General features: G+C 47.0%; 56 protein-coding genes, 2 tRNA genes and 1 riboswitch (1 of these 59 running past the window's edge). Of the genes, 37 read left to right on the forward strand and 21 right to left on the reverse strand.

Annotated features, from left to right (window positions below; all coding sequences use genetic code 11):
- The coding region (locus LUCIF_RS02635; protein WP_165865860.1) for an IS3 family transposase at positions 1-295 on the forward strand (295 nt) is incomplete at its 5' end.
- A gap of 114 nt (positions 296-409) precedes the next feature.
- On the opposite strand, the gene LUCIF_RS02640 is transcribed toward LUCIF_RS02635, so the two are convergent.
- On the reverse strand, positions 410-967 hold the full coding sequence (locus LUCIF_RS02640; RefSeq protein WP_122626327.1) for a flavodoxin family protein: 558 nt from the start codon (positions 965-967) through the stop codon (positions 410-412).
- Between the two features lie 211 nt (positions 968-1178).
- Complete coding sequence (locus LUCIF_RS02645; RefSeq protein ID WP_165865861.1) at positions 1179-2069, reverse strand: glycosyltransferase family 2 protein; 891 nt, start codon at positions 2067-2069, stop codon at positions 1179-1181.
- 292 nt (positions 2070-2361) lie between these two features.
- On the opposite strand from LUCIF_RS02645, the gene rocF reads away from it, so the two are divergent.
- The 3 genes from rocF (at position 2362) to LUCIF_RS02660 (ending at position 5344) form a co-directional block, all read left to right on the forward strand.
- The gene (rocF, locus tag LUCIF_RS02650) at positions 2362-3258 is read left to right on the forward strand and encodes an arginase (RefSeq protein ID WP_122626329.1); all 897 of its coding nucleotides are present in this window, start codon (positions 2362-2364) and stop codon (positions 3256-3258) included.
- A 95-nt stretch (positions 3259-3353) separates the two neighbouring features.
- Positions 3354-4127 carry an MORN repeat-containing protein gene (locus tag LUCIF_RS02655; RefSeq protein ID WP_122626330.1) on the forward strand — a complete coding sequence of 258 codons (774 nt, stop codon included), beginning with the start codon at positions 3354-3356 and terminating at the stop codon, positions 4125-4127.
- A 239-nt stretch (positions 4128-4366) separates the two neighbouring features.
- Positions 4367-5344, forward strand: coding sequence for a ketoacyl-ACP synthase III (locus LUCIF_RS02660; protein WP_122626331.1), 978 nt, complete (start codon positions 4367-4369; stop codon positions 5342-5344).
- 49 nt (positions 5345-5393) lie between these two features.
- Here the strand turns inward: LUCIF_RS02660 and LUCIF_RS02665 are convergent, their stop codons facing one another.
- Complete coding sequence (locus tag LUCIF_RS02665) at positions 5394-5963, reverse strand: lipid-binding SYLF domain-containing protein (protein WP_122626332.1); 570 nt, start codon at positions 5961-5963, stop codon at positions 5394-5396.
- Positions 5964-6209: 246 nt separating this feature from the next.
- Here LUCIF_RS02665 and LUCIF_RS02670 point away from each other — a divergent pair, with 246 nt between their 5' ends.
- The 4 genes from LUCIF_RS02670 (at position 6210) to LUCIF_RS02685 (ending at position 9417) form a co-directional block, all read left to right on the forward strand.
- Positions 6210-6368, forward strand: coding sequence for a DUF1540 domain-containing protein (locus tag LUCIF_RS02670; protein WP_122626333.1), 159 nt, complete (start codon positions 6210-6212; stop codon positions 6366-6368).
- 190 nt (positions 6369-6558) lie between these two features.
- A complete protein-coding gene (locus tag LUCIF_RS02675; RefSeq protein WP_207856893.1) occupies positions 6559-7044 on the forward strand; it encodes a GNAT family N-acetyltransferase in 486 nt (161 codons plus the stop codon).
- A gap of 211 nt (positions 7045-7255) precedes the next feature.
- Entirely contained in the window at positions 7256-8593 is a 1338-nt protein-coding gene (locus LUCIF_RS02680; protein WP_122626334.1) for an aspartate aminotransferase family protein, read from the forward strand.
- An 11-nt stretch (positions 8594-8604) separates the two neighbouring features.
- Positions 8605-9417 carry a beta-keto acid cleavage family enzyme gene (locus LUCIF_RS02685; RefSeq protein WP_122626335.1) on the forward strand — a complete coding sequence of 271 codons (813 nt, stop codon included), beginning with the start codon at positions 8605-8607 and terminating at the stop codon, positions 9415-9417.
- A gap of 42 nt (positions 9418-9459) precedes the next feature.
- Here LUCIF_RS02685 and LUCIF_RS02690 read toward each other — a convergent pair whose 3' ends face one another.
- Complete coding sequence (locus LUCIF_RS02690; RefSeq protein WP_122626336.1) at positions 9460-10308, reverse strand: MurR/RpiR family transcriptional regulator; 849 nt, start codon at positions 10306-10308, stop codon at positions 9460-9462.
- 138 nt (positions 10309-10446) lie between these two features.
- The gene (locus tag LUCIF_RS02695) at positions 10447-11712 is read right to left on the reverse strand and encodes a hypothetical protein (RefSeq protein WP_122626337.1); all 1266 of its coding nucleotides are present in this window, start codon (positions 11710-11712) and stop codon (positions 10447-10449) included.
- Between the two features lie 285 nt (positions 11713-11997).
- Between LUCIF_RS02695 and LUCIF_RS02700 the strand changes: the two genes are divergently transcribed.
- Positions 11998-12177, forward strand: coding sequence for a hypothetical protein (locus LUCIF_RS02700; RefSeq protein ID WP_122626338.1), 180 nt, complete (start codon positions 11998-12000; stop codon positions 12175-12177).
- A 142-nt stretch (positions 12178-12319) separates the two neighbouring features.
- On the opposite strand, the gene LUCIF_RS02705 is transcribed toward LUCIF_RS02700, so the two are convergent.
- Positions 12320-12395, reverse strand: a tRNA-Lys gene (locus LUCIF_RS02705).
- 5 nt (positions 12396-12400) lie between these two features.
- Positions 12401-12475: transfer RNA gene (locus LUCIF_RS02710), tRNA-Gln, on the reverse strand.
- 282 nt (positions 12476-12757) lie between these two features.
- Positions 12758-12929, forward strand: a riboswitch (M-box (ykoK) riboswitch).
- 248 nt (positions 12930-13177) lie between these two features.
- Between LUCIF_RS02710 and LUCIF_RS02715 the strand changes: the two genes are divergently transcribed.
- Both LUCIF_RS02715 and LUCIF_RS02720 read left to right on the forward strand, forming a co-directional pair.
- Positions 13178-14467 (forward strand): magnesium transporter MgtE N-terminal domain-containing protein, encoded by a 1290-nt coding sequence (locus tag LUCIF_RS02715; RefSeq protein ID WP_122626339.1) that lies wholly within the window; start codon positions 13178-13180, stop codon positions 14465-14467.
- Position 14468: 1 nt separating this feature from the next.
- A complete protein-coding gene (locus LUCIF_RS02720) occupies positions 14469-15743 on the forward strand; it encodes an Nramp family divalent metal transporter (RefSeq protein WP_122626340.1) in 1275 nt (424 codons plus the stop codon).
- Between the two features lie 6 nt (positions 15744-15749).
- On the opposite strand, the gene LUCIF_RS02725 is transcribed toward LUCIF_RS02720, so the two are convergent.
- Together LUCIF_RS02725 and LUCIF_RS02730 are read right to left on the reverse strand one after the other, a co-directional pair.
- On the reverse strand, positions 15750-16358 hold the full coding sequence (locus tag LUCIF_RS02725) for a LysE family translocator (protein ID WP_165865862.1): 609 nt from the start codon (positions 16356-16358) through the stop codon (positions 15750-15752).
- A gap of 16 nt (positions 16359-16374) precedes the next feature.
- Positions 16375-16830 carry an Lrp/AsnC family transcriptional regulator gene (locus LUCIF_RS02730; protein ID WP_122626342.1) on the reverse strand — a complete coding sequence of 152 codons (456 nt, stop codon included), beginning with the start codon at positions 16828-16830 and terminating at the stop codon, positions 16375-16377.
- A 304-nt stretch (positions 16831-17134) separates the two neighbouring features.
- Here LUCIF_RS02730 and LUCIF_RS02735 point away from each other — a divergent pair, with 304 nt between their 5' ends.
- The 14 genes from LUCIF_RS02735 to LUCIF_RS02800 all read left to right on the forward strand — a co-directional run bounded on the left by LUCIF_RS02735 (position 17135) and on the right by LUCIF_RS02800 (position 32231).
- Positions 17135-18523 carry a sugar transferase gene (locus tag LUCIF_RS02735; RefSeq protein WP_122626343.1) on the forward strand — a complete coding sequence of 463 codons (1389 nt, stop codon included), beginning with the start codon at positions 17135-17137 and terminating at the stop codon, positions 18521-18523.
- A 61-nt stretch (positions 18524-18584) separates the two neighbouring features.
- Positions 18585-20147, forward strand: a complete 1563-nt coding sequence (murJ, locus tag LUCIF_RS02740) for a murein biosynthesis integral membrane protein MurJ (RefSeq protein WP_122626344.1) — start codon at positions 18585-18587, stop codon at positions 20145-20147.
- A gap of 18 nt (positions 20148-20165) precedes the next feature.
- On the forward strand, positions 20166-21242 hold the full coding sequence (locus tag LUCIF_RS02745; protein ID WP_122626345.1) for a glycosyltransferase: 1077 nt from the start codon (positions 20166-20168) through the stop codon (positions 21240-21242).
- Complete coding sequence (locus LUCIF_RS02750) at positions 21224-22429, forward strand: O-antigen ligase family protein (RefSeq protein WP_122626346.1); 1206 nt, start codon at positions 21224-21226, stop codon at positions 22427-22429. The genes LUCIF_RS02745 and LUCIF_RS02750 overlap by 19 nt, the downstream gene beginning before the upstream one ends.
- The gene (locus LUCIF_RS02755) at positions 22401-23585 is read left to right on the forward strand and encodes a glycosyltransferase (RefSeq protein WP_122626347.1); all 1185 of its coding nucleotides are present in this window, start codon (positions 22401-22403) and stop codon (positions 23583-23585) included. The genes LUCIF_RS02750 and LUCIF_RS02755 overlap by 29 nt, the downstream gene beginning before the upstream one ends.
- The gene (locus LUCIF_RS02760; protein WP_122626348.1) at positions 23570-24793 is read left to right on the forward strand and encodes a capsular polysaccharide export protein, LipB/KpsS family; all 1224 of its coding nucleotides are present in this window, start codon (positions 23570-23572) and stop codon (positions 24791-24793) included. Before LUCIF_RS02755 ends, LUCIF_RS02760 begins: the two co-directional genes overlap by 16 nt.
- Entirely contained in the window at positions 24787-25428 is a 642-nt protein-coding gene (locus tag LUCIF_RS02765) for a YdcF family protein (RefSeq protein WP_122626349.1), read from the forward strand. The genes LUCIF_RS02760 and LUCIF_RS02765 overlap by 7 nt, the downstream gene beginning before the upstream one ends.
- Positions 25429-25492: 64 nt before the next feature.
- The gene (locus tag LUCIF_RS02770) at positions 25493-28012 is read left to right on the forward strand and encodes an AMP-binding protein (RefSeq protein WP_165865864.1); all 2520 of its coding nucleotides are present in this window, start codon (positions 25493-25495) and stop codon (positions 28010-28012) included.
- Between the two features lie 25 nt (positions 28013-28037).
- Entirely contained in the window at positions 28038-28271 is a 234-nt protein-coding gene (locus LUCIF_RS02775) for a sulfurtransferase TusA family protein (RefSeq protein WP_122626351.1), read from the forward strand.
- 202 nt (positions 28272-28473) lie between these two features.
- Positions 28474-29142, forward strand: a complete 669-nt coding sequence (locus tag LUCIF_RS02780; protein WP_122626352.1) for a YeeE/YedE thiosulfate transporter family protein — start codon at positions 28474-28476, stop codon at positions 29140-29142.
- Positions 29143-29168: 26 nt separating this feature from the next.
- Complete coding sequence (locus LUCIF_RS02785; protein WP_122626353.1) at positions 29169-29396, forward strand: sulfurtransferase TusA family protein; 228 nt, start codon at positions 29169-29171, stop codon at positions 29394-29396.
- 13 nt (positions 29397-29409) lie between these two features.
- A complete protein-coding gene (locus tag LUCIF_RS02790) occupies positions 29410-29958 on the forward strand; it encodes a YeeE/YedE thiosulfate transporter family protein (protein ID WP_122626354.1) in 549 nt (182 codons plus the stop codon).
- 8 nt (positions 29959-29966) lie between these two features.
- Positions 29967-31199 (forward strand): FAD-dependent oxidoreductase, encoded by a 1233-nt coding sequence (locus LUCIF_RS02795; protein ID WP_122626355.1) that lies wholly within the window; start codon positions 29967-29969, stop codon positions 31197-31199.
- Between the two features lie 105 nt (positions 31200-31304).
- Positions 31305-32231, forward strand: a complete 927-nt coding sequence (locus tag LUCIF_RS02800; protein WP_122626356.1) for a sulfurtransferase — start codon at positions 31305-31307, stop codon at positions 32229-32231.
- A gap of 37 nt (positions 32232-32268) precedes the next feature.
- On the opposite strand, the gene LUCIF_RS25925 is transcribed toward LUCIF_RS02800, so the two are convergent.
- A complete protein-coding gene (locus LUCIF_RS25925; protein WP_165865865.1) occupies positions 32269-32484 on the reverse strand; it encodes a hypothetical protein in 216 nt (71 codons plus the stop codon).
- Between the two features lie 134 nt (positions 32485-32618).
- Between LUCIF_RS25925 and LUCIF_RS02805 the strand changes: the two genes are divergently transcribed.
- Both LUCIF_RS02805 and LUCIF_RS02810 read left to right on the forward strand, forming a co-directional pair.
- A complete protein-coding gene (locus LUCIF_RS02805; protein WP_122626357.1) occupies positions 32619-33524 on the forward strand; it encodes a LysR substrate-binding domain-containing protein in 906 nt (301 codons plus the stop codon).
- Positions 33525-33690: 166 nt separating this feature from the next.
- Positions 33691-34224: a DUF1003 domain-containing protein gene (locus tag LUCIF_RS02810; RefSeq protein ID WP_122626358.1), complete on the forward strand. Its 534-nt coding sequence runs from the start codon at positions 33691-33693 to the stop codon at positions 34222-34224.
- Here LUCIF_RS02810 and LUCIF_RS02815 read toward each other — a convergent pair.
- From LUCIF_RS02815 to LUCIF_RS02865, 11 genes are all read right to left on the reverse strand, one after another.
- Positions 34213-35070 (reverse strand): CoB--CoM heterodisulfide reductase iron-sulfur subunit B family protein, encoded by an 858-nt coding sequence (locus tag LUCIF_RS02815; RefSeq protein WP_122626359.1) that lies wholly within the window; start codon positions 35068-35070, stop codon positions 34213-34215. The genes LUCIF_RS02810 and LUCIF_RS02815 overlap by 12 nt on opposite strands.
- Entirely contained in the window at positions 35067-36023 is a 957-nt protein-coding gene (locus LUCIF_RS02820) for a succinate dehydrogenase/fumarate reductase iron-sulfur subunit (protein WP_122626360.1), read from the reverse strand. Before LUCIF_RS02820 ends, LUCIF_RS02815 begins: the two co-directional genes overlap by 4 nt.
- Positions 36023-37732 carry an FAD-binding protein gene (locus LUCIF_RS02825; RefSeq protein WP_122626361.1) on the reverse strand — a complete coding sequence of 570 codons (1710 nt, stop codon included), beginning with the start codon at positions 37730-37732 and terminating at the stop codon, positions 36023-36025. Before LUCIF_RS02825 ends, LUCIF_RS02820 begins: the two co-directional genes overlap by 1 nt.
- 124 nt (positions 37733-37856) lie before the next feature.
- On the reverse strand, positions 37857-39083 hold the full coding sequence (locus tag LUCIF_RS02830) for a methyl-accepting chemotaxis protein (RefSeq protein ID WP_122626362.1): 1227 nt from the start codon (positions 39081-39083) through the stop codon (positions 37857-37859).
- A gap of 23 nt (positions 39084-39106) precedes the next feature.
- Positions 39107-39586 (reverse strand): PTS sugar transporter subunit IIA, encoded by a 480-nt coding sequence (locus LUCIF_RS02835; protein WP_122626363.1) that lies wholly within the window; start codon positions 39584-39586, stop codon positions 39107-39109.
- A gap of 69 nt (positions 39587-39655) precedes the next feature.
- A complete protein-coding gene (locus tag LUCIF_RS02840; RefSeq protein ID WP_122626364.1) occupies positions 39656-40570 on the reverse strand; it encodes a DUF7916 family protein in 915 nt (304 codons plus the stop codon).
- On the reverse strand, positions 40539-41306 hold the full coding sequence (gene nagB / locus LUCIF_RS02845) for a glucosamine-6-phosphate deaminase (protein ID WP_122626365.1): 768 nt from the start codon (positions 41304-41306) through the stop codon (positions 40539-40541). The genes LUCIF_RS02840 and nagB overlap by 32 nt, the downstream gene beginning before the upstream one ends.
- Positions 41303-42457 (reverse strand): N-acetylglucosamine-6-phosphate deacetylase, encoded by a 1155-nt coding sequence (gene nagA, locus LUCIF_RS02850; protein ID WP_122626366.1) that lies wholly within the window; start codon positions 42455-42457, stop codon positions 41303-41305. Before nagA ends, nagB begins: the two co-directional genes overlap by 4 nt.
- A complete protein-coding gene (gene murQ / locus LUCIF_RS02855; RefSeq protein WP_122626367.1) occupies positions 42441-43334 on the reverse strand; it encodes an N-acetylmuramic acid 6-phosphate etherase in 894 nt (297 codons plus the stop codon). Before murQ ends, nagA begins: the two co-directional genes overlap by 17 nt.
- A 233-nt stretch (positions 43335-43567) precedes the next feature.
- Positions 43568-44944: an N-acetylglucosamine-specific PTS transporter subunit IIBC gene (nagE, locus tag LUCIF_RS02860; protein ID WP_122626368.1), complete on the reverse strand. Its 1377-nt coding sequence runs from the start codon at positions 44942-44944 to the stop codon at positions 43568-43570.
- A gap of 50 nt (positions 44945-44994) precedes the next feature.
- Complete coding sequence (locus LUCIF_RS02865; RefSeq protein WP_122626369.1) at positions 44995-45726, reverse strand: GntR family transcriptional regulator; 732 nt, start codon at positions 45724-45726, stop codon at positions 44995-44997.
- Between the two features lie 327 nt (positions 45727-46053).
- Between LUCIF_RS02865 and LUCIF_RS02870 the strand changes: the two genes are divergently transcribed.
- From LUCIF_RS02870 to LUCIF_RS02915, 10 genes are all read left to right on the forward strand, one after another.
- Positions 46054-46863 (forward strand): IclR family transcriptional regulator, encoded by an 810-nt coding sequence (locus LUCIF_RS02870; RefSeq protein ID WP_207856895.1) that lies wholly within the window; start codon positions 46054-46056, stop codon positions 46861-46863.
- 340 nt (positions 46864-47203) lie between these two features.
- The gene (dapA, locus tag LUCIF_RS02875; protein WP_122626371.1) at positions 47204-48094 is read left to right on the forward strand and encodes a 4-hydroxy-tetrahydrodipicolinate synthase; all 891 of its coding nucleotides are present in this window, start codon (positions 47204-47206) and stop codon (positions 48092-48094) included.
- A 99-nt stretch (positions 48095-48193) separates the two neighbouring features.
- Positions 48194-49564: an MFS transporter gene (locus LUCIF_RS02880; protein WP_165865866.1), complete on the forward strand. Its 1371-nt coding sequence runs from the start codon at positions 48194-48196 to the stop codon at positions 49562-49564.
- Between the two features lie 65 nt (positions 49565-49629).
- Positions 49630-51036: an enolase C-terminal domain-like protein gene (locus LUCIF_RS02885; RefSeq protein WP_122626372.1), complete on the forward strand. Its 1407-nt coding sequence runs from the start codon at positions 49630-49632 to the stop codon at positions 51034-51036.
- 1 nt (position 51037) lies between these two features.
- Positions 51038-52408, forward strand: coding sequence for a glucarate dehydratase (gudD, locus tag LUCIF_RS02890; protein ID WP_243638669.1), 1371 nt, complete (start codon positions 51038-51040; stop codon positions 52406-52408).
- Positions 52409-52459: 51 nt separating this feature from the next.
- Complete coding sequence (garR, locus tag LUCIF_RS02895) at positions 52460-53344, forward strand: 2-hydroxy-3-oxopropionate reductase (protein ID WP_122626373.1); 885 nt, start codon at positions 52460-52462, stop codon at positions 53342-53344.
- Positions 53345-53651: 307 nt separating this feature from the next.
- Positions 53652-54803 carry a glycerate kinase gene (locus tag LUCIF_RS02900; protein ID WP_207856897.1) on the forward strand — a complete coding sequence of 384 codons (1152 nt, stop codon included), beginning with the start codon at positions 53652-53654 and terminating at the stop codon, positions 54801-54803.
- Between the two features lie 13 nt (positions 54804-54816).
- Positions 54817-55791: a 2-hydroxyacid dehydrogenase gene (locus LUCIF_RS02905; RefSeq protein ID WP_122626374.1), complete on the forward strand. Its 975-nt coding sequence runs from the start codon at positions 54817-54819 to the stop codon at positions 55789-55791.
- Between the two features lie 596 nt (positions 55792-56387).
- Positions 56388-57035 carry a bifunctional 4-hydroxy-2-oxoglutarate aldolase/2-dehydro-3-deoxy-phosphogluconate aldolase gene (locus tag LUCIF_RS02910; RefSeq protein WP_122626375.1) on the forward strand — a complete coding sequence of 216 codons (648 nt, stop codon included), beginning with the start codon at positions 56388-56390 and terminating at the stop codon, positions 57033-57035.
- 28 nt (positions 57036-57063) lie between these two features.
- Positions 57064-57671, forward strand: the 5' portion of a protein-coding gene (locus LUCIF_RS02915; RefSeq protein ID WP_122626376.1) for a sugar kinase. The gene runs 415 nt beyond the window's last position; the window shows 608 of its 1023 coding nt (coding positions 1-608); its start codon is at positions 57064-57066; its stop codon lies off the right edge, out of view.

The raw sequence follows: 57671 nt of genomic DNA on the forward strand, positions 1-57671 counted from the left end.
TAGTGACAGGGGATTTCAGTATACAAGTAAGACTTTTCATAAAAAGCTTGTTGATGCAGAGATGACACAAAGCATGTCCAGGGTTTCAAGATGCATAGACAACGGTCCCATGGAAGCATTCTGGGGAATGATGAAATCAGAGATGTATTATCTAAAAAAGTTCCGTTCATACGATGAGTTGGAAGATGCAATCAGTGAATACATATCGTACTACAATAACCATCGTTATCAAAAGCGACTGAACTGTATGGCTCCGCTAGAGTACAGACAGTATCTTTTGAGTACAGCTGCATAAACAATGATGCCAACCATAATTCAGTTGGCATCATAAAAATTTTTGTTTTTTTACTGTCTACTTGACAGGGGGCACTTTAGGATACCGTTAGTTGAGCTTTCTTATTATTTTCCGTTAGGATTTTGCCAGTTGGCAGCCGAGATCGAAGGCCGACTTCAGCATAGACTGATCCCGTTTGGCACAGTCGATTTCCCGCCAGCCATAACCATGCAACGTCCTGGTTTCCCCAAAACCCAAAAACTGTAGTAATTTAGCTACCTGCTCCATATAAGGCTGGAATGAAGACTGGTCGGGGTTACCCTGGGTAAAAATAAGCCCGACTTTTTTATTTTTGGGTAGACGGCTGCTATGGTCAAGATTAAAATAGGCATACAGCCGGTCAATAATCAATTTTAACTGAGCAGTCATTCCCCACATGTAGATTGGTGATGCAAATAGGATGGCGTCGGCTTTGGTTATGGCATCATACAGCCCGGTCATGTCGTCTTGTATGGCGCATTTTCCTGATTTTTTGCAGGCATAACAAGCCTGACAGCCTTTAATATTTAATTCGTTTGCAAAAAAAATGCCTGTTTCCGCTCCGGCTGATGCGGCCCCTTTTAAGGCTTCCTGGGCTAGAACCGCTGAATTTCCTTCTTTACGCGGGCTGCCGAGAATGGCGATCACTTTCATTTAAATCCACCTCACGTTTCTAGTTTTTACGTACCAGTATAATCGTAAATTAATAGGGTTATTTGGTCAAGTATGCACCTTTTTGTGCCATAGTATCTAATTTGATACTGCGGTCGCTGCCATAAGTCGCTTTTTTCCAGGCTGTAGTCAAGGTCTTAGGGTCCTTAGCCGGATAAGAAAAGGGGTGTCTTCTTTAAGACACCCCAATATATTAAACAGAAATATATTTATTGGTTATTCGAAAGATTGGCCCGTACATGATTCCCAGGCAATGACACAATTTCATATAGCTGTTAACCGTATGTTTTTGATTTAAGGAGCAAAGGGAAAACAACATTAGAAGGGATAAGAACGCTGCTTTGTGTATTTTCCGGAAAATGATCAGCGGGGGTGCGGCAAGATATTCCGACATTCCTTCTGAAAAATAAAGCTTGGAGGCAAATTCAAAAGTGGATCTTGTTTCACAGATTTCATGCAAAATTTTTGCATCATGGATATAAACCAGCCAATAACCCTTTTGGCGGATGCGGTCATTTAATTGAAGTTCTTCCTTACCCAGCAGGTTTTTTCCTTTCCGGCCCAATGCCGGGGCAAAACGGATTCGCCCGACTGCTCGCCGGGAATACATAATACATGCACCCATTAAATTTTCGGTATGGTCCGTAATGATTTTGTTCCGGCCAAAATCCTGACCGTTATAAGGTAAGCATAAATCCGCATATATATTGGGATTTGTACCGGCAAAACGGGATATAATTTGAGCGCCTACGGCCCCGACATGGTCTGTTAGTTTAAAACCCTGCAGCATTTTTTCGATTAGGGAAGAATGAATTATAACCGTATCGTCGTCTAAAAAAAGCAGGTATTTTCCGGAGCTTTTCTCGACGCCTCGATTTCGCGCATAGGAAGAGCCCTGCCTGGGTTCTTTTAGATAGATTAGATCATATTTTTGGCAAATTTCATAAGTACAATCCGTTGAATTGTTGTCAACGACGATGATTTCATAATTGGGATAACTAAGCTGCGCAAGTCCGGATAGAAGCTGATCCAGGCAATTACTACGGTTATAAGTACAGATGATGATCGATACCAATGGATGCATGGGTAAGGGCCCCCTTGTGTTAAACAATTTATTTGCTAAGCGGTCTGTGAGTGCTCTGTAACGACACCTTTCCTTTTTAAAGGGTACCATGCAATTATTACAAAGTTATGATAAAACTGTTACAAATTCCTAACATTATATAATTTTCCAATACAATTCTTATAATAGCTTGCAGCCAAATCACAATAGGTATTGGAGTAACGGTAAATTCCCCGGAGTTTGATTACAAAAGGAAGTGGCCGTATACAATAAGTAACGAAGGGAGTAAATCAAACAGGTGGAGGAACAATTCATGGTAATCGAGATAATCGGGGTGCCAATGGACTTGGGGGCAAACCGGCGGGGAACAGATATGGGGCCAAGTGCCATCCGGTATGCCGGCCTTAGTAAGGCCTTGCGTAAAATGGAACTGGAAGTCATAGACAGAGGCAACATTGAAATTCCCGTTCCGGAAAGTATAAAAACCGAAAATGGTAACCTTCATTTTCTGGCGGAAATTAGCAAAGCTTGTGAAAAGCTAGGCAATGTGGTAGGCGGTATTTTAGATAGAGAGAATTTCCCCCTGATTTTAGGAGGGGACCATAGCATTGCAATTGGGTCCATTATGGGGGTGGCGCAAAAAATTCCTGATATCGGGCTGATATGGTTCGATGCGCACGGAGATTTTAATACATTGGCGACAAGTGAAACCGGAAATATCCATGGAATGTCACTAGCTGCCGCCTGTGGCAGGGGATGCTCGGAGCTTGTCGGTATTGGCGGTTTTGCTCCCAAGATAAAAGAGAAAAAGATGGTCATCATTGGTGTCCGGGATTTGGACCCGGAAGAGAAGGAAAAATTGAAGCGTTCCCAAGTAACTGTTTATAGCATGAAAAAAATTGATGAGCTGGGCATAGCCAAGGTGGTAGAGGAAGCAATACGCATAGCGGGGCGTGACGGGAGCGGAGTTCATGTCAGTTTTGATATGGACGTGGTCGACCCATCAATTGCTTCGGGGGTGGGTACACCGGTAACAGGCGGTCTTAACTACCGGGAAGCGCATCTTGCCTTGGAGCTTATTGCCGAAGCCAATATACTTAAGTCGCTGGAGATGGTTGAAGTAAATCCTATTGAGGATAAAGGCGGAAATAGTACGGCTAAATTAGCGGTAGAGCTTATTACATCGGCTTTGGGAAAGAGAGTTTTTTAGGTTGCAGCTCTAATAGAATGCTGTTTTCCGGCCAAAGAAGGATTTTCAAAAATTGCGTATAACTAATTCTTTATCATCTTGGGAGGAACAAAACCATGAAAAAGTCAATGCCCTTTGCGTCCTGGTTCTATTTCATCCTTTTATTCACTTTTGTTTTTGCCGGCATTTCCCATGTCCCCGTGGTATATGCTGAATCCAAAACAATCTTAGTGGAAGGGGTAGCCCGGGTCGGTGAAAATGAAACGGAAGTTAACGCTAAAGAGCGGGCCTGGCAGGATGCGCAGCGCAAAGCGCTGGAAGAAGCCGGGGTTATCATTGCCAGTGCTACAACCGTCCGGAACTATAAGCTGGTTGAAGACTGGATTCAAACCGTCGCTCTGGCGAAAATGCAAAGTAAGCTCATAGCGGAGCACCGCAGCTTCGAAGATAATGAAATCGTATTCCGCATCGACCTGGAATGCAAAGTAAACACGGAAGATATTGACCTGCTCAATGAACAACTCCGGAAATTAACTGCACCGGGAGAACCAAAGGATAACCCTGCCGGCCCCGGAGCCGGGCAGTTACCCGGTCATGCCGTCCAGTACGTAAAAGATTTCCTGTTGCCGGACGGCTCGAAGTATACCGGTTCACTAGTTAACGGACAACCCGATGGAAAAGGAGCAGAATGCTATCCGGACGGTGGCCGGTATGACGGGGAATTTCGCCGGGGACTCCGGCAGGGAAGTGGTACAATGGTTTGGCCGAACGGTGACCGTTACACCGGACATTGGCTGAATGATTTCCGTTCCGGTTTGGGGGAATTTGTAAATTCCCAAGGAAAAGAACAGAAGGGCCGGTGGCTAAACGATGTCTTTTTCGGTGACTAAAGGTTGATAGGATATATACCAAACGCAGACGTAAAGATAGGTAAGAGTATCAGCGGAAAGCTGATACTTTTTTTTAACGATATAGCAGGTAACGTATTAATTGGATAAAGCCGGGGAAGGGTAAGAGGAGACTTTATAAAGTGTTGTTGAAAAATTCTTTAGATTATGGTATAGTGACGCTAACGTATATTTAGCACCAAGTGATAATATCAGCTGGCAAAAAGGGTTGGGAGGTAACCATGAATAAATCAAAATCCAAAATAACCGGACTGGGAACCTATGTACCGCCTGGAAAGTTGACGAACCAGGACCTGGAAAAGATGGTTGATACCAGTAATGAATGGATTGTCCGGCGTACCGGCGTAAAGGAAAGACGACTGGCGGGAAAGGAAGAATTTGCAACAGACCTGGCAATCAAGGCGGTTGAGAACTTAATTGAAAAGAAAAATGTCAGGGTGGACGACGTAGATATGGTTATCGTAACCACGTTTACGCCGGATCATTTTTTGCCTACGGTTGCGGCGGTAGTACAGGGTCACTTTAATATGAAAGCAGCGGGAACAATGGACATAAACTCCGGCTGTACGGGATTCGCGTATGGTTTATGTGTAGCTGATTCGTTAATAACCTCCGGACATAATAATAAAGTATTAGTGATTGCCTCTGAAGTGATATCCAAGATTTTAGACTATTCAGACAGAAATACTTGTGTCCTTTTTGGTGATGCTGCGGTAGCCACACTCGTAGAACGGACCGATGAAAAAGGAAGCGTTATTGCCTCCTACTTCACTTCCGATGGAAAACTGGCGCATAATATCTCCTGCAGTAATTTAGCGGAAAGAATCAATGGCTGGGAGGTAGGCAAGAAACGGTTGTTTCAGCAGGAAGGTAAATTTCTCTATGAATATGTGGTTAAAAATATTCCCGAAGGGGTTCGCAGTCTTTTAAAAAGAGGAGACTTGACCCTCGAAGATATCCAGTGGTTTGTTCCCCACAGCGCCAATTTGCGGATGATAAAAGCCATTTGTGAAAGACTCGAGTTCCCGATAGAGAAAACGTTAGTAAGCAATGAATTCTATGGAAATACTTCATCGGTTTCAATTCCGCTGGCAATTTGGCTGGCTTTAGAAGAAGACAAGATTAAAGCAGGAGATAAAATGGTCCTATATGGTTTTGGTGCCGGGTTGACTCATGGTGGAGTCATAATAGAATGGTAACTGTAACAAGAAAGACCGCGTTAAGCGGTTTTTCTTATATTCGCTTCGTTTAGTTTAGCTCGCTGTCTTTGTAGTAACGGTTGCCCTGGCCGGTTACTTCCAGGGCCAGTCCTTTATCAGTCAACTGGTACAGCCATGCCCCGGGCCAAATCGAGACGGCACCTTGAAATGCGCCGCCATTTACACCATCTGTTGCCGCCAGCGTAGTTTGGGCTCCAAAGTCCCAGCCTTGGTCAATAAACCGGTTGAACGCTTTTGAGGTTTCAAAAACAAAAATCTCGCTATAACTTTTTATACCCAGGCCCAAACCAATACCAATATCTGCTTTCTTCATAAAGACTTCTCTTCCGGTATTGTTATTTACGGCAATACCTTGGCCGTGGCCGCCCCCAAATAGAAAAATTTTTATCTCGCTGTTACTGAATACGGCATAGCCCGCGGCAGTTTCGATTGCATTCCGGGCGCCTGGATGGACTTTATACAACCGTTCCAGTGTTTTTGCGGCGGTTTCCCGGATAGCCTGGCGCTTTTCGGCAATGCTGGCCGCATTGACTATAGGAATAAGGGTAATCATGAAAATAACAAGCGAGATACAAACCCTGATAAGCCATTTTGACATAATTAAATTCTCCTTATCATGATATTGTCACACAACACACTTAAAAACCCGGTTAGTTTTAATATATCACAATAGGATTACTAAAGTTTAACAGTTCTTTCTCGGAAGTGAAACTCCTGCGGTTCTTATAAGTATAATACTTACGGGATAATAAAAAAATTACTACGGTTTCACTTTAGTATTTTTTTCTTTTGAGGGACAAATAATATAATGTATTTTAAAAATTACAAGGGGGTTTTGATTTACATGGCATTACCGGGAGTCAAATGTACGGTATCCAGTTGCAGATACTGGAAAAGCGGCGAGCGCTGCGAGGCTTCGGCAATTGAGGTCAACGTAGACGGCGGCGGCACGAGTGCCCGCGCCAGTGAACAAACGAACTGCCATACTTTTCAGTCTAAATAATGAAGGCTTTCGTTTAGACAGGTGGAATAGACTGACACAACATTGTGTCAGTCTATTTGCGTTCTGAAGTTTGCACCGAAATAGCCGGAAAATGGTAAAATGAGAATAAGCTGGGGTAACATTTCGGTAAATATAATGGGGGAAACCTTCTTTAATAAATAAAAAATAGCATATTAGGAGGGAGAAACGATTGATTAGAGAAATGCTTCTAACTGATGCGTCAAGGGTTTTGGAAATTTACGGCATGGGAATCAAGACCCGGAATGCAACTTTTGAAACCAGGATTCCGTCGTGGGAAGAGTGGGATTCCAAGCATCATTCCTATTCCCGGTTTGTATGGATTGAAAATAATGTAGTGGCCGGCTGGGTTGCAATTGCTCCCGTTTCAGCAAGAACGGCTTATGCGGGAGTAGCCGAAGTCAGTTTATATGTTGATTTGAACCACTCGGGAAAAGGGATCGGTAAATTATTAATGGAAAGAGTAATTGAATCATCGGAGAAGAATAACATTTGGACACTGAGCAGCAGTGTTTTCCCGGAAAATACGGCAAGCCTGAAAATCCATCAACAGTGCGGTTTTAGACAAGTTGGCATAAGAGAAAGGATCGCCTGCTTAGATGGTATTTGGCGGGATACGGTTATAATGGAAAGAAGAAGTAAAACAGTGGGCGTTTGAATCGGAGCAGGGATAGATTGTGCAGCCTATTAGAGACGGAAGAAAGTTTTATAAGGATCAGAACGAAAGCCACGAAATACGGTTATGCCGTATTTCGTGGCTTAGTTTTATGGCTTGGTTTAACGATCACGTTTTTAGTGAATTTGATGGAAATCCTTCATTTTAGATGATATAATGAAGTAAAACTTGTCAAAATGGGAGAGATAACGCGATGGATAATGTTTTTTATCGCAATATTAAGAAGGAATATACAGAAGTTGACCGGGGGGAAGGAATCTATCTATACGATACAGACGGAAACCGGTATATAGACGCCTGTTCCGGAGCGGCCGTTTCCAATCTTGGTCATGCCCATCCGAAGGTTCTGAAGGCTATGGCCGACCAGGCGGAAAAGGTTGCGTTCAGCCATTTGTCCCGGTGGACTTCTGCGCCGATTAAAGAACTTGCCAATCTGGTTGCCGGTCTGACCCCCGGTTCGCTAAATAAACTGTATCTGGTTTCCGGCGGCTCGGAAGCAACCGAGGCTGCGCTCAAAATGGCCAGACAATATTTTCTGGAGCGGGACGGGAAATCAGGCAAATATAAAGTGATTTCCCGCTGGAAAAGCTATCATGGCAATACCATTGGCGCTCTGTCAATGACTGGTGACAAACGCCGCAAAAAGTATGCGCCCCTATTACTGGATTTTCCGCATATCGCCCCAGCCTACTGCTATCGCTGTCCTTTTGGCAGGAATCCGGATACCTGCGGAGTGGATTGTGCGTACGATTTGGAACGGGCACTTAAAATGGAAGGCTCAGATACGGTAGCCGCATTCATTGCTGAACCGGTGGGCGGGGCGGCATGCGGCGCTATTGTTCCCCATAAGGATTATTTCAGGATCGTCCGTCAGATTTGCGACCACTATGACATTCTGGTAATTGATGATGAAGTAATGACGGGATTCGGACGAACCGGGGCCATGTTTGCAATGGAAGACTGGGACGTCGTTCCCGATCTGATTTGCGCCGCGAAAGGCATGAGCGCCGGTTATTCACCGCTGGGCGGAGTCATCGCCAAAGATGAAATCTACAATGCTTTCAAACAAGGTTCCGGCGCATTTGTTCATGGGCATACCTACGGCGGAAACCCTCTTTCTGCTGCCGTGGCGGTAGCGGTTGTCCGGACGCTGGTGGAACAGAATTTAGCGGCAAATTCCCGTAATGTGGGAGAATACCTGCTGACTCAACTGCGGGAAAGGCTGCTTCCTTTCTGGTTTGTTGGCGATGTGCGCGGTAAAGGATTAATGCAGGGAGTGGAATTGGTAAAAAGCAAGGCAACCAAAGAACCGTTCCCGGTGTATTTAGGTATAGCGGAAAAGATTACGGTTACCCTGATGAAACACGGTATTATCGTTTATCCCGGCAGCGGCAATGCCGACGGCGAAAACGGCGATCAATTCCTGCTGGCACCGCCGTTAATTATAACGAAAGACCAAGCGGATGAGTTAATTGAAGCCATGGTCTCAGGCTTCGCCGATTTTGAGCAGCAAATTGGTATTTATCGATAGGGGGATTGGCGATGCAAAAACTAATTATAACTGTCGCGCCTACGGGAAATGTACCGACGAAGGAAATGACGCCACATGTACCGGTAACACCGGAGGAAATTGTCCGGGATATTGTGGAGTGCCGGCAATTGGGCGCTTCCGTGGCCCACATTCATGCCCGGGATGAAGCAGGCAAGCCGACCCATGAAAAACGGTTTTTTGCGGAAATACTTAGACGCTTGGATGATAAAGGATGTTCCATTATACGGCAGATCTCTACAGGAGCGAGAGCTGGAAAAACTCCCGAGGACAGGGCGGAGGCGCTTACTTTGAATCCTGATTCGGCCAGCTTGGCAACCGGTTCTTCCAATTTTCCGGCATCGGCTAATCTGAATGAGCCCCAACTCATTGAATTTTTGGCTAAGACAATGCTGGCAAGGAAAATTAAGCCCGAACTGGAGATATTCGACAGCGCCATGATAAATAATGCTCTCGAACTCCAAAAGAAAGGCCTGATAAAAGAACCACTTCAGTTCAATCTTGTTTTGGGAGTTAAGGGTTCTCTGCCGGCAACGCCCAAAAATCTATTTTTTCTAGTGGAGAGTCTGCCGCCCAATTCTGTCTGGAGTGTATCTGTGGTCGGACCGATGCATGTCCCCTTGTCAATGATTGCCATGGCGCTGGGGGGACATGTCAGGGTTGGTGTAGAGGATAATATTTTTTATAGTAAAGGAAAGCTGGCAACCAATACCGGCCTGGTAGAGCGCATTGCCAGCCTTGCCAAGGCTATGGGCAGAGAGATTGCATCTCCCGAAGAAACCAAACAAATATTGGGATTATCGTAACCGATGCCATAGTTAAGCCCGGGAAAGTATTCTTTCCCGGGCTTAATTTTCTGTATGGTAAATATGAAAAGTTTGCCAGACAGCCTCAAGTTCTCCCAGTGCTTTCGCCGTTTTCGTATTATTTTTGTTGCCGACGGCAATGATTAAAGCGTTGAGAAGACTTAACGGGGCTACGAAACTGTCAATAAAAGAGGTCTGCACACTCCGGGCGATTAGAGTGTAGTCGCTGTACTGTACCAGGGGAGAAGTAACGGAATCAGTAATGGCCAGAACTTTGGCACCGTTTGCCTTAGCCAGTTTTAAGCCCTCCATGGTCTGCCGCGTATACCGGGGATAGGAAATTCCAATCACCAGGTCACCCGGACCGGCTGGACGCAATTCTTCAATAAATGTTCCCGCTCCGTTTATGTTACGGCAGTTTTTCAAAAGCATCTGAAGATAAAAAAACAAGAAATAGCCGAGAGCAGCGGCGCTTCGTCCGCTGACAATATATATATTGTCAGCCCTCGTTATGGCATTCACGGCCCTGCCGAAGTCAGGATTGGCCGATTCCATGGTTAACCGGATCGAATTTATGTCCGAGGCAAGTACTTTATTAATTATATTGCCGTCTGCCTCAATGGGCATACGTTGCAGTCTCTCCACGGTAGTTATACGGTTTTGCACCATTTGCTGCAACGCTTTTTGCAGCTCCGGATAACCGGAATATCCTAACAGGACAGCAAACCGGATTACGGTGGATTCGCTTACCCCAAGAGAATTACCCAGTTCCCTGGCGGTCAGAAAAACCGCTTTCTCATAGTGGTGGGATAAGTATTCAGCGATTTTTCTCTGACTGCTGCTCATATTGGCCAGGTTCGTTTGGATTTTTCTGGTTAATGATTGTCTCATAATTTTGCTCCCGCTCAACAGTATAACATCTTTCCATTATTATACTTCGTCATTCTAAAATAAAAAGTTATCTCCCAAAGCGAAAAGAATCCTATACTAATTACCGAACAACCGCGATAGTGTTTTTCTTAATCATTGTTAAATTTTTGAGCCCAACAAAGTTGCCTCTTTGGTCATGGGACTATAAGCCACAAAAATATGCTTTCCTATTTCCGGGATATGCAAGGTATGCATTGGTTCCTCGAGTAACGCCGCCGATCCATCCTCTTCCAGGGTTACGTTAATTCTTACTACCGGATTTTGGCCCCAGAATAACCTGGTAATTTCTACCGAATCGACCCGGGCAATGCCCCGTTTCTGTTTTTGCAAACGGGCGCTCTTTTCAAAATCATCCCGCCAGCAAAAACTGCTGACCGTCATATTCGGTTGCAGCCGGATCCCTTTGGGTTCCGGCATAACTATTTCAACATCGATTACATTGCCGGCAAATGCTGCTTGGGCTTTAATAAAGAGGAACTCCGCAGTCCCCGCATAATAGCCTGACCGTTCGATTGTAAGCAGGCGGTATACAGCTTGCGAAATGTTATGAAATTTGGAGCGTGAATCCAATTTATAATCCGGACTACGGCTCAGGATACCAATTGTACCCTGGGAATTCGCATAATCAAACACAACTTCAACGATCTCGCCGCTTTCATAGGGACAAAAACAGGGTGCCAATAAGGTTAATAAGGCTTCCCAGCTCTGCCCGTTTCGGGGGGTTATTTGCAGGTGCACACTTTGCACCGGATGACCGTTCACATTCTGACCGGTATCCACTACTCGCAGGACCCGGGCGAACTCCCGGCCTTTTTTTTCACCGAAAGGATCAATGCTTGGGGTATTTACTCCTTGGGGTTTTTCGGGAGGGGGACTGGCCAGATTAGTGAGCAGCGTGGCCAATTCACTGGTTTGCGGGGTTTCCGTACCGGACGGTCCGGGTAAGAGCTCATTTAAGTTCATTTTATTGATGTATTTTTCACCTAAAATAACAGCCTGTGCCGGACGGGATGGATTATACGCAACTATAACTTGGGAGCCGACTTGCACTTGCGGCAGTGAAATCAGTGTAATTACCTGTTTTATTTCAAGTTGTACAGGCGCCTGATTCCGGGGATATGCGGTGGCCTGGATCTTTAACTCGGGCTGGTTGTTAATAAAGGTGCCTGTTTGTTCCAGATGATTAATTCGGGCGACCGCCACCACGCCATTTTTTACTAACTTCTCCATCATTCGCTTAGCCCGGAAGACCGAACGCATGCTAAGGAAAAGGATAAATGATATGAGTAACAATCCGAGAAACCATTCGTTGTGAACAAGGCGCACAAACCACTGGGCAATAAAATCGAAATATGGTAAAGTCATACTATTTCATCCTCTCCTAACGAATGAAAAATAATAACTCATTATACCATATTTTAACAGGACCGATATTCAAAAAACGGAATCTCTTGCTGGTAAGCATCACAAAAATATAGGGGTTATCTTTAAAAAAATCAGAAATCAAATTTTCGTACTTGTCAAAAAAGTAGAGCGTAATTAAATATTTCGACAATAATTGTTCTCATTTACAAGCCGTTATTTGTGATATATAATAAAAGCCAATAAATATTTAATTAACTAGTAATTCGTTTGAAAGGGATGAGTAAAATGGCAAATACATATTGTCATGAAAAATATAATGAACCGGTGGAAGCAAGTGACCAAATAACATTGAGTGCTAAGGCCCTGATCATTGGTGGCTATGTTTTATTCGTGGCTCTTTTAGGAGCCCTTTTATGGTATGGCGCTTCTATTGGTATTTATGTGGATCCGGCCTCTTTAACCTAATTATCAGCCCTCATGCTTCTAATGTGAAGAGTAAGGGCTGTTTTCCTGCATGTATGTGTCTATTACCTGGGTGCGTTGCAGCAGGAATATTACAAGGGCCATAACAAAAAGCCTTCGCGATTTTGCGAAGGCTTGAATTTTCTGGTGACCCACCACGGAATCGAACCGTGAACCTACTGATTAAGAGTCAGTTGCTCTGCCAGTTGAGCTAGTGAGTCACATATGGCTGGGGCGCTAGGATTCGAACCTAGGAATACCGGAGTCAGAGTCCGGTGCCTTACCGCTTGGCGACGCCCCAATAATAGCAAAGAGGTAATCAGAAATTTCAGTGTCAACATTACATATTTTATCGAAAAGTAAGCAAAATGTCAAATGCTCATGAACTAGCTAAGCGGGGAAAGAGAGATATAGTGAATTTGCGGACGTATCAGAGGGGGAACAGTTTCGTTTTTTTGTTAAATTTCCGTAAATTTAGGGTTAAATGCATGAATGCGAGAAATTTTTTTTGAAAAAAGCGGGTTGGTTTATTGACTAATCCATTTTTCTGCGCATATAATGAAATTACGAAGAATAAAAATAATATTTTCTCTGTTAGGTGAGGCTCCTGCGTGAACATAGGCCACTGCCCGGAAACGTCGAAAGACGCCAATGGGTAGAACAGGTATTACCGGATTAAGGTTTTATCTAACGTGGCTGAGATATGTAAAAGCTCTACGTTATGCAGTGCCAAAACTCAACGAGCGGGGAAGGTCGCGAATTTCATCGTAGCGGTAAAGACCTTCTTTAGAATAGGGAGGTCTTTTTCTTATGCGGGAAAACCATAAGAATAATATGCACAGCCGATGTTTATTTCATTCTTAAATTCGGGAAGCTATAGGCAGGAGAGGGAGGTGGTAATGTGGATTCCGGCCCTGAAGGTAGTCATAAGCCAAAGATAAAACGGATCGCTTGGTCTCTATGTCCTTATGGGACGGATCCCGGCGATTGAGGGGGGATTGTTATGAACGGAGTTAAAGTATTAGGCGAATTTTTCTTCAGCCAATTACTGGGTAAACCCATTTTAGACCATGCCGGTCGTCGCATTGGCCGTATAAAAGACATGGCCGTGCGGTGGGAAGGGATTTATCCGCAAATAATTGGCGTAAAATATGCCCGGAAAGTGCATGAACTGATTCCGGTTGACCAAATTGTCAGTTGTGACCAGGATGGGCTGCAACTGACGGATGAGTTTTCGCCCCGGATTACGGTACCACTGCAGGAAAATGATATTTATATCAGCAAATGGCTGCTGGATAAGCAGATTATTGATCTTAAAGGGTCCCGCATGGTGCGGGTTAATGATATTACGCTGTCCTGGCTCACCCAGGAGGGCCGGCCACGGATGGTTTTGGTGGCTGTAGATATCGGGGTGCGGGGTTTGTTCCGCCGTCTCGGTCTGGAATTTCTGCTATACAAATACAATAACAATTTATTGGGCTGGCAATACATTAAGCCCCTGGAAAGCTGGAATTCCAGTCTTCAGCTCATCCGGGAAAAACAGCAGCTGAGCGAACTGCATCCGGCCGATATTGCCGACTTAATTGAAGAGATGGACTATAAACGGCGAGCCGACTTCATGGATAATCTGGATTCCCAGCAGGCCATTGACGCTTTGGCTGAAATGGACCTGGATACGCAGGTGGAAATCATTGAACAAATGGATGAACACCGGGCGTCCGACATTCTGGAAGAAATGCCGCCGGACGAAGCGGCCGATATTCTCGGTGAATTGCCGGCGGAAAAATCTGAGGGCTTGTTAAAGTTGATGGAAGCGGACGATGCCGAGGAAGTCCGCGAGCTCATGCAGTACGAGGAGGGAACGGCCGGTTCCCTGATGACGACCGAATTTATTGCCTTTTCTACCCGTCTTACGGCGGAAGAGGTTATCAATCAACTGCGGGAGCTGGCGCCTTCGGCGGAAACCATTTATTATTTATATGTTACCGATGATGAAGAGCATCTGCAAGGGGTGTTGTCGCTGCGGGAATTAATTGTGGCCCGGCCGCAGACTATCCTGCAGGATATTATGCATACCAAGATTGTGTCGGTGAATCACGATGACGATTATCAGCGGGTGGCCGACGTGATCAACAAGTATGGCCTGCTGGCTGTGCCGGTTGTGGATGAGCAGCAGGAACTGCTGGGCATTGTCACGGTTGACGATGTCCTCGATATCTTATTGCCGGAACGCGGCAAACTGGATGCTTACTCTTGGTTTGCCCTAAGTAAACGTGCGGGAAGGGGGCGGTAAAATGAATGAAAATAAAGGCTGGCGCGGCCGGCTGGGATTATTTCTGGCGGTAATGGGACCGGGAATTGTCACGGCCTTTGCCGACAATGACGCCGGCGGAATTGCCACGTATGCCGCCGCCGGGGCCAAATACGGCTATGCGCTGCTGTTTACTATGCTTATCAGCACAATTTGTTTAGTTATTGCCCAGGAAATTTCCGCCCGTACCGGAGCGGTGACCGGGCGGGGTCTGTCGGATTTAATCCGGGAGTTATTCGGGGTAAAGTGGACCTTTTTTGCAATGAGCGTATTATTAGTGGCCAATATCGGCACCACGGCTTCGGAATTTTCCGGGATCGCTACGAGTTTTGAAATTTTCGGCGTCACCAAATATATATCGGTGCCGATCATGGCCGCGGTGGTTTGGTGGTTGGTGCTGAGAGGCAGTTATGAAAGGACGGAAAAAGTATTTTTCGTTTTATGCGCAACCTTTCTCAGCTATATAGTTTCCGGGATGATTACAAATCCGCCATGGGTAACGGTTCTCGCCGCTTCGGTGACCCCCTTTTTTAGCCGAGACACGGATTTCCTGATCATGGCTATCGGTGTAATTGGTACAACCATAACGCCCTGGGGACAGTTTTATGTTCAGGCCTCGGTGGTGGATAAGGGGATTACAGCCAAGGACTATAAGTATACATTTTGGGACGTTATGATCGGGTCCTTTTTCACCTGGTTGATTGCTTTCTTTATCATTGTGGCTACGGCGGCAACGCTGTATGTTAATCATATTTCCATCGAGACCGCAAAAGATGCGGCCCTGGCTTTGGAGCCGCTGGCGGGCAAGTACGCCGGTATGCTGTTTGGTTTTGGGCTCTTGGGAGCCTCCATGCTGGCGGCGTTTATTTTGCCGCTAAGTACGGCCTATGCCATTTGCGAAGCCTTTGGTTTCGAGCATGGCGTGAGTAAAACATATAAGGACGCGCCGGTGTTTTTCGGTCTCTATACGGTTCTAATTGTTTTGGGAGCCGGACTGGTCTTATGGCCGGGCCTGTCATTGTACCATGTCATGCTGACGTCACAGGTGGTTAACGGGATTTTGCTGCCGCCCATTCTGATTTTTATGGTCCTCATTGCCAGTAACCGCAACGTAATGGGCCGGTATGCCAATTCCCGCGGATATAATGTGATAGCCTGGATTTTTACGGTTCTCCTGATTGCGTTGACATTGCTGCTGCTGGTTACGACGTTGCTGCCGGGTTTCTTGGATATGGCGTTGAAGTGGCTGGGAATGTAAACGGAGCTACCGGCCGGCCAGGCTGAAAATACCGAAGGCCAGAATGATAAGGCCGGAAATCCGGTTAATGCCACGCAGGCAGGTTGGCTTGAGCGCGGTCCGGAACAAGCTGACGCCGCCGCTTAAGCAAAGCCACCACAGCAGGGAGCCGGAGAATACGCCGAATACGAGCAGCGGTGCCTGTTTGCCGGCGTTGGCCGCTGCCAGTCCGAGCCCGGATAAAATGGCGGTAAAGGATAATATGGTCATAGGGTTAGTGAGCGTGAGGAGCAGTGTGGACAGATAGGCGGCCGCCCAATTGCCGCCGGCGTTCCCGGCCATATGCTGTGCCGGTTCCTGCCGGCAGCAGCGCCAGCCGAGATAGCATAGGAAGAGGCCACCGATGAGTTGCAGCGTTCTTTGATAGGTCATGAGCCAGGCGGAAAGAACGCTCAAACCGTAGGCAGCCATGCTCCCGTATATGGCGTCCGCAGTAGCTGCTCCGGCCCCGGAAAGAAAACCTGCCGTCATACCGGCTGTCAGGGTACGGCGAATGCACAGTATGCCGATGGGGCCGACCGGTGCGGCAATGGAAAAGCCAATAGCCAGCCCTTTGAACCAAAGAACAGAATCCAAGATCATTCCCCCTTGCTTATTGTTCGAGCGGCAGGCGGGGAGTTTCTTTTACGGTGGATAAAATAACCGTTGTTTTGGTTTTGGTGACGCCCTCGATGCTTTTGAGTTTGTTACTGACCAATTCTTCCAATTGTCGCGTGCCGGTACAGCGCACTTTCAGGATGTAGTCTTCGTCGCCGGCGATGTGATGGCATTCCTGGATAGCCGGCGTATTGGCCACCGCTTGCAGAAAACCGCGGCGATGCCGGGGGTGTTCCAGGGTGACGGAAACAAAAGCAGCCAGACCCAGCCCGACGGCTTCCGGATCAAGGATGGCGGCGTAACCGCGGATTACATTCCGTTCCTCCAGTTTGCGCACCCGTTCGGCGGCGGCCGGAGCGGAAAGTCCCACCATAGCGCCAAGTTCGGCCCAGGTGGTGCGGGCATAGTCCATAAGCTTGCTAATTAGTTTTAAATCGTTTGAATCTAGCATTTAATTATTTCCTTTCGTAATTTTAATATTATTATAATTTTGTTTTAGAAAGAGATCAAGTTTAAAAAGAGAATCTATAAATAATAGCTATGGAAAACGTCATTAAAACTAGTGAACTACATTGGACATATTTACAAGAATCCGTTAAAATGTAGCCAAGATGAAAAATAAGGAAGATATTTAAACAGTCTATTAAAATTATTAAAGCAATTTGGTGATATCAGGTAAAAATGTAAACACTTTAATTTTTAAAAAAGTAATTTCAAGCATAATATAAAGCTACTAGCGAAAGGACGACTATATTATGCCCGATAAAAGATCTGCTTGCTGGCGCCTGCTAATTATAGCCTGTGACATTTTTTTGCTGGTAATGGCTACGTGTCTTGCTGGGCAGTTTACTAATATACGGTTATTTTCCCAATTTAATCTCATTCATCAATATGATGAACTTATTTTCATCATAGGTGCTGCCGGTTCGTGCCTTATCGTAAACGGGCTTTGTGCGTCAAATAAAAAAATGAATATTTCGCAAATTATTATCAGTGTCATAGTTACTGTTTTTGAATTTTTAGCCTTGCTTTTGATAAGATGGAAACTTTTTCTTGGCTTGATTTTTTCTCCGTACTTTTATGTGGATTCAGCTCTTATACAATTCAGCTTTCTTTTTACTTGGCATTATATAATTTATGAATTTGAAATTAAGAAATCACAAAGATTACGGATATTAGTAATTGGTTCGGAAGAATTTTTTGAATATGCCCGCTTTCAGCTAATGAACTCATTTAAGACATGCGAAATTACTTATAGAGAAACTAAGAGTCTTGATGCTGGTTTTCCAGTAGAGATATACTTACAATCTTTTGACTCGGTGTTTATTTCAGATGGAATGCCATCAGAAACCAAAAAAGCTATTGTTTTAGCCGCTGATCTCGCTTCCCGGCAGGTGATAATGGTACCTGGCATTTATGACGTTTATTGTTCCAGTATGGAATTTGAAACACTTTATGACTGGCCTATTTTCCGGATTGGTTTCCAAGCGCCATCACTGGAAATTAGATTCTTAAAAAGAACGTTTGACCTTGTGGTATCGTCATTAGGCATTATACTATTGCTACCTGTTTATATTCTAGTCGGTGTTCTGGTAAAAATTACTTCTCACGGCCAAGTTGTCTACACCCAAGTGCGCTGTGGGCAAAACGAACGGTTATTTAAAATATACAAGTTTAGAACCATGTATGATTCTGCAGAAGCAATAACCGGGCCTGTTTTTTGTAGCGAGAATGATCCCCGCGTCACACCGCTTGGCCGCTTTCTAAGAGCAACCAGGATAGATGAATTACCCCAATTATATAATGTTCTGAAGGGCGACATGAGCCTTGTTGGTCCACGTCCTGAACGGCCGGAATTTGTCGCTGGGTTTAAGCAGGAGTTTGGGCATTACTCCCTCAGACATAAGGTAAAACCTGGTTTGACCGGGCTTGCCCAAGTAAGGGGCAAATATAATACCAGCATATCCAATAAAATTCTCTATGACCTGATGTATATACAGAAATGGTCATTCCTAACCGATCTGGTTTTGCTATTTGAAACGTTAAAGGTTTTACTTTCGAAAGAAAGTACGGAAGGTGTCAGTCAATCTTCATTGATTGGCAAGCCGGAAAAAGAAAGTCAGTCCGCCAATTATATAACATAAGCAATATTATTTATGATGCTTTCTTTTTCAACCTTGTTTTTACATTTGCAGGAGATTTTTTATGAAATTAGCTGGTCCACTCCTACAATCTACATTAGTAATTATATTATTATCCGGCATCGGTAAGACCCTTGGTCTCATAAGAGAGACGTCTATGGCGGCAATATTTGGAGTATCCCGGGATATGGACGCATTTTTAGTGGCGGCAATTATCCCGCAGCTCTTGAGTAGCCTTATGAAAAGCGGGGTCCTTAAAACATATGTTGCTTTGTTTCACAAAGTTATGGCGGAAGAAGGCTGGTCAGCGGCCATTGCTTTGACTAAGACGCTATTATTAGTTTTCTTTGGCTGCGGATGCTTGCTATTCGTCTTCTTCCATAGCTTTGCTAAGCTGTTGATCGAGACAATCGCTCCCGGCTTTGACCTGGAAAAAGTAGCGTTAACCACTAAATTGTTCAAGATTATGCTTCCGGCAGTTATGCTAACGTTCTCGACTGAACTTCTCGGCTCTTTTCAACAAGCGACCAATAAATTTGCCATTGCATTTTCCGGGGCTTCGATTTATAACATCTTTTCGATCGTGTTCATTTGGCTTTTTTCGTATCGCTTTGAAATATATGCTGCAGCATTTGCCTTTCTTGCTGCTTCTGTCGTACAGTTTATGGCTCAACTTTATGGAAGCATCCGATGTGAACTGTGGACTAAGCTAGAGTTTCGCTTTGATTTACCCCGATTGATAGAAATCGGAAAGCTTTTTTTGCCGGTGTTTATTGGCGTAGGCTTGTCTCAAATGAGCTTTCTTGTTGACCGGATGTTTGCATCTCAATTGTCTTCAGGCAATATTGCCGCCCTTAGTTATACCTATAGAATCTATTGGTTAGTAGTTTCACTATTGGTCGTTCCGGTAACGACCGCCAGTTATCCAACACTGGCCGCTTATTACAATCAAGAGAAATTCCGTTCTTTAAAATATACATTCCAACAATTGTGGCAAATAATAGTCTTTATAATGTTGCCCTTTTTCCTGTATCTTGCCTTACATTCCGAAATGATTATCCGGCTTATTTTCCAACATGGTGCATTTGGCGATTACGCCGTCTCCTTAACTTCTAGCCTAATGACTTTCGTTTTAATTGGTTTATCCTTTCAATCCGTTATGCTTTTATTCCTGGATATTTTTTATATTATGCAAAAACCAAAAATCCCAATGTATTGTACAGCAATAGTAGTGTCGTTGAAGCTTGTTCTGAATTTCCTGCTTGTTCGAGTCTTGGGAGCTAAAGGGTTAGCTTTGTCAACATCTCTTTCGCAAATAGTAGGGTGCCTTATGTTATTGCTCATTCTTAGACTTAAGCTGAATTTAATAGACGGAAAATACTTTATTAGGAATTATTTTTCCATATTTATTATTTCTGTTCCTGGCTGTATAATGGCCCTTACTGCCGAAAAAATCAGCGCGATATTTTGTTTTGGCTATTTCCCGTCATTAATTTTGGGTTCACTTGGGTTTTGGTTACCGTTCTTATTTATCGCCATCAGAAGCAGGCGGCCGGAAGTTAATTTAGTTTTAAACTTCCTTCAAAATAAGTCCTGGTTTCAACGAGTTGCCACGATATTGAAATAATTGCTGTGGAGGAAATTTATGATTTTAATTTTTTCCCGGTACGCTTTTGGCTCTATAGTAGGTGGAGTGGAATCAAGAGTTAAATCTATTGATGAATTTTTTGCTGATCACAAACGTATATATATTGACTTTCGATCTAACACGGCAAAGATTGTTACCCATACTGTATCCGATAAAATTACCACCATTCAGTGCCGATTGTTCCGACATCTTCCTTATATCATATTATTACTTTGGCGCTCTGATGTTGTTTACTGTCATACTCTGGGATATGCGTTTCGTATATTGCCTTTTTTTCTATTTAAAAAAGTAATTGTAGACTTTCATGGAGCTGGTCCGGAAGAAGCGTTGGTTTTGACCGGTAGCAGATTTCGGTACTTTGTGCTCCGGATATTTGAATATCTTGCTTGCCGATTATCCTATCGAGTCGTTGTGGTTACCGAGAGGCTGTTTAGTCATTTTGAAAAACTGTATGGACTGCAAAGAGATAAGACATTTATTATACCTATACTACCGCCGCCGTGGGTTGAACCAGAAGAAAATTTATTCCTGCGTCGCTACACTGTCTATAGCGGCAGTCTGCATAAATGGCAAATGATTGATTTTATGCTACACTCTATTGCAAAAAGTAAAACTCCATACCCCATCCTGTTATTAACTGGTGAAACTCAAGACATGCAGGTGAAAGTTAACTGCCTGGCAACAGAAGTTCAGGAAAAAATTTATATAACTACAGTTTGCCGTGAGCAATTGGATGACTATTACAAACAGTCCATTTTAGGGTTCGTATTGAGAGATGAATCAGTGATTAATAAAGTAGCTTGTCCTACAAAACTGGTTGATTATATAAATAATGGCATTATACCGGTAATGTACTCAAGACAGATAGGGGATTTCGGCGACATTCTGAGTATTTCTATTGAAGAATATATAAATGGTACGCTTCCGAACGAGGATGAATTACAGCGAATTCGGGCGCATAATCACTATGTATTTCAGGCCATCTACAATAAATGCCGGATTAATATTCAAGCCTTGCAGCGAGCTGTTGATTCATGTTGTAACAGGAGAAAAAAATGCAACCAAATGGTTTGATCCCCAAAACGCTGGCCTGGGTTATTGTTTTTTCCCAGACTTTATGGATTATGCCTTTTACGATCGAGTGGCCTATCTACCGTATAGGGGTGGTCATTGCGGCCTGTTTTTTTCTATACATTGTCCGTAAGAATCTATTAACTTATAATGACATTGTTCTTTTAGTTGCACTACTCTTTATTCCAGCTATATGGTTCGGACTGGAGGCAGCTATAGCCGGTAATATCCAAATATTTAAAACTGCGATTGTCTATTCCCTGTTTATAATTTCCGGGTTTACTCTGTATAAATGCTGCTCTCTTGCTTATCTATGCGGAATCTTACGTGTCTTTGTTCTAATTAATTTGATTTTAATTCCAATCTGGTCCATTAACGGTAAAGCGGAGGTGTATACACCGGCAGACTCTAGGCTTGATAGTATGAGAGTACTCAACTGGTGCGGAATAGATCAGAAAATAGTCGTTTATAAGGACGGCATTCAACGCTTTGGCGGATTTACCCGAAACCCGAATATTTTAGCATGTTTAGCGTTTATCGGTAGCATTGGTTTCTTTGTGAACAAGACTAGACGCAGTGAAAAGATTTTGTGGACAATAGCACTCATTATGCTATTGTGGGCAACTCAATCCCGAGGAACACTAGTCTTGTTGGGAATATTCGTAATAGTTTTGACTTTTGCTGCCATTGAAAAGAAGGCGCATCGTATGTTGTTTATCAGCACTATTATGGGGTTAGACAGTATAATTTTCACTATAATGAGTCATTTGCGAGTAGGCAGCGATATAAGTTCGGGTAGGCTTAACCAAGGGCGTTTGGCATTTAGTAGCCTCGATATCCATAGCATTTGGCTTGGATTCGGTTATAATCAGTCTTACGAAAAACTTAGCAAAGTGCTTCATGTTTCATATGGCATTGATAACACTTACTTGACAATGTTAATTGAACATGGGATTATCGGCTCGATTGTCCTTTTCTCCTGTTTGGCGTTTGCGATCCTATATGCTTATCATTGCCAGAAAGCAGCTTCGAAAAAAAAGAAAGCGGTTTATATAGCATTTTTTTTGGCTTGGCTTGTCTATTCAGGATTTGAAACAGCATTTTTCAAAAACATATTTAATCAAACATTTGTGACTTTCTTAATTCTCACTTATACCAGTGATGAAAATGGCATATGTAAAACAGGGTGATCACATGCGGCCGATAAAGATTCTTTATATTATTTCTTCTCTGCGTCGCTGCGGGCCAACAACGGTATTACTCAACATTATGAATTCTTTGGACCGAAAGCTTTTTGAGGTTAGAGTCATGACATTATCACCTGAGGGGAGTGATTCTCTTGCCTCAACTGTTCAAGATGCTGGTTTTAAGATATACTTCGGGAACTGTGACCGATTGAGAGGGTTATACAGTGTACGCCGGCATATTTTAGCTGTTATCGACCAATTTCAGCCCGATATTACCCATTCGCACGGTGTGCGGCCGGACATCATAAACGCTTTTGTAAATAATAAGACAGTTACTTTTTCGACCATACATAACTCGTTAAATGGAGTTTACAAGCTCAAATACGGGAAATTAACCGGAGAAATGATGGATATCCTCCAATTGGCTGCAATAAAACGCATCCGCTATCCGGTTGCTTGTGCAAAGACACTTGCCGAAGAATTGAAATCTAATTATGGGATAAATACGGCGATCGTTTCTAATGGGATCGATTTGTCAGTATTTAATGGTACATCAACTAAAACTAAAAAAGAACTTCTCATTGAGCTTAATCTGCCTGATGCATCTCTTGTATTTGTTACATCCGGTGCCTTGACGGCTTGGAAGGACCCATTTTTAATAATGAATGCCTTTACTGCTTCGGCTATAGGTAAAAAAGCGGTATTAGTAATTTGCGGCGATGGTCCTTTAAGAGAAGCTTGCCAAAAGCAAGTTGCCGGGAATCCACGGATTTATTTTACCGGCAATGTTTGCAATATCAAGTCTTATTTAATGGCGGCCGATTACTTCATATCGGCCTCAAAAATTGAGGGCCTGCCCAATGCAGTCCTTGAGGCTATGGCTTGTTATCTGCCGGTTATATTATCGGACATTCCGGCTCACCGGGAAATTTTAGCTTATGATTATCGAGCAGGAATACTGTTTGATCAAGCCCATTCGGAAAATCTTATCAGAACATTGGATAATTTGGATTTTATCACTAGTGATACCGGTCTCTATGCTCGAAAAGTTATAAAGAACCATTTTTCTAAAGAGATCATGACTGGAAAGTACGCAGCATTGTATGAAATGGCGTGTTCTCAAAGCGATAGGGAGAGGGGACTATGGCCCAAGGCATAATAATTATTGTTGAAAGTTATGTTCGCTGGATTTTTTTTAGCCGTATGCAAAAGGCCATGGAGCAACTAGGAGTCCGCTTATTGTATTTCACAACTTGTCCTTCCGTGTATTTTAGCGCGAAAAAGGCCGGGGCCGATATTAAGATGCTTGCCTTGAATAATACTGCATTTAACGGCTCAATGGAACCGGAATGTTATGAAAATACTTTAGATGTAAAATCAGGTGAGCTAAGTAGAGCAAGTGCCCAAAAGGTCGCACGGAGTATCTATGCAAATCTGTTGGCGGCAAATAAATCAATGAATGCTGATACCCTTTTTATATATAACGGCACTACCATCTTAGGGGCCGTCGCTACGCAGTTTGCTCGCGATCAGGGCTTAAAAACCCTTTTTTTTGAACTAGCCAACCTGCCGGGAAAGATGTTTGTTGATCCCGAAGGGATCGGCGGCTTCTCCCGTTTGTACCGTAGTACATCCATATTAAAGAACTACACTTGCAATTTAAAAGAATTCGAAACATGGCGACGATCTTTTATCGCTGAAAAGCTAAACAACTCTAATGTCCCCCAGGTAGTATTCGGTAAAAGCTCAATGCAAGACTACCTGTTCTATACCGGTGATAAGCTGTATTTCGCCTTTCTCACCAAAGAACCAATAAAATATATTCTGAATTACGGGGATAAATTTAGCAAGGCTTTTTCTAAACACGTAGCTTTGCAGTATGATTCATCTGAAAGTTTCGCGCACACTTCTTATATTTTTTTTCCAATGCAAGTGAGCCATGATAGTCAAATACTAATCCATAGCAATTTCGATAACTTTACGGCGATAAAAAAAGCCTATTCATTATCACGGAAAATGGGAGCGAATTTGGTAGTTAAGCCTCACCCCGCCGAAACAGACCGGGAATATCTGGGTAAAGTATATAATCTAAAACGTCAGCTTGGTTTCTACCTGGTTTCAGACAATACGATAAAGCTCATACAGAATGCACAAGCTATTATTACAATTAATTCGACAGTAGGACTGGAAGCAAAAATCATGAAAAGAAATGTTTATGTGCTGGGAAGAGCAATATATGCCAACTTTGATGAAAATATGTTGGCGAGCTATGTAATGAAATATCTGTTGAATATCAATTACTTTTCCTTTGATCCAATTTCAACAGATACAGCCTGTTTGTTGCTGGAAAGGGCTGATATATGTTGACTCAACGCCTAAAATTACTGCCGGCAGCTATTTTTTTAATCCTTATAGCCTTCTATCTTTTGCCTGATGCGGGCAGCTGGCTGGCAGTCAATCCTTCCGGGAGTACTGTTTCTCAAAAATATGATGTCATTATTCTTTTATGCGGTGAAAGAGATGGCAGGATTGAAACAGCTTTAACAGCGTATCAAGAAAATCTAGCGCCCCAAATTATTGTTTCGGGAGGTCCAATTTATGTCAGCGGCAAAAGCGAAGCATATTTTGTCGGACAAATATTAGTTAAACTTGGTGTACCCCAAAAGGCTATCTTGATCGAACCCAACTCTGCCAGCACCTGGGAGAATGCTCTTTTTTCCAAAAAGCTGATGATAAACAAAGGTTTTCACTCAGCACTTGTTGTTACATCTGATTATCATATGCGTAGAGCCTGCGCAATTTTTCGTTTTGTGTTTCATCAGGCCGGATTCAGGGTTGGATACTTGCCGGCCCCGTCTGACCGGTTTAATCCTTACCAATGGTGGACGTCACAAAGTTCAATTGTTCTTGTAATTAAAGAGTACGCAAAAATGATTTATAACTTTTGCTTACATCGGTTCACCATTGCAGATTTGATTGAAAAAAATTATAATATGCGCTAATCAATATTCCGAGGTTGTATTTGTTTTGCCGGCGGCAAGATCGCCAGAGGGGAGTCTGAACATTTTGAGAAAGATATCAGAAAATATACTTGAGCCAATTTTCTGCCACGCCCAATCACGACCCAAGGAAGCAGCGATCCTATCACCGGATCAAGGTGAAATTACCTATGAAAAGTTGGTCTCAATGATTACCGCCACTTTGGAATTGCTCCGGAGTGCCGGTGTAAAACTGGGAGATAGAACGGCTGTCGCTTTAAAAAGCGGTCCCGAATTCGGTATTACCGCTTTAGCCGTCATTGGTCTGGGCACATGCGTCCCGCTTAACTGGCGATTGACGGAGGACGAGATCAAAAAGCAGATAAAATTCAACGGAGTTAAGAATGTCATTGTACCGTATGGACAGCAAACATTGGCAGAACAGGTCGGGGTGAAACTGGGACTAAATGTGATCAGACTTTCTTCTCTGCCAACGGTAGATCGCATTGGAGCTAATTTCAGTAAGACCGAAGAAGTTGCTTTATTGATGAACACATCGGGTACAACGGATGCTCCAAAAACTATTCCAATTACCCACGAGATGCTGTGCCACTCAGTTCAAAATACGGCTGCCGCGTTCCGGCTCAGGACGTCAGACCGGTGTTTAAATACCGCACAGCTTTTCAATGTTCACGGGTTTGTGATCGGTTTTTTGGTTACGTTGACGTCAGGTGGAGCCACGATTCTTATGCCCACCTTCCAGCCGGCTCTGTTTTTCGAATTACTGGAAAAGTACCGCCCGACGTGGTACACAGCTACGCCGGCGGTTCATCATTCAGTCGTGGATTATTTTTCTAGCCGTGAGCATCGTCCGGATACAGGTTCGCTCCGGTTTATACGTTCCGCAGCGGCTTCATGCCCGGTCCGTTTAGTGGAGGCATTGGAAGCGAATTTCAAAGTTCCGTTTATTAATGCCTATGGTATGACTGAGACTTCGTCACAAGTCACCAGCATCCCGTTTCCTCCAGCCAAGCGCAAAAATGGATCGGTTGGAATATCAAACGGAAACGAAATTAGGATTCTGGGCAGTGACGGAAAGTCTCAGCGGGCTTACATGCCGGGAGAAATTGCGGTCAAGGGGAAAACGGTGTTTGCTGGGTACGAAAATAATGCCGCTGCAAACGAAGCGGCGTTTTGCGATACATGGTTCAAGACCGGGGACGAAGGTTATCTGGATTCCGAGGGCTATCTATTTGTCACCGGACGCTCGAAAGAGATCATAAACAAAGGCGGGCTAAAGATCTATCCATCCAGTATTGAAGATACCGTCTTACGCCATCCTGCAGTTCTTGATGCTGCAATATTTCCCATCCCCCACGAAAGGATGGGGGAAGAGATCGCGTTGGCAATTGTCGTTAAAGAAGGACAGGAGCTTGCAGACAGGGACATCATTAACTTCATAGCAAGCCAGGTCGCCTATTATGAAGTTCCTTCGGCTATCTTGAGGCTGGACTCAATTCCGAGAAGCCCCGCAGGAAAAATACAGCGGCACAAGCTTAATGAAGTATGGCTTAGCCGAAAATGTGACGTAGCCCGTGTGAGCCCACGGAATAATGTGGAGCAAAGAATCTACGAGGCCTGGAGGGAAATTCTCCGCAAGGATACCATGTCAATTTTTGACGACTTCTTTTTAACCGGCGGTGATAGTCTATCCGCTGCTTCACTGGCGGTAAGTCTTTCGGCAGAATTTGAAACCGAACTCTTCACGTCCGAGATTTACCGGCACCGTACTATCGAACAACAGGCTACGCTACTTGATTCTTGCGAACATATAAGGGAGAGCGAATTGGTCCCACTCCGGGAAGCTGGTAACCATCCTCCGCTGTTTGTCATTCATGCCCTGGACGGCGATATTATTCAGTACTACAAGTTGATTCCCTATATCGACAACAACACACCGCTCTACGGGATTCGCTATATATCCTGCGACAAAGATCGACTCAACGGTCGCGTGGACATAAGGCGAATAGCCCAGCGGTATGTACGACTGATCCAAAATAAACAGCCAAAAGGGCCGTATCTTTTACTTGGATGGTCCCTGGGGGGGGTTCTGGCGTATGAAATATCCCAACAACTTCGGGGCCAAGGACAGAAAGTAGCATTCCTGGGAATAGTGGACTCACAGTATCCGGGATTTTGTATTCAGCACTCCGTCTGGAAGCGGCTTTCTGTACATGGTAAAAGGCTGATCCGCATGGATCCGCTAAATGCAGTTGGCTACATTCGGGGACGGATTGCTACATTATTTGACGGGAAGAGCCCTAATTTAAATAATGTAGACCTGATGGCGGCGAGGTCCTTGTACGTACCTCAATCATATCAAGGCGAAGCGTTTTTATTTCAGGCGAAAGAACAGAATCAAGCGCCCTATTATGTTACGGTCGGATTGGAATGGGAGAATGTCGTCAGCAAACTGAAAGTTGTTCAGGTCGAAGGAAATCACTTTTCTATCTGGAGCGAATGCAACGTAGAAAAGTTAAGCCGAAGCATTATGGCTTGCCTGCAAGAGGCGCTGGACAATTCCATCAAAAAGAATGTATCCTCGTAAATTAACAATGTAATGAGGTGATGGAATGACTGAAAAATTTATCAATGCTCTGGGTGACTTTTGTCCCGTTCCAACCATCAAAGTGCATAAAGCAATGACGAATATGCAGCCGGGAGATAAAATCACTCTGCTCACCGACCATAGTTGCACGGTGACAACGCTGAAAGAGGAGATGTCCAAGAGGAAGCTTGATTTTAAGGTAGCAGAAGTGGATTATGGTATCTGGGAAATAACTATTAGCCTATGGACAGTTCCTTAGCAGACAAATTTTGGTGGCGTGGTGCTTATCATTATTATAAGGTTACCTTATAATAAGATAATAAGTGTGAATTTTACAAACAATTTCAATGCAATTATAATGAAATAAGGGTAAATGGTGAAAAGCTTCACAATTACCGGCCGTTGAACGCGGATTTGCGCGCATCCGCATCGGCAATAAGGATGAGAAAGGAGGAGCTATAGTGGAGGAAGTTATCAAAAGCACAATCATCAGAAAGCGATCACAGGCGGTCCCCCGCAAGAATCAGACCGCTCATCAAATCGCTGCCCTGGTAATTGTCGTCGGTGGCGCGGTTTTACTCGCCAGGGGCGGAGCTATCTTCAGTATCATCTGGTTCCTCGGTATCGGCTTAGGGCTGGTTCTGCAAAAGAGCCGCTTCTGTTTTACGGCTTCACTGCGGGACCCGATCCTGACCGGCAGCACCACTTTGACCAGAGCCACCATTATCGCATTTGCCGTGGCTACCGTCGGCTTTGCCGCTCTGCAGTTTTCCACCCTCCTCAAAGGCGGGCATCTTATCGGCTTTGTCGCGCCGGTGGGTATCCACATTGCTCTGGGGTCGATGCTGTTCGGCATCGGGATGGTTATCTCGGGCGGCTGCGCTTCCGGGACGCTCATGCGAATGGGCGAAGGCTTCGTAATGCAATGGATATCCCTTATCGGCTTCATCGGTGGTTCGGTGTTGGGGGCAATCCAATACGGCTGGTGGGCGGTGCATTTTTTCAGAACGTCGCATGCAATATATCTGCCGAACGTCTTCGGCTGGGCCGGAGCATTTTTCGGCCAACTGGCCTTGCTGGCCGCGCTGTACGTTGTGGCGACCTGGTGGGAATATCGTAAATTAAATTAGTTATAGTTAAGAGGAGGAAATGAATCATGGCCGAATTTACTCTGGATTGTCTGGGTGAGGCTTGCCCCATTCCGGTTTTGAAAGTCCAAAAGAAATTGCCCGAATTGAAGGCGGGCGACGTACTTATCGTAAACATCGATCACAGCTGTGCCCTGAAAAACGTCCCCGAGTTTGCCCGAAAAGAAGGGTATAACGTCGAAATTGAAGAGGTGGATGACGGCGTCTGGGATATCTTTATTGAGAAGTCCGCATAGGAGCTGATGATTGATGACAACGAGAGCGGCTCAGGAGATCGAGAAACTGAAAAAGGCTGTTCTGAAAGATGCTTGGCCGTATTGGCTGGGCGGTATCCTGCTTGGTATCGGCAATATTGTCGTTTTCATTTACATGGCTTCGCCGTGGGGCGTGACAACCGCCTTTGTGTTCTGGGGGGCCTGGATTTATCAGCTGTTCGGCGGGCATCCGGAAACATGGTCGTTTTTCGCCATGCAGCCGTGGGCGTTGCAAGCCTTGCATGCCGGGTTCCTCAAGAATGGTATGTCGATATTGAACGCCGGCGTTGTTGCCGGGGCGTTCTTATCGGTTGTCTCAGCTTCCCAGTTCAGGATCAAAAAGATCAAGTCTTGGCGGCAGGTGGCCGCGGCCCTGGTCGGCGGGCTGCTCATGGGATACGGTGCCAGGCTGGCCTTCGGTTGTAATATCGGCTCATATTTCAGCGGCATCGCCTCGATGTCGCTGCATGGATGGGTTTACGGCGTCTTCATTTTTGTTGGCGCGTACATCGGCAGTAAATTGCTGGTAAAATATTTGATGTAGGTGAAAACATGGAAAAAAAACGCGAATACTACGATGTAGCGATTATCGGCGGCGGGGCCGCCGGTTTGACGGCCGCCATTTACTGCGGCAGGGCGCGGCTTAAGACAATTTTATTCGAGAAAGCCTTGACCGGCGGACTGGCCACTTACACCAGCGAAATCGAAAACTACCCCGGTTTTCCTGAGGGAATTTCCGGAATCAACTTAATGAAGCTATTCGAGAAACAGGCGAAAAAGTTCGGGGTGGACTTTAAGCTTACGGCGATCAAAGAAGCTTGTCTTGGCGCCCCTGAGAAGGTGATTAGCACGTTTCGGGCCGACTATGTCGCCAAGGCCGTTATCGTCGCTTCCGGCGGCAAACCCCGCCTGACTGGGGCGCTTGGCGAAGAGGCCTTCCTTTACGACAAAGGGATTTCCTTTTGTGCTACCTGTGATGCCGCATACTATACCGGCAAGTCGATAATGGTCGTTGGGAGCGGTGATGCGGCGATAGAGGAAGCCATGTTTTTGACCAAATTCGCCAAACGGGTCCAGATATCGGTTATTCATGACAAGGGTATAGTCGATGCCAACGAGGTGGCCAAAGAGCAAGCCTTTGCCAATCCCAAGCTGGAATTCATCTGGAACACTGTGGTCCATGAATTCAAAGGCCAGGACAGACTGAACCAGGTAGTATTGAAGAATATTAAAACCGAAGAACGGATCCCGGTTGACGTCGACGGCTGTTTCTTATTCATCGGCTATCTGCCCGATACGGAAATTTTCAAAGGAAAAGTCAATATGGATTCCCGAGGGTACATTGTCACCAACGAGACCATGGAGACAAATTTGCCGGGCGTTTTCGCCGTGGGCGACGTACGGGTCAAAGGTCTGCGCCAGGTGGCAACCGCCGTTGGCGACGGTGCCATTGGCGGTGTGGCCGCTGAACGTTATCTGGCCGAATCCGCTTATTTTGAACAAAAGATCATGGGTGAGCAGCAGCCGACCTTGGTTTACTGCTGGAACCCGATTGACCCCGCGTGCCGCTCAATTATGGCTGAAGTAGAAAAGCTGAAAGAAAAGTATAAAGAGCAGATTAAAGTTGTCACCGTGGATATGTATAAAGCCGCCAGCTTGGCCGAGCGGCTAAATATAAGGCAGGCACCGTCTTTTGCGCTTGTAAAGGACCGTGCGATCTGTTGCACAGTGACCGAATGCTCTTGCGTTGACAGTGTGGAACAGGAAATAAAGAAAGTGATTTAGCTAATCTTATAGGTACCGGTAGTACCAATGACAGGTCAAACGGCTTATGTTTTCCTCTACAGGGAGAGAAAACACTCTATTTGCTAAAAAAGGGGGATATATTTTATGTCCAAAACGAGGTTTTCCGTTATTGTGGTGGCCCTTTTACTGTCTTTGGCCTTTTGTTTTCCCAGTTTAGCTTTTGCTAACCCTAATATTATTACAACGGATCAGGCTGCCCAACTGTTGAACAATGATAATATCATTGTTATCGACACAAGGGCGGAAAAAAGTTACCTTCAAGGTCATTTACCAAATGCCGTCAATTTAACAAACGAGATGCTAAGTGAAAAACGTGGTGACGTTGTAGGGCTGGTTCCCTACAATAACCAGCTGGGAGAAAAGCTCTCCAACTTTGGTTTGAGGCCAGATGCTACATATATCATATATTCCGGTGAAAATATTGATAACCCGGCGCTCTTCCTTACCAACGCAACAAGGATAGCGGCTATTTTATATTGGGCTGGTGCAAAAGATATTTGTTATATGGATGGCGGTTATGAAAAGTGGGTGGATGAGAATAAGCCCATACAAGCCGGCGAATTTAGTTTGCCAAAATCAGACTTCGTTATAGAAAGAAACAAGACAACAGTATTTGCTTTTTTACCCTTTGTTAAATGGGCAATTAACCACGAAAATCAAATCCAACTGGTTGACGCAAGAAATCAAGCTCAGTTTAGCGGTCAAGATACAAAAGACAAAAGACTAGCTAGATTTGGACATTTTCCTGGCGCAAAATGGCTTTTTGTCGCCAATTATATGCAAAAGGAAAAAAATTATTGGGTAATTAAACCAAAATCAGAAATTGAAGCATTGCTGCAAAAGGCTGATGTAGATATCAATAAACCCATAATTTCTTACTGCAACACGGGGCATTTAGCAAGTGGGCTTTGGTTTATCGGACAGGCTGAATTTAATACGAAATTAGTTACGGACTATGATGGTTCGATGGCGGAAGCTTCACGTGTAAGCGATGTGCCAATAGTAAAATAGTCAAATAATTTTGCAGAGAGGGCGTCCCTAAAGCACATCAGCCTTTGGGACGCTCCTCTTTTTTCTCTGGTTTTTGTTTTGGCGAAATTGCTACTAATCGAGGGAATTTCATAATTCCCATTAAAGTTAATTCTAGTTTTGCACCCCAATTGGCATAACTGTCATCGTCCGAGATTCTTTCCGGGTACTGACTTTTCATAAGCGTCAATGGCACTGGCGCCGCTTGCAACTGCTTCGCCAGATATGAGGCCATCTGCAGCAGCGGTATTTATTAAAGCAGAAAAAAGGTCCTGCGTTTGAAATTCCATGCTTTTCTGATAAGTATATAATTTTCATATATTTAATGTTATTATAAGGGTAACTTATATTTATGATGGGGTGATATCGATGAATATTTCACTCTTAAAAGCTTTTCGGGCAATAACAGAAGAGGGATCTTTTTCGAAGGCTGCCGAACGACTTTTTATATCGCAGCCGGCTCTGAGCCAAAATATTAAATGGCTCGAAAATTACTACAGTGTTCCGTTGATAAAACGAAATCATCATGGCTTGTCCCTAACTGAAGCCGGTGAAATACTATATAAACACGCACTTAAGCTTACAGAAATGTCTGATCGAATGGAAGAAGATATGAAAGCTTTACGATCTTCCCTGGATGATAGTCTCTCGGTTGGTGCCACCAGCGTGATCGGAGGATATGCTGTACCTTGCAGTATTTTTATTTTTAAAAGAAAACGGCCTCATGCCATTATTAAATTGAAAATGGGAAACCGTCACCAACTTTTAGAACAATTACAGAAAGATGTTATTGATATAGCTATTATTGAGGGCGCCAGACCCGACAATAATTTTTGCTCAAACGAAATACATATTGAAGAAATGGTTGTAGTTGCTCCTAATAATGATCAATGGAATACCAATACTAATACTGAGCTAAGTTTAGAAGACTTTCTTAAATTTCCGCTTATAATGCGGGAGGAAGGGTCATCTACACGGTGGGCGGTTGAGCGGACTTTAACTCAGGCGAAGATAAGTTTGCGAGATCTCAATGTTATAATGGAACTGAATAGTGTAGATTCAATTAAAGCTGTGGTGGAAGCCGGACATGGTGTCTCCATTTTACCAAGAGTAGCGGTTAAAAAAGAGCTTTATACTAAAACCCTTCGTGCCCTGCAGGTTGAAAACTTAGCTTTTTCACAGCTAGTTCATATTGTGTATAAAAGAAAAAATCATCGAACGATTGCAACGGAATTTATAAAACTAATGAAATCGACTGCAAATGGCTTTTGTTAAGTGTTTTTTCGGATTGTGATTTATTAGTTTGAGAGCAGATTGAACTTTAGCCCTGCGCTGCGAGCCGAAAACCGCGTTAGCGGTTTTCTTTTTTTAGTGGGTAAAAGAGACAGCTGCCGCATACCTTATATCGGATGGATATGGTTTGAAGACGGGAGGATGGGGTATGGCTGGAAAGGGGTACCAGAAAGGACCGGCCGCTTATTATCGCTGCCGGTCCCCTGTAATTTCCAACCTCAACCGGGAGTTTGACGAGAATTTGACCCTGGGGCAAAAAGTTGCCGATGCGGTAGCCCGGGTTGTGGGAAGCTGGACATTTATCATTATTCAAAGCATACTAATTCTAATTTGGATGAGTATGAACCTTTATTTGGCCTATGCGGTCACGTTTCAATCCGACTTTTGGCGGGCCTGGGACCCATACCCGTTCATTTTGCTTAATCTGGTGCTTAGTTTTCAGGCGGCGTATACCGGACCGGTTGTGATGATGAGCCAAAACCGGCAGGCTGAGAAGGACCGTTTGATGGCCGAACACGATTATACAATTAACCGCAAGGCCCAGGAAGAGATTGAGGTGATAATGCAGCACCTGGTTTATCATGACGGGCGGCTGCAGGAAATTATGTCCCGGTTGGACCGTTTAAGCGCAGACAATCATTCCGGCATAGGTGTTAAGCCAACGGCCGGTTCAGAAACCTAGTTTTGCAGTATTCGCCACATGACGATTGAGTCCCAGTTCCCGGGGGCTTAGACCAAGGGCCAGGCCAATGAGCTGCGACAGGTGCAGGACGGGCATTTCGGTTGCGGTGCCGACGGCTTGGCGGCCTTCCGGCTGATACATGTCAAGCTGCATCTGGCACAGCGGGCAGGGGGTGACGATTGCGTCGGCTCCGGCAGCGGCGGCGCTGGTAATGGTTTGTCCTGTCATATGGTGCACGTCGGTTTCAGCGGTAAAAACGGCATGAAAACCACAGCATTTCAGTTTGGCATCAAATTCAACCGGTTGAGCGCCTAAGGCAAGGATCAGGTCTTCCAGGGAATGAGGATTTACAGGATCTTCAAAGTTCATAACGGCAGGCGGCCGTAAAATATGACAGCCGTAGTAAGGTGCAATTCTTAAGCCCGTCAGGGGACGGCAGACTTTTTGCCGCAGGGCATCCAGGCCGTAATCACGGATGAGCGCCCACAACAAATGGGTAACTTCACTGCTGCCTTCATACTGGATATTGCCGGCTGCCAAAAAGTGGTTGGCCTTTTCTTTCATTCCCTGGTCCAATTTGGTTTTGGCCTGGCGCAGCATGAGGGTACAGGTGTTGCATACCGTTACCAGCGGTAATTTTAAGGCTTCCGCCAAGGCAATGTTGCGGGCATTGATGGTAACGGCCGCTATTTCGTCCACATCTTGTACATGGGAGGCGCCGCAGCAGGTCCAGCCTTCCAGTTCAATCAGTTCAATTCCCAAAGCCCGGGCGATGTGTAATGTCGCCTGACGGGCTTCGCCGGCGGCTCCCTCCAGTACACAGCCGGGAAACAGTGCATATCTCATTGCTTTTGCTCCTCCTTTACGGCCCGGAGGATAGCCCGGACTTCTTCAATCCCCTTTATCTTCGCGGGAAAGGCGTGGAGCGGATTGAGTTTGCCCCGGCGCAGCAGACGCAGAGCAAACGGCAGCCGGGTTATTGATTTAAGCAATCCCTCCGTTTTAAGGGCCAGTTTCGGTTCATTCAGCCGCCCGGAAGCCGCGATGTCGTCCAGAAAGGCCAGGGCGTGACGGGCGCCGGGGTTGTTGATCATGCCCCGACGGATGGATTCCTGGCGCAGTTTGGCGATATCCTGGCCGGGGGCCACTTTTTTGGGGCATTTGGTAACGCATTCCACGCAGTGCATGCATTTCCACAAGCCGTGTTTATAAGCCGGCCGCAAATGTTCCAGAGGAGCTTTGTCGCGAGAGTCGGCAACAAACTTTTGAGCTCTCGAATAAATAAACGGTTCGTAAAAGTCGGTTTGGCCGGCAGTGAGTTTGGAACATTCGGAAACGCAGGCGCCGCATAAAATACAGCCTGCCTGAGTATTAATTTCCTTAAAAGCGGCGTCGCTTTGCCGGCAGCCTTCTGTAGCACTGAATTCATCCCGGGGTATAAGCCAGGGTTTCACTTCTGTCAGCCGTTCGGTTTTCGGCTGCCAATCGATAACCAGGTCCCGGATGACTTTAAAATTTTGTAACGGTTCCAGGTAAAGGGTATCGGTCTGAAAGCGGTCGAGCATAGTATCCAAGGGGGTTTCACAGGCCAGTACGGCCTGACCGTTGACGCGGACGGCGCAGGCGCCGCATACGGCTGAACGGCAGGAAGCAGTAAAAGTAAGGGTTGGGTCAAGTTTCTCCTTAATTTCCAGCAAGCCCCATAGGATGGTTTTGCCGGGCCGATGGTCAAAAGTATATTCCTGCAAAAAACGTTTTGAACCATCAAATCGCTGAATTCTATATGTTATCCGGTTCATTAGTAATTCCTTTCTGCCGGTGGATATTTGGTAATGCTGACCGGTCGGTATGCGATTTGATAACGGGAGTCTTTCAGCGATACAAGGGTATGAGACAAAAAGTTTTCGTCGTCCCGCTGTGGATAATCCTCCCGTAAATGGCAGCCGCGGCTTTCCCGGCGGTGTAAAGCGCCTAATACGACGGCTCTGGCTACGGTAAGCAGGCTGCCCAATTCGATATAATTGACAAAATTGGTATTGTAGACCCGATTTGTATCCGGCACGGCTGCGTGCTGGTATTCTTCCCAAAGCTGGTCAAGCCGCCGGGTTGCCGTTTCCATGTCCGTCTGCCGGCGGAAAACACCGACATTGTCCCACATGGTTTCCGCCAGTCTGTCCCGGATAGAGGCAACGGGCGAACCGGCGGTGCGGCCGGTGACGGAACGGAAGGTTTCTTCCCATTGGGCGGCGACGGCAGCAAGGTGGGAATTTCCGGTAAAGGTTTTTTCCCGGGAATGGCAGGCAGCGCTGCAGCCGGCTTGTTTGCCGAAAGCGATTACGTCGGCCAGGGAATTGCCGCCAAGACGATTCGCGCCGTGAATGGAAACGCAGGAGCATTCGCCGGCGGCAAATACACCGTCAATGGCGGTGGCGCAAGTGCGGTAGTCGACTACGTCAATGCCGCCCATAGAATAATGGCAGGTTGGCCGGATGGGAATGGGGGCTTTAACCGGGTCAACTTGCTCAAAAGTAATGGCCAGGTCCCGGATTTGCGGCAGCCTTTCCAGAATTTTTTCTTTACCCAGATGGCGCAGGTCCAGATGAACATAGGCCTGCATTCCTTCGCCAAAGCCGCGGCCTTCTCTGATTTCCGTTTCAATGGCCTGGGAAACCAGATCACGGGTGGCCAGTTCCATTTTTTCCGGTGTATAGCGCTGCATAAAGCGTTCACCCGGTTTGTTGAGGAGATAGCCGCCTTCACCGCGGGAAGCTTCCGACATCAGGATACCCGTTCCGGCCAGTCCGGTGGGATGAAATTGAATAAATTCGGGATCTTTCAGCGCAATACCGGCCCGAAGGCAGGCCGCCATGCCGTCGCCGGTGGAAGCAAAAGGATTGGTGGTACGCAGCCAGTACATGCGGCCGGCGCCACCGGTTGCCATAATGACTGTTTTGGCGGCAATGGATATAATTTGGCCGGTTTTTAGGTCAAGGGCAATTACACCGTGCAACTGACCGTCATTTACGACCAGATCCAGCAGGTACCATTCGCTAAAGATTTTTACGCCGTGCTTTAAGCATTGCTCATATAACGTGTGCAAAATAACATGGCCGGTTTTATCGGCCGAATAACAAGTCCGGGGCGAGGATGCGCCGCCGAAGTTGCGTTGCGCGATGAATCCTTCCCCGTTCCGGGAGAAAGGAACGCCCAAATAATCCAGTTCCCGTATGCAATCCGGCATCCGGCCGACAAAAAACTCAATGGCATCCTGGTCTCCCAGGTAGTCACTGCCTTTGACGGTATCAAAGAAATGCATGTCCAGGGAATCGGCCGGGTCGGTATTCTTTAGAACCCCGTTAATTCCTCCCTGGGCGCAGCCGGTAGCTGAACGGGTGGGAAACATTTTACTCATCAGTGCTACGCTGACGCCTGCTTGTTGTCCTGCTTCCAGAGCGGCCCGCATTCCGGCTCCGCCGCTGCCGACGACTAATACATCAAATTCAAGCATAATGCACCTCATTTGTGAAGAATTCTACATAGTACTATGTACTATCATATAACAGAGTCTGCCTTTAATCAATAATAAAACGCCCCTGGCCGGGTTGCGGCCGGAGGCGTTATTATTATGTTAGCTAGCCACGGGAATCAGCACTAAACTGGTTGATGGCGCTTTCCAGATCCAGGGTCATTTGGGCCAGTTTCTGACTGGCCGATTGGATCTGTTCCATGGGAGCCGACTGTTTTTCGATGGCGGCATAAACAGCTTGCGTCTGAGTTACCGTTTCCTGACTGATGCGTGAAATTTCCTGGATGGAGGCCAAAACATGCTGACTGCCGTCGGCAGCCTGATCCGCGGCGCCCGCCGCTTCCAGCGCCTGGGCCGACAATTGCTCGACCAGCCCGGCAATTTCCTGAAAGGCTTTCCCGGCGGCATTGACTACCGCAGCACAGGCAGTTACGTCTTTTTCTCCGGCATTTAAAGCCACATGGGCGGCGTCGATATTCTGCTGATTCTCCTGAATAAGCAAAGTAACCCGGCGGGTGGCATCCTGAGATTGCTCGGCCAGTTTTCTCACTTCATCGGCTACTACGGCGAAGCCCCGCCCCTGTTGGCCGGCCCGCGCCGCTTCGATCGCGGCATTTAGCGCCAGCAGATTGGTCTGATTGGCAATGGTGCTGATTGTATTAACAATCTGATTGATCTGATGGGAGCTTTCCATCAGTTTGCCGACAGCCTGAAAGACGTCCTGTGTACTTTGGCCGACGCGGCTCATTTGGTCGACGGACCGGTCGATTTCGCCCTGCCCGCTTTTGGTGGCGGCCGCCATTTGGGAGGCAAGATCGGTAACGGCGTGCACTTTGGCCGTTACCTGCTGCATGTTGGCGGCAATTTGTCCGGCCGCTGCCGAAGTTTCCTGCGTTTCAGCCGATTGCCGTTCGGCGCCGTAAGCAACTTCGGTGACGGAAAAAGCGACTTCGTTGGCGGCTTCCGTCGTTTGGGTGGCACTGGCCGCCACCGACTGGGAAGAAGCCGCGACCTGTCCGGCCGAATCGGCAACCTGGGAGACAAACTGGCGGATTAAGAGGCGCGGATCCTGATTCTCTTTGCCCGCCCCATTTTCGCGCGCTCCGGCGGCAGAGCCGGTGAACGCCGCAAGCCGGGTATACAAGGAAAAACTAAATCCGGCCGCAACAGCCATAGCCGCCAGGGTTGCGGCTGCCAGCCAGCCGGTAGCCGGCGTTTGTCCGGACAATGAAAAATAATAGCCGGCTAAACCGGTCACCCCGATTAAGGCGATAAAGATTACCGATACAAACCGGGTGAAGCGCAGTAATTTTTCCGCAGCGGTATAGCGCATTTGTGCCACCTCCGAAATATCAATTATTTAGCGGAAATTTCCATGATTACTTGATCTTGCCGGTCGGTAAATTTTTTGATACTTTTCACTTTTTCGTCCATGTTGGTAATTACTACGGGAGTAATGAGAGATTTTCCCTGCTGCTCAATATAGGCGCGGTCAAAGCTGATCAGGGCATCGCCCTGTTTGACCATATCGCCGGTCTTGACGTGGCCGGTAAATCCTTCCCCTTGCAAGTGCACCGTATCCAGACCGATATGAATCAGGATTTCCACGCCGTTGGCGGCGCGGAGAGCCACTGCGTGCAGCGTTTTGGCCACGAGGACCACTTCACCGGCGCAGGGGGCGGTAATGACATTTCCCTCCGGATTCACGGCGACGCCATCGCCCATATACAATTGGTTAAAGACCGGATCAGGTACGTCTTTAATATCCATTAAGGAGCCGTCAACCGGTTTGACTAGCTGGAGAGTGGGGGCTTGTTTGCTGAAAAAGTTGAACATAGTATGTATCCCACCTTAATTTCAATGATTCGGACTAAAATGATGGAGTAAACCGGAGGTCCTGCCGGATTAACGGCGCATGGCCATACGCCGGAAGGTATGGCGGCGGCCCCGGATAACAAGAGAATAATGCATGATATTTTCCGGTACGGCAATGCCGACATAGCCGGCGTCCCCGAGGTGATGAATATCCGCTCCCGCCATTTTGGCATTTAATGCAATCGTGCGGATTGTCTGCGGATCGGCTCCTTCCTGGGAAGTTCCGATGGTGGTCATAAATAGGGCGCCTTCCCGATGGACCACATCGCCTAGCTTTTTGGCAAAGTCGGGGGTGATTCCCGGCACCGTGCCCGGAGCGGGCATTAAAATGATATCGGCGCCGGCCTGGATGAAACCGGTAATACTTTCCTCTGTAATAATATTTTCTCCCATTTCACCGTTAATTCCTGCTCCATGCATCTTGCCGGCCGCCAGAATTATTTTATCACCCAGTTCCCGGCGGATTCGACGGATGGCTTTTTCAATTTGAGTATTGGAAACTCCTGTTTGGGGATTTCCTGTCAGCACAATCAGACGGGCGCCCTGTTCATAAGCCAGGCGGGCATTCTGGGGCGTGGCAATGCGCCCCGGTTCCAGCGTGACCCGGGAACCCAAGACAGGAATGTCGGGATCTACCGGCTCCAGATTTACGCCAATGGCCCTCCCGGTTAGATATTTCAAAGCTCGAATCACACTTTCGCCCTCCCGGGGAGTTACGCCGAAAATAGCCGGGTTGGCTGCATCATATAAGTTGAGCAGGATAATGTCGGCACCTAAGGCGGCCACCAGTTCTGCATTGGTTACATCATAAAGCAGGGGCATTACCGGGCAGACGACTTCGGCGAGAATGGTGCGGCCTTCCGCGGCGCGGATACTCTTCAGTAGCTCGGCGGCAGTGAGTTCAACCAGTGCTTCAGGCCGTACATCCAATAGACGTTCGGTCATTTAAATTCCTCCTTAAAAGCCTGGCGGCTTCTTCTTCCACGATAACGGTCACATCTTGATGCAACTGCAGGATGGAGGCGGGTGTTTCCGGGGTAATGCCGCCGTAAAGGGTGCGGAAAAGAGCCTCTGCTTTGGCGGCCCCGTTAGCCAATAAAAGAATTTTTCGGGCATGCATAATTGTTTTGATACCCATGCTGAGCGCATGGATGGGAACTTCCTCAACAGTGGCGAAGAAACGGGCATTGGCTTTTATTGTATCGTCATCCAGCTTGACCATATGGGTTGTTGCTTCAAATTTAATATCCGGTTCATTGAACCCAATGTGTCCATTTTGGCCGATGCCAAGGATTTGCAGATCAATTCCCCCCGACTGGGCAATCAAGTCGTCATATTTTTGGCATTCTTCTTCTACATTTTCCGGCAGGCCGGACGGAATGTGAATGTTTGACTGGCGAATATTGATATGATTAAAGAAGTTGTGATACATATAGTAATAGTAACTATTTTCATCTTCCTGGCCGAGACCGATGTATTCATCCAGGTTAAAGGTCACTGTTTCCGAGAAGTCCAGGCCGTTTTCCCGGTTCATCCGGATGAGCTCCCGGTACATGGCCAGAGGTGTACTGCCCGTTGCCAGACCGAGGACGCTGTTTGGTTTCAAATAAAGCTGGCCGGCGACAATTTTTGCTGCGTGAAGACTCATTTCCTCATAGTCTTTGGTAAAAACGATTCTCATTGTTCATCCCTCCTCCAAATCAGGCTGCCCTTCACAAAGGTTTTCGAAATTGCGATTTGATCGTCGAAAAGGACCATGTCTGCATCTTTACCCGCATCCAGGCTGCCTTTGCGGTCGTACACGCCGATGCGTGCAGCCGGGTTTACCGTTACTGCTTTCAGGACGTCCGTCAGGGGCAGGCCGGTATTTTGTCTGAAGTTGTATACGGCTTCATTTAATTTGAGAACACTGCCGGCAATGACTCCGCCGGGCAGTCTGGCTTCATTATTTTTGACAAAAACCGTTTGACCTCCCAGATCGTATTCGCCGTCTTCCAGCAGACAGGCCCGCATCGCGTCGGTAACCAGAATGATTTTATTAATTCCCTTGGTCTTTAAAAGAATCCGCTGAGCCGCCGGATGAACGTGCAGATTGTCGACAATCAGTTCACAGGTGACGTCGCTGTCCATGGCAGCGCCAACCACGCCCGGTTTGCGGTGATTCAGCGGGGTTAGGGCGTTAAATGTATGGGTAATATGCGACGCACCGGCGGCGATCGCCGCCATGGCTTCTTCGTATTCAGCGGCGCTGTGGCCGATGGAGGCAATAATATTGTGCCGCCGGCACTCTTCTATGAAGGGGATGCTGCCGTCCAGTTCCGGTGCCAGGGTCACAATGCGGATTATGTCGGTATACTGTTTGATTTTGTTAAAATCAGGGGACAGGATATATGTCGCACTTTGCGCGCCTTTATAGGTCTGGCTGATGAAGGGGCCTTCCAAATGGGCGCCCAGAATTTCGGCACCTTTTTTTTCCTGCTCCGGATTCATCCGGGTGCGTATATGGTCCAGGGCTGTTTCAATCCGGGAAAGGTCCATGGTCATGGTTGTGGGCAGGAAAGAAGTGACGCCGGTTCTGGCGATGCTCTCGCTCACCCGGTCAAGGGCCTGGTTATTTTTGTCCATAGTATCGCTGCCGGCGCTGCCGTGAATGTGAATATCCACAAAACCTGGGGACAGATATTGACCGGCTGCATCATACGATTCGCCGACAGAATAAGCGGCCAGTGAGGCGTCGGGAACCACGGCAAGAATCTTTTCCGTAAACAGGACGGCGTGATGTGGCAAAATCGCGTTTCCCTGTATAACGTTGGCGTTATAAATCGCTTTCATTATGATCACCCTTTATGGCCTTTTTTAAATATCCTTCGTGTTTGGCAAGAAGACGGCGTGCTTGCGACACGTCGATATTCAGTGTAAGCATTAGAATTGCTTCCTTAGTGTTGCCTGCGGCGGCGTCCAGCGCGGCCAGAATCTCGTTCTCCGGCCGTTCTGTGGAGATTTTGATTATATCGATCACCCGGCGTTTTAATTTGGCATTAATGGGGCGGACATCCACCATCAGATTATGATAGGTTTTTCCCAGTTTGATCATGGCACAGGAAGAAAGCATGTTCAGAATCATTTTTTGGGCTGTACCGGCCTTAAGGCGTGTAGAACCCATGATCACTTCGGGTCCCGCATCGACGGTAATGCATAGGTCGGCCAGCGTATTCAGCCGGCCCTCCGGCGAACAGCAGATACCGATGGTTTGGGCGCCGGTCTCTTTTGCATACCGGATTCCGGCAAGGACATAGGGCGTATTACCGCTGGCGCTGATTCCCACTAAAATATCCCGGGATGAGAATTTACGGATCGAAAGGTCTTGCCGGGCCAGATTTTCGTCGTCTTCGGTTTCTTCCCGCCAGCCGCACAGCGCTTCGGAACCGCCGGATATGATTCCGGCAATGGTATCGTCACTGACGCCGAAGGTAGGCGGGCATTCGGTGGCGTCGGCGACGGCCAGTTTACCGCCTGTTCCGCTGCCGATATAAATGACCCGGCCATTTTCTTTTATTGCCCGGGAAATGATGTCGACGGCAGCGGCAATCGCAGTTAATTGTTTTTCTACAGCAAAGGCTACTTTTTTATCTTCGTTGTTGAACATGCGGACCATTTCCAGTGAGGAGACTTCATCAATATGAAATGTGTCCGGATTAACTTGTTTCATAATTTATCACCTGTTTTAATTTGTAAGCGAACCGGTCTTTGCCGATCCTGGAATGGAAATTGGGAACTATTGATGGAGCAATAGTTCCCAATTTTTAGTCCTGGGATCAGAAAGTATAACTTTTCGGGTTGTTTCTAAAATAATGCATTCTTCTTAAGAAACCGAAAAGTAAAATACTTTCTTTCCACTTAAAGACCCTTTGGGTCTTTCTTGCTATAGACCCTATGGAAGTACTATTTCTTCATAACTTTTTTCATTTCATCGGCAATAATTTCGGCTTGCGTACCGACAACAACCTGCACGTTATTCCCTTTTTTCAGTACGCCTTTAGCGCCGAGACCTTTTAAGCTGTTTTCGTCGATTAGATCGGCGTTTTTAACGGTCAGACGCAACCGGGTGATGCAAGCATCCAAACTATCGATATTCGCTGCGCCGCCCAGTTTTTCCACCAACTGTACGGATACCGCACTGACATCGGCCGTATCCAAGGCGCCGGTTTCTTCGTCAAAACGTCCCGGCGTCGGAATGTCAAACGTCTTGATAGCCCAGACAAAGACTACATAGTAGACCACGCCGATAACCAGTCCGACGGGGATAATCAGGATCGGCTTGGTTGCCAGGCCCCAGTTCAATAAATAGTCAATTAAGCCGGCGGAGAAACCAAACCCGTGCAGAATGCCGAGAGAGTAGCAAACAGCCAGGGACAGACCGGTCAATACGGCATGGAAGAGATAAAGCAGCGGAGCTAAGAACATAAACATAAATTCAATTGGTTCGGTAATACCGGTCAGGAAGGCCGTGAAAGCCACCGAGAACAAAACACCGCCGATTTGTTTGCGATTTTCCGGTTTGGCACAGGTGTACATCGCCAGAGCTACCGCCGGCAAAGCAAACATAAAGATGGGGTAAAACCCGGCCATAAAATTGCCTGCCGTGGGGTCGCCGGCAAAGAAACGGTTTAAGTCGCCGGTAACCACTTTGCCGGCTTTATCCGTAAAGCTGCCGAAAACAAACCAAATAAAGCTGTTCAGAATATGATGCAGACCGACTGGAATCAATAAACGGTTGAAGAAACCAAAGAAGAAAACACCTACTGCACCGGCGCCGATAATCCATTCGCCGACAGCATGAATGCCCGCCTGAATCGGCGGCCAGATCACACCGAAAATACCGGCCAGTACAATACAGGCGGCAGCAGTGACAATGGGAACAAAACGTCGTCCGCCAAAGAAGCCCAAAAATTCCGGCAGTTTAATGTTATAAAATTTATTATACAAATAGCCTGCCGTTAAACCGGTGAGAATACCTGCCAAAACGCTCATGTTCAACTGGTCGTTAATGGCTTTTAACCCGTTGGTCAGAACAAAGTAGCCGATGGCGCCCGCAAGTCCGGCGGCACCGCCATTGTCATGGGAAATACCAACCGCGATACCGATAGCAAATAATAAGGCCAGATTGTCAAATACGGCTGCGCCTGCCTTCATTACAAAGGGGATGTTGAACACATCCGGCGCGCCTAGCCGCAGTAAGAGCGCTGCAGCCGGCAACACAGCAATGGGCAGCATGAGTGCTTTACCAATTTTTTGTAGCTTTCCAAACCATTCTGTCACATAGATCCCTCCTGATTTATTTTTTATGAATCATACGCTTGCGCGTATAATTACCGTTGTAATGTGACTTCATACTTGTATTTGTCGCTCCGGTAAAGAGCCTTGGTCAGTTCGACCGGCGTATTGTCCTTCAAAAAGGTTTTCCGGGAAAACATGAGAGCCAGGGAATTTTTTTTGACTTGCAGGATTTCACTTTCGTAGTCGTTAATAATAACCGGTTCGATGGTTTGAAACGCGTGGTCCATTTCCAGGTTGTATTCGCTGGCCAACAGCTCATACATGGAATGATTCTCCAGCTTCTGCGCTGACAGGGTCGGACACAGCCCAACGGGGATATAAGCCGTTTCCAAAGAATACGGTTCATTTTCCACAATACGCAGACGGCGGATTTCAAAGATTTGCTGTTTATCCGGGAGCTGTAAGTCTTCCTGCATGCGCTTGGTGGCTGTACGTTGACCGAAATAAAGCAGTTTGGTAGTCACTTGCAAGCCGCGGCGGCGCATTTCTTCCGTCAAGCCCAGTAACTGAGAAAGCTGGTGTTTTTCCTTGGCCTGGGCAACGAAGGTCCCGCGGCCCTGTTCCCGGTATAAGAGTCCCTCATTGACCAGGTGGATAATCGCCTTATTCACTGTCATCCGGCTGACATTGTGATATTCGCATAGCTCCCGCTCCGGCGGTATGGGGTCATTGGGGTGCAGTTCTTCATTTTCTATTAATTCGGCAATAATATCTTTTAATTGATAATAAAGTGGTACCGGTGAATTGCGGTCGACTTTTTTCATGAACCGGCCTCTCTTTCCCCGCAAAATTATTTTTGTTTCTATGTTTTTAAAATGGTCAGCAATATGCTTTTTATGCAAAAAACAATGGCGGGTCTGGAAGTTGTGTAAAATATTGCGAACAATGACGAAGTTTGGATATGTTGTTATATTGTATATACCAATTTTCTATCTTTAGTATAAATCATAAATTTAACGGGAGCAATCATTTTTTGTGTTTTTTTGGATACCGGAGAAGATGGCTGAATAAAATCGGACCATTCTTTCTAAATATCTATGTTAACAGAACAAAAGAAGGATTGTTTTTGTGCATGATGAATTATATATTGAATGAGAATTTTAATATGTGAAATTTGGAGTGAGAATATGTCGATAGACGGGCGCAAGGATTTTTTGAATAACAGTATTACGAAAGGGATCCTCATCCTGAATTGTTTTTCTTACGAAAAGCCCAGATTGCGACTGAAGGAAATCAGCGCTATTACCGGAATCAGTCAACCAACCGCCTACCGGCTGTTAAACACGTTAAAAGAATTTAACCTGATCGAGCAGCACGAAGGAATTTATTCGCTGGGCCGGGGTTTTCTGAAATATGAGGGAATCGTGCTGAATTCGATGGAAATCCGGCGAATTTGTCTTCCTTTTCTGGAGGAATTATCTAACAATCTGAGAGTCAACGCCAATCTGGCGGTGCTTGATGACCGGGAAGTAGTTTATGTTGCCAGAGCCGAGACGCCTTATTGCACCTATGGATATTTTCATATTGGCATGAGGCGGCCCATTTATTGTACGGCTTTAGGGAAAGTTTTGACTTGTAAATCCCCTGCCGTCGTGCACGAAGTTTTCAAACAGGGAGTTACCAGATATACGTTAAATACCATCACCGATGAGGCGGCGTTTTTAAAAGAAATTGAAAACGTTCATTTGCAAGGCTATGCGGTAGACTTTGAGGAGTGGAGCAACGGCATTAACTGTATTGCTGCACCCGCTTATGACGCGACGGGAGAAATCATTGCGGGAATTAGTATCTCAGGTCCGACAAGCACGTATTCGGTCGAAAAGATCAAAGAGTATGTACCGCTTTTGATTGAATACTCAAACCGGATATCGGCCCGGATGGGATCAAGAGGCGGCTGGTAAAAAAATATCCGGCAGTAGGTTGAATTTACTGAGCCACAAAAAGAACGGTCTTCGGACCGTTCTTTTTGTGTGGCTCAGCGGTTTTTCTTATTTGAGTGAAAATTTGAATTTATATTTCTGTATGCGGAAGGAATTTTGAAATTTGACATAGAATTATCAATAATAGAAATATGATTTCAATATATGAAAAATGTTGTGGAAAAGGGAAGCTTGTTTCGAAGGTATTTGCCGCCGGCCGGGGCAAATACAGAAATGGAGGCATGATAGGCAGTAACAATAGCAAGGATTGGGAGAGTCGGGACCGAAGGCAGGTTAATTTTGTAATAACGGAGGAGTCTGGATGCTGGAAGTTAGAGGAGTCGTTCCGCCACTGATTACGCCGGTTGATGAGCAGGAAAAATTGGATACGGGCGCTTTGCGGAATTTAATTGAGCACGTGATCAAGGGAGGGGTGCATGGGGTCTTCATTTTGGGAAGCACCGGGGAATTTTATGGTCTTGAATTTGAAGAGAAAGTCAGGGCCATTGAAGTAACGATGGAGCAGGTAAACGGAAGAGTTCCGGTTTACGTAGGCGCCAGCGCAATTACTACTAAAGAGTGTATTAAACTAACCGGGCCGGCCAAAAGGTATGGCGCTGCAGCGGTAACAGTTTTGACGCCCATGTTTATTTCCCCGAATGAAACGGAGTTGTATAGCCATTTCAGGGCAATTGCCGAAGCGGAGGATATTCCCAATGTTATTTACAATAATCCGGACCGGACCGGAGTCAATATGTCGGCCGGCCTGATTGAAAAGCTGGCTGATATCCCCAATATAGTGGGAGCGAAAGACACCAGCGGCGACATGACTTTGACGGCGGAGTACATAAGACGCACCAGGGACAAGGATTTCAGTGTCATGGCCGGTAAGGATACTTTAATTTTGGCGACGCTGGTATACGGCGGCACCGGATGTGTCGCCGGTACGGCCAATGTGGTTCCGGGCCTGGTTGTGGAAATTTACGACAAGTTCATGGCCGGCGATATGAATGGGGCATTGGATGCTCAATACCGGCTTTCTCAATTACGGCTGGCTTACAATTTGGGCAGTTTCCCTGTGGTGCCAAAAGATGCGCTGAATTTGATGGGAATTCCGGTCGGCCATCCAATCAGGCCGATTCAGCCTGTGAATGATGCGAATAAGGAAAAACTGAAAGAAATCTTAATTAAGATTGGCGCTATGGTGAAATAAACATTGGGGAATGACTTGGAAGAGGCTTGTTTTGCGGGTATTTGAATAATAAAGAAAGGATACGGTGGAGTGTTTAAAAGAATCCGCCAGGTGGTTTTTATGGAGAATAATCGGGGGGCTACAGTAAAGATGACTCAGGTTCGCTGGCTAATCATAACGCTGTTATTCATTATTACCGCCATAAACTATGCCGACCGCGCCACCATTTCCATTGCCGGGCCGGCAATCGCCAAAGATTTAAAGATGAATTCGGTAGCCATGGGCTATATTTTCTCTGCCTTTGGTTGGTCTTATGTTATCGCCCAGTTACCGGGAGGTTGGTTTTTAGACCGGTTTGGCTCAAAACGGGTTTATATAGTGAGCATTTTTTTCTGGTCTCTCTTTACGCTGCTCCAGGGTACGGTTGGCTTTTTCGCCGGCGCCACAGCAATTACCCTTTTATTTTGCCTGCGGCTGCTGGTTGGTTTATCGGAAGCTCCTTCTTTTCCGGGAAACAGCCGGATTGTCGCCGCCTGGTTTCCGGCGTCGGAACGCGGTACCGCCTCAGCCATTTTTAATTCGGCTCAATATGCCGCGACGGTAATTTTTGCCCCGCTCATGGGATGGCTTGTCTATACTTTCAGCTGGCATTATGTATTTATTGTCATGGGCGTTCTTGGAATCCTCTTTATATTTGCCTGGAAGAAGTTTATTTATGATCCCCAAGACCACCCGCTCATTAATACGGCAGAGATTGCGTATATCGAACAAGGCGGCGGTCTCGTCAACATGGACCTGAAACCGGCCGGCAGCAAGAAAGAGGGACCGGACCTTTATTATATTAAAGAACTGCTGAAAAGCCGCATGATGGTTGGTATTTATCTTGCTCAATACTGTATCAATGCACTTACGTTCTTCTTCATCTCCTGGTTTCCGGTTTATCTGGTCAAAGCCCGGGGCATGACCATTCTCAAGGCTGGTTTTGCCGCAGCCGTACCGGCCATATTCGGTTTTGCCGGCGGTGTTTTGGGCGGCATTATATCCGACTATCTGCTGAAAAAAGGATTCTCCCTTTCCGTTGCCAGAAAAGTGCCGATTGTCCTTGGCATGCTGTTATCCATGTCAATGCTTATCTGTAACTATGTGGATACGCAATGGCTGATCATTGCCATCATGGCGATGTCCTTTTTCGGTAAAGGCGTCGGAGCGCTGGGCTGGGCGGTTAACTCCGATACGGCACCCAAGCAGATTGCCGGTTTAAGCGGCGGCCTGTTAAACACCTGCGGCAATCTATCCAGCATCACCACCCCGATCGCAATCGGCTATATTGTTCAGTCTACCGGCTCGTTTAACGGAGCATTGCTTTTTGTTGTTGCTCATGCCTTCATCGCCATTATCAGTTTTCTGTTCGTTGTCGGAGAGATCAAGCGTCTTGAACTCAAACCCCGCAACAAACCGGCTGGGGTCTTGGCGGATAGTTGTGCAGACTAAGGATGAACCAATGTTTTCATATTGAATAATTTGGTCAGGATTCAAATAGGAGGCCTGGAACGAATATGGATAACCAAGTAGTTACCGGTGTTAAGCCGGCTACCCCGATTGTTACGGAAATGCAAGTCATACCTGTAGCCGGATATGATAGCATGCTGCTTAATCTTTGCGGTGCTCATGCGCCTTTTTTCACCCGCAATATTGTAATTCTTAAAGATAACGCAGGAAATACCGGTGTCGGTGAGGTTCCGGGAGGAGAAGGAATCCGCCGGACCCTGGAAAAAGTCCGGCCATTGGTGACCGGACAATCTATTGGTTTTTACAACGGTATACTTAACGGGGTTCGGCAGCAGTTGCTGGAACGGCGGACAGCGGGGCCGCAATCTACCGTACATAAGGTTACTTCCGCCGCAGAAGCGGCGGTATTAAAACAGCCCCATGAAATTAATCTGCGCACCGATAATGTAATTACGGCGATTGAAGCCGCTTTGCTTGATTTGCTTGGCCAGTTCCTGAATGTGCCGGTGGCGGCGCTGCTGGGCAGCGGACAGCAGCGGGATGCCGTAAGAATGCTGGGTTATTTGTTTTATATCGGTGACCGTAATAAAACCGATTTACCGTATCTAAGCAATTTGGCGGTTAAAGATGACTGGCTGCGGTTACGGCACGAAGCTGCGCTGACACCGCAGGCCGTTGTAAGACTTGCCGAAGCGGCCAAAGAGCGGTATGGCTTTAAAGACTTTAAGCTCAAGGGCGGCGTTATGCATGGTGAAGAAGAGATGGAAGCCGTAGCCGCCCTGGCGCAGCGTTTCCCCGATGCCCGGATTACGTTGGATCCGAACGCGGCCTGGTCACTGGAGGAAGCCATTAAGTTGTGCCGCAATCAACAGCAGGTACTGGCCTATGCCGAGGACCCCTGCGGACCGGAAAATGGCTATTCGGGACGGGAGATTATGGCCGAATTCCGGCGTGCTACCGGCATTCCGACTGCTACCAACATGATTGCAACGGACTGGCGGCAAATGGGGCATTCAATTTTGCTGCATGCTGTGGATATTCCGCTGGCCGACCCCCATTTCTGGACAATGCAGGGATCCGTAAGGGTTGCGCAGTTGTGTGCGGAGTGGGGACTGACCTGGGGATCCCATTCGAATAACCATTTTGATATTTCGCTGGCTATGTTTACGCATGCAGCGGCGGCGGCACCGGGCGAAATTACCGCGATTGATACTCATTGGATCTGGCAGGAGGAACAGGAGCATCTGACCAAAGAACCCTTTAAAATTCAGGGCGGCCTGGTAGAAGTGCCGAAGAAGCCGGGTCTTGGGGTCGAAATTGATATGGAACAAATTGAAAAGGCCAACCGGCTTTATAATAAGATTGGCCAGGGGGCGAGGGATGACGCAATGGCAATGCAGTATCTGATTCCCGGCTGGAAGTACGATCCCAAGCGCCCCAGTCTGGGGAGGTAGAATGGAAATTATGAATCAGGAAATAGCCAAAACCGGTCTTTCCGGCACGCCGGCCATTCGGGAAATGCAAGTGATTCCGGTGGCGGGACAGGATAGTATGCTGCTGAATCTCAGCGGCGCCCATAGTCCTTTTTTTACCCGCAATATAGTGATCTTAAAAGATAATGCGGGTAACACCGGTGTGGGGGAAGTTCCCGGCGGTGAACGCATTCGTCAGACCTTGGAGGATGCAAAGGATTTGGTTGTGGGGCAATCCATCGGCACGTATAACAACATTCTTAATACGGTACGGCAGCGGTTTGCCGACCGGGATGCCGGCGGACGCGGTTTGCAAACCTTTGATCAGCGGGTTACCATTCATGCCGTTACAGCGCTGGAAGCGTCCCTTCTGGATTTGCTGGGACAATTTCTCGGTGTGCCTGTTGCGGCGCTGCTTGGTACGGGTCAGCAGCGCCGGGAAGTGGAAATGCTGGGCTATCTGTTCTATATTGGCGACCGTAAAAAGACCGGGTTGCCTTATCTGGACGGTGGTGCCGGTACCCAAAGTGACTGGCGGCGGCTGCGGCATGAAGAGGCGCTGAATCCTCAGTCGGTTGTGCGGCTGGCGGAAGCGGCGCAGGAGCGCTACGGCTTTAATGATTTTAAATTAAAAGGCGGCGTGTTGTCTGGTGAAGAAGAGATGGAAGCGGTCACGGAATTAGCGGAACGTTTCCCTCAGGCCCGTATTACTCTTGATCCGAATGGAGCGTGGTCGTTGGAGGAGGCAATCCGGTTATGCCGCAACCAGCATCATGTACTGACGTATGCCGAAGATCCGTGCGGGGCGGAAAACGGCTATTCCGGACGGGAAGTAATGGCTGAGTTCCGGCGGGCTACCGGGTTGCCGACAGCAACCAATATGATTGCCACGGACTGGCGGCAAATGGGCCATACGATTCAACTCCACGCCGTGGATATTCCGCTGGCCGACCCCCATTTCTGGACGATGCAGGGCTCGGTCCGCGTGGCCCAGATGTGTCATGAATGGGGATTGACCTGGGGGTCTCATTCTAATAATCATTTCGATATTTCGCTCGCCATGTTTACTCATGTCGGTGCCGCTGCACCGGGAAAAATCACGGCGCTTGACACGCATTGGATCTGGCAGGAAGGGCAGGAGCGTTTGACCAAGGAGCCGTTTAAGATTACCGGCGGCAAGATCGCCGTTCCCGATAAGTCCGGACTCGGGGTTGAAGCGGACATGGCACAAATCGAGAAGGCAAACCGCCTGTACCGGCAAATGGGGTTGGGGGCACGCGATGATGCGGAGGCCATGCAATATTTAATTCCAGGCTGGAAGTTTGATAATAAACGTCCCTGTCTGGTGCGGTAAATCGTTTTAAACACTAAAAATTAAATTATCTGGTAAAGGAGTAAGTCGGATATGAAAATTGGATTTATTGGTTTAGGAATTATGGGCAAACCTATGAGTAAAAACCTGCTTAAAGCCGGGTATAGTCTGGTGGTTATGGATAGAAACCAAAGCGCCGTGGCGGAAGTAGTCGACGCCGGTGCCCAAGCGGCTCCCACTCCCAAGGCGGTGGCGGAACAAACCGATGTTATCATTACCATGCTGCCCAATTCGCCCCACGTGAAAGAAGTGGTTTTAGGCGAAGGCGGTGTGATGGAAGGGGTCCAAAAAGGAAGCATCGTAATCGACATGAGTTCCATTGCTCCGCTTGTTAGCCGGGAAATCGCGGAAAAACTGGCCGGACGGAGTGTGGAAATGCTGGACGCCCCGGTCAGCGGCGGCGAACCCAAAGCGATTGACGGTACCCTTTCCGTAATGGTCGGTGGTAAAAAGGCTGTTTTTGACCAATGTTATCCCATTATGAAGGCCATGGCCGGCTCGGTGGTGCTGACCGGCGAGGTAGGTGCCGGCAATATCACAAAACTGGCCAATCAGGTCATTGTCGCCCTGAATATTGCTGCCATGTCGGAAGCGCTGGTGCTGGCCAGTAAAGCCGGAGTGGAGCCGGAGCTGGTGTATCAGGCCATTCGCGGCGGCCTGGCCGGCAGTACCGTTCTGGATGCCAAGGCACCGCTGGTAATGGACCGCAAGTTTAATCCCGGGTTTCGCGTTAACTTGCACATTAAGGATTTGAACAATGCGTTGGAAACATCCCATGAAATCGGGGTGTCGCTGCCGTTGACCGCTGCTGTTATGGAAATGATGCAGGCTCTTAAGGTAGACGGCCTGGGTGACGCAGACCATGGCAGTTTGGTTCAGTATTATGAGAAATTAGCTAAAACGGAGGTGAAACGTTAAAAAACCGTTATTCCGCTTTCTCGGCGGGAGCCGGGCGCAGGAATCCGGTTTAAAAATCTATCCCGTTTAAATCAAGGAAAACCTTCTATCAAAAGATAGAAGGTTTTCCTTGAAAGTATAAGTTTTAAAGACTGCATAAATGATTTTAGACGGACTTTTCCGCGCCTTGCGCCATGCGCCAAGAACCGAAAGACCCGCGTCAGCGGTCTTTCTTAATCTGATGGTCGGTTTGCAGGAATTGGCCTGTAAGCGGAATAATTATCAATCATAGTTAAAAGTAAATTAACTTTTTTAAAGGAAGTGAATCATGGTGCGCATTATCATAGCGCCGGACTCTTTTAAAGGAAGCCTTTCGGCCATAGAGGTGGCAAAAGCCATGGAAAAAGGGGTGCGTCATGTCTTTCCCGACGCCGAGGTGGTAAAAGTTCCTATTGCCGATGGCGGCGAGGGCACCGTCGATGCACTGGTGACGGCTACCGGCGGCCGGATTGTACGGCAAACGGTGACAGGGCCGCTGGGAGAACCGGTTGAAGCATACTGGGGCATTCTGGGGGACGGGCGGACGGCTGTTATTGAAATGGCGGCCGCATCCGGATTACCGCTGATTCCAAAAGAACGACGCGATCCCCGGCTTACGACTACTTATGGAACGGGGGAATTGATCAAGGCGGCGCTGGAAGCGGGAATCCGTACTCTGATCATCGGTATCGGCGGCAGTGCAACCAATGACGGCGGCGCCGGTATGGCCCGAGCGCTGGGTATCCGGTTTTTAGATGCTGCGGGCTGTGAATTGCCTGACGGGGGAGCCGCGCTGAACCGGTTGGCCCGGATTGACATATCCGGCCGGGACCCGCGTTTAGACGAGGCGGCTATTTTGGTAGCCTGTGATGTGGATAATCCGCTGTGCGGTTCCCGGGGTGCTTCGGCGGTTTATGGGCCGCAGAAAGGGGCCACTCCGGCCATTGTTGCTGAACTGGACCAGGCCCTGCTGCATTATGCCGGCATTGCCCAAATGGCTACTGGCAGAGATATTGCCAATCGGCCGGGAGCAGGAGCGGCAGGCGGGCTGGGGGCCGGCCTGCTGTTCTTTACCAATGCCCGGCTCAAACCTGGCGTGGAGATTGTATTGGAAGCCGCTCAATTTTCCATTCTGGTCCAACATGCCGACCTGGTTATTACCGGGGAAGGCGCCACTGACTTTCAAACGGCTCATGGAAAGGCTCCCGTCGGTGTGGCCAGAATCGCCGCCGCCAGCGGGGTTCCGGTGGTTTGCTTGTCCGGTGGTCTGGGAGAAGGCTGTGAAGCTGTTCTTGCCCAGGGAATTGACGGTTTGATGAGTATTGTTCCCCGGCCGATGAGCCTGGATGACTGTATCGCCCGGGCCGGCGAACTGGTTGAGACGGCGGCTGCCCGGCTTTGCCGCCTGGTACGGGTCGGTATGGGAAAGACTTTACGGTAAAGGAGGAACCAGGATGGATAAGTATCCAATTGTGATGGTGCGTAATTTACTGGCGCCGGCCCAGAATAGACTTTTAGAGTACTGCAATATCAAACTTTGGGAAAAGGCGGAGCCTATTTCTCACGATATACTGGCAAAGTGGCTGGAAGATGCGGAAGGTCTGGTTGCGGCCGGTAATGTCAGAATTGATGAGAGGCTGTTGGCCTATGCTCCCAAATTAAAGGTTATTGCTCAGTCTGCTGTCGGTTACGATAATATCGATGTGGATGCCTGTACGCGGCGGGGAATTCCGGTTGGCAATACGCCGGGGGTCTTAGTGGAAGCTACGGCCGATTTAGCGTTTGGGCTGCTTTTATGTGCCACCCGCCGTATTCATGAAGGTTGGGAGTTTGTCCGCCAGGGAAAGTGGACACCAAACCAAAACATTCCTTTCGGCATTGATTTATATGGAAAAGTGCTGGGTATTGTCGGCATGGGAAGAATTGGCGCTGCTGTTGCCCGGCGGGCCAGGGCGTTTGGTATGCGGGTCATTTATTATAATAGGAACCGGCGTCCGGACGAAGCGGAACTTGGCGTTAAATATGCGTCTTTTGACAACCTGCTTACGCAGGCGGACTGCATCCTTGTGCTTACACCGCTTTCACCGGCAACGCGCGGTCTGTTTGGCTGGGAACAATTTGGCAGAATGAAATCAACAGCTTTCTTTGTCAATGCCGCCCGGGGCCCTATCGTGGATACCGGGGCGCTTGCGTCAGCTCTGGCAGCAAATCAAATTGCTTATGCCGTCCTGGATGTAACGGACCCGGAACCTTTGCCGGGGGACCATCCGTTACTGCAATTGCCTAATGTTTTAGTTACACCCCATATCGGCAGTGCCACGATTGAAACCCGGACCCGCATGGCCCTGCTGACGGCGGATAACCTGCTTGCCGGATTACGAAACCGGCCTTTGCCGGCTTGCGTTAATCCGGAGGTTAACTATAAATAGTGAACAACAGAAAAGACTGGTAAAAAGAAAGCGGGATATTCAGCCTTTCTTGGGTTAAATATCCCGCTTTCTTTTTGTTTTGGGATCAGAAAGTATAACTTTTCGGGTTATTTCTAAAATAACATATTCTTTTTAAGAAAGCCGAAAAGTAAAATACTTTCTTTCCACTGAAAGACCCGCTGGGTCTTTCTTGAGATCATTATACTCTATTTCAACCTCCGACCCACCACCTAATTTTCATCTCCAATATACAATACTCTACCTGTATTCGTAATATTTGCGGAATGTAATTCCGTATTGTGAATTTATTGCCTGACAAGGAGAGGAATATTTTATTATTAGTATAATTGGTATTAAATGTAGCGGCATTATGTTTTATATGGTGGATCAATCCGTGAACCCAGCCTTTAAATAGTTGCATAGCCGGAAAAGGAGGTGTGATAACGAATGATTGGCTGTTAAACGGTGACTGGCTGCGCGTCCATCCGTCTAAAATTAACAAAAAATTTTGAATGGAAGCAGGAATATGGATATTCTTAGCGAATACCTAAAGCGAAACTTAATTAAATTAATTAAAAAACTTTGGGGGTAGAACTGTGACGCCAAAAATAAAAACACTACATAAAATCATGGAATCCGGCGTAGTTGCCGTTGTAAGAGCGGAAAGATCGGAACAGGCGATTAAAATTGCCGATGCTTGTATTGAAGGTGGTATTGCGGCCGTGGAAATTACGTTTACTGTTCCGGGCGCCGACCAGGTAATCAGGGATCTTGCGCAAACTTACCGGAATGGGGAGCTTATTATCGGCGCGGGTACTGTTTTGGACCCTGAGACGGCCCGGCTGGCCATTCTGGCCGGTGCGCAATATGTAGTGAGTCCGTCGCTGAATGTTGACACCGTGAAAATGTGCCATCGTTATCAAATTCCTATCATGCCGGGGGCGATGACGATACGGGAAATTGTAGAGGCAATGGAAGCCGGGGCGGATGTAGTCAAAGTGTTTCCGGGAGAAGCGCTGGGACCATCCTTTATTAAGGCGGTAAAAGGCCCTCTGCCGCAGGCTCCCTTAATGCCGACAGGCGGCGTCAGCCTGGACAATGTATCCGACTGGATCAAGGCGGGCTGCCTGGCGGTAGGTGTAGGCGGCAACCTGACGGCAGGCGCCAAAAAGGGGGATTACCAGTCGATTACGGCAATCGGCAAGGAATTTATTGAAAAGGTTCGTCAGGCGCGCGGTTTATAAAGGGGTCTACAAAATAGGAGGGAAAGACATGTCGAAAGTAGTATGTTTTGGAGAAATTATGCTTAGATTAGCGCCGGCGGGATATCTCCGCTTTGAACAGGCCGGTTCATTGGAAGCGGTTTATGGCGGCGGGGAAGCGAATGTGTGCGTATCATTGGCTAATTTCGGCCTGGATGCGGCGTTGGTTACCAAAGTTCCCGATAATCCCATCGGCCAGTCGGCTATTAATGAAATGCGCCGTTATGGTGTGGATACCCGCTATATGATCCGCGGCGGGGAACGGTTGGGGGTTTATTTTCTGGAAAAGGGAGCTTCGCAGCGTCCGTCCAAAGTCGTATATGATCGTAAATATTCTGCCGTCTCCCAGGCGCAGCGGCAGGATTTTAACTGGCCGGAAATTTTTGACGGTGCCGATTGGTTTCATTTTACCGGTATAACGCCGGCGCTGGGCGACAATGTAGCCGAAGCTGTACTGGATGCATGCAAGGCGGCAAGGGAAGCGGGTGTGACCGTGAGCTGCGACCTGAATTTCCGGAAAAATTTGTGGACCAGTGAAAAAGCCGGGCAGGTTATGAGCCGTTTCATGCCTTATGTGGATGTGTGCATTGCCAATGAGGAAGATGCGGAGAAAGTATT

Origin of the sequence: Allolucifera butyrica, assembly GCF_900476375.1 — a bacterium.
GTDB lineage: Bacteria > Bacillota > Negativicutes > Sporomusales > UPPP01 > Lucifera > Lucifera butyrica.

Bases quoted from the DNA above. Each gene is read 5' to 3' on its own strand.
- LUCIF_RS02805 (WP_122626357.1), top strand. From the start codon at position 32,619: ATGAATATTTCACTCTTAAAAGCTTTTCGGGCAATAACAGAAGAGGGA.
- LUCIF_RS02790 (WP_122626354.1), top strand. From the start codon at position 29,410: ATGACAACGAGAGCGGCTCAGGAGATCGAGAAACTGAAAAAGGCTGTT.
- LUCIF_RS02800 (WP_122626356.1), top strand. From the start codon at position 31,305: ATGTCCAAAACGAGGTTTTCCGTTATTGTGGTGGCCCTTTTACTGTCT.
- LUCIF_RS02655 (WP_122626330.1), top strand. From the start codon at position 3,354: ATGAAAAAGTCAATGCCCTTTGCGTCCTGGTTCTATTTCATCCTTTTA.
- LUCIF_RS02690 (WP_122626336.1), bottom strand. From the start codon at position 10,308: ATGAGACAATCATTAACCAGAAAAATCCAAACGAACCTGGCCAATATG.
- nagB (WP_122626365.1), bottom strand. From the start codon at position 41,306: ATGAGAATCGTTTTTACCAAAGACTATGAGGAAATGAGTCTTCACGCA.
- dapA (WP_122626371.1), top strand. From the start codon at position 47,204: ATGCTGGAAGTTAGAGGAGTCGTTCCGCCACTGATTACGCCGGTTGAT.
- LUCIF_RS02640 (WP_122626327.1), bottom strand. From the start codon at position 967: ATGAAAGTGATCGCCATTCTCGGCAGCCCGCGTAAAGAAGGAAATTCA.
- LUCIF_RS02835 (WP_122626363.1), bottom strand. From the start codon at position 39,586: ATGTTCAACTTTTTCAGCAAACAAGCCCCCACTCTCCAGCTAGTCAAA.
- LUCIF_RS02865 (WP_122626369.1), bottom strand. From the start codon at position 45,726: ATGAAAAAAGTCGACCGCAATTCACCGGTACCACTTTATTATCAATTA.
- murJ (WP_122626344.1), top strand. From the start codon at position 18,585: ATGAAATTAGCTGGTCCACTCCTACAATCTACATTAGTAATTATATTA.
- LUCIF_RS02755 (WP_122626347.1), top strand. From the start codon at position 22,401: ATGAAAATGGCATATGTAAAACAGGGTGATCACATGCGGCCGATAAAG.
- LUCIF_RS02730 (WP_122626342.1), bottom strand. From the start codon at position 16,830: ATGCTAGATTCAAACGATTTAAAACTAATTAGCAAGCTTATGGACTAT.
- nagA (WP_122626366.1), bottom strand. From the start codon at position 42,457: ATGAAAGCGATTTATAACGCCAACGTTATACAGGGAAACGCGATTTTG.
- garR (WP_122626373.1), top strand. From the start codon at position 52,460: ATGAAAATTGGATTTATTGGTTTAGGAATTATGGGCAAACCTATGAGT.
- gudD (WP_243638669.1), top strand. From the start codon at position 51,038: ATGGAAATTATGAATCAGGAAATAGCCAAAACCGGTCTTTCCGGCACG.
- LUCIF_RS02660 (WP_122626331.1), top strand. From the start codon at position 4,367: ATGAATAAATCAAAATCCAAAATAACCGGACTGGGAACCTATGTACCG.
- LUCIF_RS02810 (WP_122626358.1), top strand. From the start codon at position 33,691: ATGGCTGGAAAGGGGTACCAGAAAGGACCGGCCGCTTATTATCGCTGC.
- LUCIF_RS02665 (WP_122626332.1), bottom strand. From the start codon at position 5,963: ATGTCAAAATGGCTTATCAGGGTTTGTATCTCGCTTGTTATTTTCATG.
- LUCIF_RS02695 (WP_122626337.1), bottom strand. From the start codon at position 11,712: ATGACTTTACCATATTTCGATTTTATTGCCCAGTGGTTTGTGCGCCTT.
- LUCIF_RS02715 (WP_122626339.1), top strand. From the start codon at position 13,178: ATGAACGGAGTTAAAGTATTAGGCGAATTTTTCTTCAGCCAATTACTG.
- LUCIF_RS02700 (WP_122626338.1), top strand. From the start codon at position 11,998: ATGGCAAATACATATTGTCATGAAAAATATAATGAACCGGTGGAAGCA.
- LUCIF_RS02820 (WP_122626360.1), bottom strand. From the start codon at position 36,023: ATGAACCGGATAACATATAGAATTCAGCGATTTGATGGTTCAAAACGT.
- LUCIF_RS02830 (WP_122626362.1), bottom strand. From the start codon at position 39,083: ATGCGCTATACCGCTGCGGAAAAATTACTGCGCTTCACCCGGTTTGTA.
- LUCIF_RS02870 (WP_207856895.1), top strand. From the start codon at position 46,054: ATGAGAATTTTAATATGTGAAATTTGGAGTGAGAATATGTCGATAGAC.
- LUCIF_RS02720 (WP_122626340.1), top strand. From the start codon at position 14,469: ATGAATGAAAATAAAGGCTGGCGCGGCCGGCTGGGATTATTTCTGGCG.
- LUCIF_RS02745 (WP_122626345.1), top strand. From the start codon at position 20,166: ATGATTTTAATTTTTTCCCGGTACGCTTTTGGCTCTATAGTAGGTGGA.
- LUCIF_RS02880 (WP_165865866.1), top strand. From the start codon at position 48,194: ATGGAGAATAATCGGGGGGCTACAGTAAAGATGACTCAGGTTCGCTGG.
- LUCIF_RS02765 (WP_122626349.1), top strand. From the start codon at position 24,787: ATGTTGACTCAACGCCTAAAATTACTGCCGGCAGCTATTTTTTTAATC.
- murQ (WP_122626367.1), bottom strand. From the start codon at position 43,334: ATGAAACAAGTTAATCCGGACACATTTCATATTGATGAAGTCTCCTCA.
- LUCIF_RS25925 (WP_165865865.1), bottom strand. From the start codon at position 32,484: ATGGCCTCATATCTGGCGAAGCAGTTGCAAGCGGCGCCAGTGCCATTG.
- LUCIF_RS02815 (WP_122626359.1), bottom strand. From the start codon at position 35,070: ATGAGATATGCACTGTTTCCCGGCTGTGTACTGGAGGGAGCCGCCGGC.
- LUCIF_RS02685 (WP_122626335.1), top strand. From the start codon at position 8,605: ATGCAAAAACTAATTATAACTGTCGCGCCTACGGGAAATGTACCGACG.
- LUCIF_RS02735 (WP_122626343.1), top strand. From the start codon at position 17,135: ATGCCCGATAAAAGATCTGCTTGCTGGCGCCTGCTAATTATAGCCTGT.
- LUCIF_RS02885 (WP_122626372.1), top strand. From the start codon at position 49,630: ATGGATAACCAAGTAGTTACCGGTGTTAAGCCGGCTACCCCGATTGTT.
- LUCIF_RS02840 (WP_122626364.1), bottom strand. From the start codon at position 40,570: ATGACCGAACGTCTATTGGATGTACGGCCTGAAGCACTGGTTGAACTC.
- rocF (WP_122626329.1), top strand. From the start codon at position 2,362: ATGGTAATCGAGATAATCGGGGTGCCAATGGACTTGGGGGCAAACCGG.
- LUCIF_RS02775 (WP_122626351.1), top strand. From the start codon at position 28,038: ATGACTGAAAAATTTATCAATGCTCTGGGTGACTTTTGTCCCGTTCCA.
- LUCIF_RS02670 (WP_122626333.1), top strand. From the start codon at position 6,210: ATGGCATTACCGGGAGTCAAATGTACGGTATCCAGTTGCAGATACTGG.
- LUCIF_RS02760 (WP_122626348.1), top strand. From the start codon at position 23,570: ATGGCCCAAGGCATAATAATTATTGTTGAAAGTTATGTTCGCTGGATT.
- LUCIF_RS02645 (WP_165865861.1), bottom strand. From the start codon at position 2,069: ATGCATCCATTGGTATCGATCATCATCTGTACTTATAACCGTAGTAAT.
- LUCIF_RS02785 (WP_122626353.1), top strand. From the start codon at position 29,169: ATGGCCGAATTTACTCTGGATTGTCTGGGTGAGGCTTGCCCCATTCCG.
- LUCIF_RS02905 (WP_122626374.1), top strand. From the start codon at position 54,817: ATGGATAAGTATCCAATTGTGATGGTGCGTAATTTACTGGCGCCGGCC.
- LUCIF_RS02825 (WP_122626361.1), bottom strand. From the start codon at position 37,732: ATGCTTGAATTTGATGTATTAGTCGTCGGCAGCGGCGGAGCCGGAATG.
- LUCIF_RS02795 (WP_122626355.1), top strand. From the start codon at position 29,967: ATGGAAAAAAAACGCGAATACTACGATGTAGCGATTATCGGCGGCGGG.
- LUCIF_RS02900 (WP_207856897.1), top strand. From the start codon at position 53,652: ATGGTGCGCATTATCATAGCGCCGGACTCTTTTAAAGGAAGCCTTTCG.
- LUCIF_RS02750 (WP_122626346.1), top strand. From the start codon at position 21,224: ATGCAACCAAATGGTTTGATCCCCAAAACGCTGGCCTGGGTTATTGTT.
- LUCIF_RS02680 (WP_122626334.1), top strand. From the start codon at position 7,256: ATGGATAATGTTTTTTATCGCAATATTAAGAAGGAATATACAGAAGTT.